The sequence below is a fragment of the Ruegeria sp. AB8 genome (assembly GCF_056542605.1).
Map to the genome: position 1 here is coordinate 1 of NZ_JBQGAB010000025.1, position 48,136 is coordinate 48,136.

A 48,136-nucleotide genomic window follows, 5' to 3' on the forward strand; every position below is an offset into this window, starting at 1 on the left:
ACGAACGCATTAAACCCGACAAGGACAAGGAAACCCGGTTCCAGTCCGCTTGCGGTCCTGTCGAAGAGGGCAAGGTTTATCTGCCTGCAGAGGCGCCTTGGCTGGCAGCGTTCAAACGGGAGCTTCAGTCCTTTCCACGCGGTCGCAATGACGATCAGGTCGACAGCTTTGCCCATCTTCTGAACTGGTCCAAGGGAGTGGGGTTCTATCGGGCGCTGGGTCGCGATCACCATATCAACATCGAACGTAGAGAGCGCAATCGCGAGAGGGTCAGGCGACGGTAGAACCTCAGAGTCAAGCTTGAAAACTCGTCGAATAGTACTGGGAGGGCCGATGTCGGACCAATCCTGAGAGCGGCCCCAATGACCGCTCGCAACCACAAACCGGTCTAATCGCTAATGCCGTCGGATGACGGCTTTGAGCCCATTCCGTTCAGTTTCACGCTGGTCCCCAATGTCTGCAATCGGAGTTCCGTGCAGGTCGTTAGGGTATCCTATGGGCGTGGTTCCAGGCCTGCTTTTGCGGCTCTGTGCCAACTTTTCGCGTAACGTTGGTAGCTTACGTCGGTCTTGTGATAATAGGTTTCGACGTCGAAGGCCGCGCGCTCGGGGAGTGCGCCTGTTGCCAAGAGGGCGGCCCCCTGGCTCGTCCCTGTTGCAGTGGCGGTCGCGTCGACCCTGCAGTTTGTCGCCGCGGCGAGCATACTGGCGAAGCCTTTGTTCCTGGCAAATGGACCTTCAACGATAATGGGGCCCTTGTGTCCGGTCAGCAACAGGCATTCCGCGGTCATCAATCCGAGGTAAAAACTCACCGCCGCCGCGCGTTCGTGGGTTCCGGGCAAGGGCTCTGACCCCATCCAGCTGTGTTTTTGCCCCTGAAACGGTCCGCTGTCCGGGACCATTGCGGGCAAGAGCATGGGGCCGTCATTCGCGACCAGGTCAAGGAATTGCTCTGCACATTGGGTGGTTTGACCGTTCATTGCCAACTCGAACTCGCGTCCCCCCATGAAACGGGCGGATGGTACCGGGGCACCCAATGCGTTGACGTTAAGAAGCGTGTCACGCGAAGGTTCCAGAGTTACTTCTTCGCCGCCGATGGTCATGGCAATGACCCATGTCCCGGTCGAAACGACGGAAAACGGCCCGGTTCGGGTCAGTACATGAGGCAAAAGCGATGCGTTTGAATCGTGGATGCCGCAGTGCACTGGCGTGTCAAAGCGCAGGCCGGTTTGCGATGCGACCTGCGGCAACACGGGTCCGAGAACCTCCGCAGATTTGCGCGCGGGCGCCATTTTTTCAGATATGCCCAACCGATCGACCAACGAAGAATAGTGCGCCTTGGACGGATTCCACAGATCCGTGTGACAACCAAGGGACGACACGTCGCTGGCCGGCACTCCTGTCAGGCGATGCCCCCAGTACTGCGGATAGGTGACAATGGCGGCGGTGCGTTCGCGAAGCGCGGGGTCCTGCTCAAATTGCCAATGCAACTGCGCACCCAGGTTCAGACCTATCGGCAACCTTGGCGATCCGGTTTCCTCAAAGGGCGGGCGGATGGCGTCGTAAGCCGCGGTCAGATCATCAGGACCTGTGTGCTCATAGTCGAGGATCGGGGCAGCAAGCGCGCCGTCTGGCGCGATCAGGGCGCAAGACGCCCCGTGGGTCGTGATGGAAATGGCATCTACGCCGTGCGCCTTCTGAAACTGCTCCAACCCGTCCAGAAGGAAGCGCCAGATAGCCTCAACATCGAAGTGCGGATAGGGTGGAGCGGCGAGAACCATGTTAGGCCGGGTCAGCACCTCCACTTCGGACATGTCAGTCGCATCGACCAGCGCAAGCTTGGCGTTGGTCTTGCCGATGTCGATGACGGCGACGTGCCGGGGGGTCATGGCATGTGGAAGACGGGCGTCAGCGGCACCGCCACGGGTTCGTTGTCGGGCTTGGTTTCCATGATGTCCGCCATATGCGCCCACCATCGCTGCATGATCTCGTGGCGGGGCAAGGCATCCATTTTGTGGTCGTCGGTGCGCCAGAGGACGCCAAAAAGAATGTTCGTTTCTTCGTCCAAATGGATCGAATAGTCAGACACGCCCGCGTCTTTCAGCAGCGTGGCAAGCTCTGGCCAGATCTCATCGTGGCGCTTTTCGTATTCATCCCTGCAGCCCGGGTTGAGCTTCATCTTGAAGGCATATTTTTCCATGTCAGCCCCTCCACATCGACCAGAGCCGGGGCAGCGCGATGACCGAGATCAGCAACGCCCCGATAATAATCGACATCACGATACCGGGCACGTTCAGCAAGCCAAGTCCGAAAGTCACAAGCCCCATGACAAAGGCCGCGATCACAACGCCGAGGATGGAGCCGGAGCCGCCGAGGATGTTGACCCCGCCAAGGACGACCATGGTAACGATCTCAAGTTCCCACCCGAAGGCAATGGAGGGTCGGGTCGAGCCGAGGCGGGATGTCAGGCAGACGGCGGCGACCCCGGACATCAGGCCCGTCAGCAGGAACAGGGTAAACTTCACCCGGCCCACCCGAATGCCCGAAAACAGCGCCCCGGTGGCATTGTTTCCGATGGCATAGACCGCGCGGCCGAAATTGGTCATGTGCAGGATGACCGCGTAGATCACCGCAATGATGGCGAAGAGGACAAATTCGAAGGAAATCACCCACCAGACATAGCCCTGCCCGAAGAAGGCGAAATCGGCTGGATAGCCCTTGTAGACCTGATCGCCCAACACGATGAAACTGATCCCGCGGAAAAGGCTCATCGTGCCGATGGTGACGACGATGGATGGCAGACCAAGGCCGGTGACGAGGAAACCGTTTACCGCGCCACAGGCCAGACCGACGGCCAGACCGATCAGGACCAGCCCCTCTGTCCCGACACCCGCCTGCACGGCGGCGCCCATGGCGGTCGAAGCCAGTGCGATGATCGCGGCAACGCTGAGGTCGATTTCGCCAGAGATGATAAGCAGAGCCATGGCAAAGGCAATCATCGCCTTTTCGGTGAAGTTGAAGGTCGCGTCGGAGAGGTTCCAGGCATTCAGGAAATAGGGTGAGGCGAAGCTGTTGGCGATGAAGATGCCGATTGCGACCAGCATCAGTAGGCTTTCCCAGCTTTTCAGGTTCCGCTCCAGCGGCGAGCGCAGGCGATCGGGGATCGCGCGTGTCGTCGTGGTCATGTCGCGTGCTCCGCGCGTTTGAGGATGATGCGGCCCTTCGTCCGGTTGGCCTGGGCATTCAGAACAACTGCGACGATGATCGCGCCGCCCGAGATGGCCATCTGCCAGAAGGGAGAGATGTTCACGACCGGCAGGGCATTGGCAATGATGCCGAGGAACAGCGCGCCCAGCAGCGCGCCGGGGACCGAACCGATGCCACCCATGATCGACACGCCGCCAATTACGCAGGCCGCCACGACGGTCAATTCAAACCCCCCGGCAACATCGACATAAGCAACCGCGAAGCGAGAGACCCAGAGGTAGCCGGTCAGACCGGCCAGCGCGCCAGAGATCGTGAAGGCCCAGAACTGGGTCCGGCCCACATTGATCCCGGCATAGGTCGCCGCATGGGGGTTGCCCCCGGCAGCGTAGAAGGCGCGGCCCAGGGTGGTGCGGGTCATGACGATGGTGAAAAGGATCACCGCCGCGATGGCAAACCAGCTTAGCACCGGAAGACCAAGAAGCTCGGTGCGCGGGAATGCCTTGAAAGTGTCGCTCATCTCGTGGCTGTTGACCCATTTGCCCTCGGTCAGAAGGAAGATGGTTCCCCGGAAGATGGTCATGGTGCCAAGCGTCACCACGATAGGCGGGATGTCCAGTTTCCACACAAGGATACCGTTGAACATTCCAAGGCACGCCCCGAACCCGGTGGCCACGACCAGCGTTACGATAATCGGCAGACCGGGTGCCGAGATATTGATCAGGGACACGACCATGCCGGTCAGCGCGAGGTTGGCGGCGACCGAGAGGTCGATGCACTTTGTCAAGATCACGATCATCTGGCCGATGGCCAGAAGGATAAGCGGCGAGGTGTCGTTGAAGACGGCAGCCAGGTTCGACAGCGTGATAAACGCCGGGAAGCGGCTTGAGATGATGCCAAGCACCAATGCGATGGCGACCAGCAGCAAAAGTTCGCGGGAGGCGAGGATACGTTTCATTGCGCGGCCTCCCTGATCCCTGCGGCGTGGCTGACAAGCGTTTCGGGCGTGATCTGATCGCGGGCCAGTTCCGCCACGATGCGCCCCTCACGCATGACGATCACTCGATCCGACATGCCCACGATCTCGGGGATTTCGGAACTGACCATGATGACGGCGAGCCCTTGCGCGGCAAGCTCTGCCATGAATTCATGCACGGCGGCCTTGGACCCGATGTCGATGCCCTTGGTGGGTTCGTCCAGGATGATGACCTTGGGCTGGGTGGCAAGCCATTTGGCGATCACGACCTTCTGCTGGTTGCCGCCCGACAGGTTGCCGACATCGGTGTCCAGCGAAGCGGCGCGCAGGTCGAGACGTTCGGTATACTCCCGTGCCAGCTTGAATTCCTCGGCCAGCTTGATGAACCCCTTGCGCGAGGTGCGAGCGAGTGACGGTAGCGTCACGTTCTGAAAAATCGGCAGCGCGCCGATTGTGCCTTGTTTGCCCCGGTCCTCCGGGACATAGACGATGCCACTCGCAACCGCGTCGGCGGGCGATGCAATCGAAACCGGTGCCCCGTCGATCCTCACGGTTCCGCCCGAGGGGCGGGTGATCCCGAAAAGGGCCTGCATGAATTCGGACCGACCTGCGCCGACCAGTCCGTAGAACCCGAGGATTTCGCCGCGCCTGAGCGTGAAACCGATGTCCGCGAATTCGGTCGGGTGGTCGTACCCTGCGACTTCGAGGATATCGTGGCCGACGTTGTGGTCGCGTTCGGGGAAAATCTGGCTTACGTCGCGGCCCACCATAAGCTTGACCAGTTCTGGCTCACTGACATCTACAATCGCCCCTTCGCCGACCATCTGGCCGTCGCGATAGACGGTGTAGAAATCGGCGATGCGGAAGATCTCGTCAAACTTGTGGCTGATGAAGAGGATCGCCTTGCCTTGCGCCTTCAGGCTTTCGACGAGTTCGTAAAGCTCTTCGATTTCCTTCTGGCTGAGGGCTGCGGTCGGTTCGTCCATGATCACAACGCGCGCGTCGATGGACAGCGCCCGGGAAATGGCAACCAGGTGCTTGTTCGCGGTTCCAAGGTCCTTGAGCGTAGCGCCCGGATCAATCTTGGCCCCGATTTCATCCAGAATCTCTCGCGCGCGGGTCGCCATGGCGAGTTTGTCGATCAGGCCAAATCGCCCCTTTGGCGCATGGCCGAGAAAGATGTTTTCCGCCACCGTCAGTTCGTCGAAAAGGACGGTTTCCTGATGGATGGCGGTCACGCCAGCGGTTTCGGCGGATTGCGGTGTCGGGAAACTGAGAGCCTCGCCATCGATCCGGATGTTACCCTCGTCGGGTTGATAAATGCCCGTCAGAACCTTCACCACGGTGGACTTGCCAGCACCGTTTTCGCCCACCAATGCCGTGACCTTGCCCGAGTAGAGGTTCAGCGAAACATCTGACAGCGCCCGCACGCCGGGAAATGTCTTGGTCACGCCGGACAGGCTCAGAAGCGGTGTAGGGGCGGCGTTCGACACGTCTGGTCTCAATTCCAACTGCATGGACAGTGTTTCTGGATGTGGGAAGAGTAGGGTGTCGGGGCGCGGGTCATCGCCCACGCCCTGACACGTCGTTCAGATTAGAAGATCGACTTGAACTGTTCGATGTTCGAGCTGTCGTAGGTGAACGGATCAGCCATGGCTGCCGAGCCGGTGTCATCCAGCGTCACCGAGCCCATGCGGCCCATCGGGATTTCGGCACCGGCACCGGTTTCAGCACCGTTGGCGATTGCATGCGCCAGCATGGTGGCCGAGTAGCCAAGGTCAATCGGGTTCCAGATCGCGAAGCTCTTGGTTGCACCGCTATCAACACAGCCTGCCATCTCGGACGGGAGGCCCAGACCGGTCACGTTGATCTCACCGATCTTGCCCGCGTCGGTCACCGCCTGGCAGGACGCCAGGATGCCGACGGTCGTTGGCGCGATGATCGCCTTCAGGTTAGGGTAGGATGCCATGAGGCCCTGTGCTTCTCGGTAGGATTTGTCGCTGAGGTCGTCGCCATAGACGGTGGCCACCAGATCTACGCCGTCATAGTTCGGAAGGACCTCTTTCGCGGCCTCGATCCAAGCGTTCTGGTTGGTTGCCGTGGCCGACGCCGACAGGATCGCGACTTCACCACCATCCGGCATGTGATCCGCGGCAAGCTTGATGATCGTGTTGCCGATCAGCGGGGTCGAGGATGGGTCCAAGTGCATCTGGCGTCCGCCTTCAGCCACACCCGAGTCCCAGGAAATCACGGTGATACCGCGGTCCATCGCGCGTTTCAGCGCTGGCACAAGTGCATCGGGGTCGTTTGCCGAAATCGCGATGGCGTCGACACCCTGCGCGATCAGGGAGTTGATGACCTCGATCTGACCTTCCGCAGTGGTGTCGGTCGGGCCAGTGTAGATGATCTCGACATTGCCAAGCTCTCCGGCAGCCTCTTCAGCGCCTTCGGCGGCCGCTTCAAAGAAGCCGATACCAAGCGCTTTTACGACCAGAGCGATGCGCATGTTGTCCTGCGCCATCGCCGTGGTGCCAAACATACTGGCAGCAAGGCTCATCCCTGCGACAAGTGATGTGAAAGTACGACGCTTCATGATAGTTCCTCCCAGAAAGTCATGTTTGGGTCTCGGGTTTCGGAGGCGGTCAAGAGGCCACCTCGTTTTCTTGAACGCTGCCCGACTGGGCAACGATCAGATTCACATCGGCAGCCTCAAGCATGGCCGCCGCCTTGTCAGGAATTCCTTCGTCGGTGATCACGGTCGTGATCCGGTCCAACTGGCAAAGCACGAGGCTGGAGCGCTGCGCGAATTTCGAACTGTCGACCAGAACGACAAGCTCATCCGCCTGTCCGATCAGTTTCTGTTCTGCCTGGATCAGAAGCGGATCGGCCTCCATCAGGCCGATGGGGCCCAGCCCCTGCGCCCCCATGAACATGCGGATTGCATAGAAGTTGCGGGTCACGTCGTTGTCAAAGGGCGACAGGATTATGTTCTGTTCCCGGTAGATCGCGCCGCCTGACAACATGATCGTGTTCTTCGAATGCTTCAGCAGGTGCGCGGCAATCGGGAACGAATTGGTAAAGACCTGCATCCTGCGGTTGGCCAGCGGATGCACCATCTGAAAGGTCGTTGTGCCCCCGTTGATGATGATGCTGTCACCTTCGCTACACATCTCAACCGCCGCGCGCGCAATCGCCTGCTTTGCTGCGATATTCATGGTTTCGTTGACGACGAACGGACGGCCCGCCAGCCCGGCGAACTGCGGTGGCGTTATGGCCTCAGCGCCGCCTCTGACACGGCGTACCTTCTGTTTCATGTGAAGTGTTGAAATGTCGCGCCGGATGGTGGCTTCGGACACGCCGGTCAAGGTGCACAGGTCCCCAACCGTCACGACGGGGCGATCCTGCACCGCAGAAATGATGATCCTGTGGCGTTCTTTTTCGTGCAAAGCCACCTCCCTTTCACTCCACGCTGCGCAGATTCGTCGCAGCTGTCAATCATTTTCGATCACTTTCAATCATTCTGCATTGCAGAATGACTGTTTGTGATTGTTTTTGATTGACATAACGATGCACACTACTAAGCCTAAACGCGATGGTGCAGTACCGACCGCTGCATCGTGAGGAGGGCAGAACGTTGAAATCCATCGAAAATCAGCTTCTTGAGAACCGCTGGGATGACGCTGTGGCAGGTTGTATGTCCGAATCGGAACTGCTTCTCTATCGCTCCAACACGCTGGGATCGGATAAGCGCGTCACAAACTATGGCGGTGGCAATACCTCTGCGAAGGTCATGGAAGCCGACCCACTGTCCGGCAAAGAGGTCGAGGTCCTATGGGTCAAGGGTTCCGGCGGTGACATCGGGTCCATGAAACTTGACGGCTTCTCCACGCTATACATGGACAAGCTGAACGCGCTGAAGGGGCTTTATCGCGGGGTCGAGTTTGAAGATGAAATGGTCGGTTATCTGCCCCACTGCACCTTCAAACTGAACCCGCGCGCGGCTTCAATTGACACGCCCTTGCACGCCTATGTGCCGCGCAAACATGTCGATCACGTCCACGCCGACGCGATTATTGCGATCGCAGCGTCCAAGAATTCGAAGGAGCTGACCCAGGAAATTTTCGGTGACCGGATCGGTTGGCTGCCGTGGAAACGGCCGGGTTATGAACTGGGCCTGTGGCTTGAAAAGTTCTGCCTGGAAAACCCGGATGCTGATGGTGTTGTCCTTGAAAGTCACGGATTGTTCACATGGGCTGACACGGCGAAAGACTGCTATTACTGCACCATCGACGTGATCAACGTCGCGACCAAGTGGTTGGCCGAAAAGACCGCCGCTGTTACGGCCTTTGGCGGAGTGGTCCACGAGAGCCTCGCCCGGGAAGGTAGGCGGACCGTTGCCGCCCGGCTGATGCCCGCGATCCGTGGCTTTGTCAGTGGCAACCAGCACATGGTCGGGTATTTCAACGACAGCGCCTCGGTGCTTGAGTTCGTGAATTCCAAAGACATGGAGGCGCTGGCGGCCCTTGGCACGTCCTGCCCCGACCATTTCCTGCGCACAAAGATCCGACCTTTGGTCGTCGGCTTCGACCCGGCCCTGAACAACATCGACGCAGTGCTTGAAGGCCTGCCCGCGCAAGTCGCGGCCTATCGTGAGGACTACACGGCCTACTACAACCGTTGCAAACACGATAACTCGCCTGCGCTTAGGGACCCCAATGCGGTTGTCTACCTGATCCCCGGGGTTGGCATGATCACATTTGCCAAGGACAAGGGCACGGCCCGCATTTCCGGCGAATTCTACATCAACGCGATCAATGTTATGCGCGGGGCAAGTGCCGTCAGCGAATACTGCGGCCTGCCGGAGCAGGAAGCTTTTGACATTGAATACTGGCTGTTGGAAGAAGCCAAGTTGCAGCGCATGCCGAAACCAAAATCGCTGGCTGGTCGCGTCGCGCTGGTCACCGGCGGCGCCGGCGGCATAGGGTCGGCAACGGCAGAACGTTACCTGTCCGAGGGCGCCTGTGTCATGCTGGCCGACATCAATCCCGACAGCCTCACCGCGACGGAAGGGGTCTTGACCCAGCAGTTCGGCAAGGACGTCGTGTGCACCGTCCTGATGGACGTCACGGATGAAAATGCCGTGGCCCAGGCGTTGGCTGAAATATCCGTCGAATTTGGCGGCATCGACATCCTTGTCTCAAACGCCGGGATCGCATCCTCTGCCCCGGTTGAGGAAACGTCCCTCGACCTTTGGAACAAGAACATGGACATCTTGTCCACGGGGTATTTCCTTGTCAGCCGGGAAACTTTCAAGATCATGCGGGTGCAGGACATGGGAGGATCTATCGTTTTCGTAGCCTCGAAAAACGGGCTTGCCGCCTCGCCCAATGCCTCGGCTTACTGCACGGCGAAGGCCTCGGAAATCCACTTGGCCCGTTGCCTTGCGCTGGAAGGTTCTGAGGCCGGGATCAGGGTCAACGTTGTGAACCCGGATGCGGTGTTGCGGGGCTCCAAGATCTGGGAAGGCGATTGGCTCGATCAGCGGGCTTCGACCTACGGCACGGACAAGGAGGGGCTGGAAGAGATGTACCGCAACCGATCCATGCTGAAACGCTCAGTCCTGCCGGAAGATATCGCCGAGGCTTGTTATTTCTTCGCCGCCGAGACTTCGGCCAAATCTACGGGCAACATTTTGAACGTTGATGCAGGTAACGTTCAGGCCTTCACGCGATAGGGAGACGGTCCATGAGTTATGAGAGCGCCAAAGCGGAATTCGCTGACTGGGGCGTCGACACTGAAGCTGCGATCAAGGCTCTGAAGGACATCCCGATTTCCATTCACTGTTGGCAAGGCGATGACGTGGTCGGGTTCGAAAACCAGACCGGCACCTCGGGCGGGGGCATTCAGGCAACCGGAAACCATCCGGGCCGAGCCCGCAATCCCGACGAACTGCGGGCGGATCTTGAGTTTGCCTATGCAAAAATCCCCGGGTCACATCGGTTGAACCTTCACGCGATGTACATGGACACAGACGATACCCCGGACCGGGATGAGATCGAGTACCGCCATTTCGCGCCATGGGTCGACTGGGCCAAGGGCATCGGCATCGGGCTGGATTTCAACCCGACCTTCTTTGCCCATAAAAAGGCCGACGACAACCTGACGTTGGCACACCCCGACAAGGGCATCAGGGACTTTTGGATCGAACATGGGAAACGCACGCGGGACATTGCGGCGCAGATGGGAGCCGCGCTTGGTTCACCCTGCATCAACAACATTTGGGTTCCGGATGGGTTCAAGGATCTTCCTATCGACCGTATGGCGGCACGGGCCCGGCTTGAGGCCTCGCTCGACACCATGCTGGCCGAGGCGAAATCGGATATGCTGGATGCGGTCGAATCCAAGCTTTTTGGCATCGGTGTCGAGGCCTGCACGGTGGGCAGCCATGAGTTCTACATGGGCTATGCGATCCGCAACAAGACACTGCTGTGCCTCGACATGGGGCACTTCCACCCGACCGAAAATATCGCCGACAAACTGAGCGCCGTGGCCCTGTCTCTGGATGAGCTTCTGCTGCACGTGTCGCGCCCTATGCGTTGGGACAGCGACCATGTGATCATGCTGAACGATGACATCCTGGCGATGGCACTTGAACTGGTCAGCGGCGACCTGTTGTGCAAGACCCATATCGGGCTTGATTTCTTCGACGCCACGATCAGTCGCACGGCCGCTTGGGTGATTGGCACACGCAACATGCAAAAGGCGCTTCTGCAGGCGCTTCTGAAGCCCTGGGATCGTTTGCGAGCAGCGGAGGACGCGCTGGATTTCACAAGCCGGTTTGTTGTGACAGAGGAACTGAAGGACCTGCCCTACGGAGCAGTGTGGTCTGAATTTTGCGCCAGAAACGGCGCGCCTACAGGTACTGAGCTGATCACTGAGCTTGACACTTATCAGGCCTCTGTAGCGGGGCGCTGAGGCACGGTCCAATTTTATGGAAAGTCTCCGTTTGGACAATCTATGTTGGAAAGAAGGCCAAGATTGCATTCGAAAGAAAGCGGTCGTCGCGCCGGTGACCATTGAGCGGCCGCATTGTCCGCAAGGCACCCTTTCAACTGACTCAAGTTAAGGTCTGCTTCGAGCCCGGAGCAGACGTTCGAAGTGCACTTTTGTCTGTGCTTGCAAAATAGTATTCAATCTAACATTTCTCCAGTTTGGCCGACTCTCAGCGTTCCGCCTTTAGCCACCTCGACATAGACACCCATGTCCGTATGACCCATGAACTTCCGAATAAGATAGGGTATCTTCAAGTCCCGCTTGGCCGTTTGCGGGTTCACTTCAGTGGCTGCACACCTTTTTGTACGCGAGAGTATCTTTAACTCGACATCGCCAAATCTAAAAACTGATCCAACTGCATCCAGCTCAACAAACGAAGGTAATCCGTCTATCTCAATATTCGCTCGGAAGCGGGCCGGGTGAATTTCTGCGTTCAGTTGTTCGCCCAACTTTTTCACAGCGGCCAGATTCAAAACGGATATCGCGTTCATCATTTGCGGTGATACGACAGATACATCTGTAAACCTATGAGGAGCAGAAGAGACAAACTTTGGCAGCTCTGGATCTTTTAAATCGATCTCTGAAGAAAGGAACTCTGCCGCCTTCTCCCGATCTTCAGACTCTCGCATATCAAAGCGTCGTGTCTTTCCGTTCGCATTGATCTCAAGTGCCTGGGACTCAATTTCAAAACCGGTCTGAATGCCTGCCAGTGCAGCCTCGTTCAACAAAACGACAAATCGATCTTTCGGCAGTGGCATTGGGTTCTGCATGTCGAAACCGGAGTTGTAGCGAGCAAATCCGAACAGGCGATCGCCTGGAATGCCCTCTCCTGTTCGCAGCGTCACAGTTCGCATAGGCTCGGAACTCAAGCCTTTTATAGGGTAGCGGTTCAATCGGACGATGGAGAGATTGTTCATACGTTTGCACCCGACCAAAAAGAACTATGCACGGTCCCGAGTTGTCCGCGCTGTTTGACGCTATCTCGAATTCTCAAAGGTATCGACCAAATAATCTTTGAGCGCTTCAGAAGCGGGTTCGCTAAACCTGTTGGCCGCATGACGGTAGCGCCCATTTAAGTCGATATGACCATTCAATACCTCGCTGCTGAAAATACATGCGCACCAATGCTAAAGAGCATTTTCACGTAGAATCAATAACTAAGAGACGCAATTGGCGATCTCTTCCGGCTTCTTGAGGTACGAACCTCAAATATATCTGGACTTGAGGTGCGTACCTCAAATAGCCTTGGAAATATGCCGCGATTCGCACATCCTCGATTGACGGCGAAAAAAGGGAGGAATGGATGACTTACACAAAACTGGCCTCGGCCAGCGCGATAGTCCTTGCCGCTACTACTCTTTCTACTAAGGCAAATGCTGAAGATCTGACACTCTGTTGGGCTGCATGGGACCCGGCCAACGCGCTTGTTGAGCTATCAAAAGAATTCGAAGCAGAATCCGGCCACTCGATGAACTTCGAATTTGTTCCCTGGCCAAATTTTGCAGACCGGATGCTGAATGAACTGAACTCTGGGGGTAAGCTCTGCGACCTGCTGATTGGTGACAGTCAATGGATCGGCGGTGGCGCCGAAAACGGTCACTATGTCCAGCTGAACGATTTCTTCGATGTTGAAGGTATCAGCATGGACGATTTCGCGCCAGCCACGGTCTACGCCTATTCGACTTGGCCTAAAGGCACACCAAACTACTACGCGCTGCCTGCGATGGGCGATGCGAATGGCTGGTTCTATCGCAAGGACTGGTTCGAAGACCCAGAAATTCAAGCTGCATACAAAGAAGCGACTGGTCAGGACCTACGCGAGCCTCAGTCTCAGAAAGAATTGTTGCAGATCGCGCAGTTCTTCCAAGGTCGTGAAATCGACGGCAAGACAGTCTATGGCGCAGCTATCTTTACCGAGCGCGGCTCGGAAGGGATCACCATGGGTGTGACCGGAGCGCTGTATCCATGGGGTTTCAAATACGAAAACACCCCGGGTTCATATGATATGGAAGGCGCCGTAAACTCACCGGAAGCGGTTGAGGCATTGGAGTTCTATAAAGAATTCTACAAAACGGCGACGCCTCCGGGATATACTAACTCCTACATGGGTGAGAGCTTGGATGCATTTAAGTCCGGTCAGGTCGCTATGGCCATGAACTGGTTTGCGTTCTTCCCTGGTCTATATGCCGATCCCAATACCGGTGGTGACAAGATCGACTTCTTCGTGAACCCACCACAAAATCAGGCGGGTTCAACACTGGGTGGACAAGGTATCTCTGTTGTCAGCTACTCTGACAAACAGGACGCCGCACTTGAGTACATCAAGTGGTTTGCGCAACCGGAAGTTCAGGCCAAATGGTGGGAACTTGGCGGATACTCTGCACATAACTCGGTGCTGGAAGATCCCGGTTTCGTGGACAGCCAACCGTTTGCCGGTGATTTCCTGGAAGCAATGGGCGGTGTGCAGGATTTCTGGCAAGAGCCTGCCTATGCGGAACTGCTGTTGGCAATGCAGAAACGCATCCACGACTACGTCGTTGCCGACCAAGGCACAGCTCAAGAAGCGCTTGATCTACTGATCGAAGATTGGACGGAAGTCTTCGAAGACGAAGGCAAGCTGTAGTCCGGACGCAGACAGGAGCGGGTGCAAACCCGCTCCACCTTCACCCGTGAGTCCGAAACCAAAAAAGAACTGGCAAAGAGATGTCTGACAGGACCGTAGATCGCGTTGCGCAGGCAACGCCCCAGCGAGTTGCGCGAAAAATCCGGGGGTTATCCGACCGCGCAATCGCCTGGATATTCATCTCCCCAACGATTTTTCTATTGCTGGCGATCAACATCTTTCCGTTGATCTGGACCATCCAACTGAGCTTTACCAACTACAAGGCCAACCGGATCGGGCGTGAAGTCAAAGATGTCGGGCTCAGGAATTACGAGCGTATCCTGACAGACTCGGACACATGGCTGAATATGCAGGCGACGGCGCATTTCCTGTTCTGGACGATTTTTTTCCAGGTCCTGATCGGGTTTACTCTGGCATGGTTGATCAACAAGAAATTCAAGGGCAACGATCTTTGGACCACGATTATCGTGCTGCCGATGATGTTGTCTCCTGCAGTCGTCGGGAACTTCTGGAAGTTCCTGTATCAACCTCAAATCGGCCTGTTCAACTACATCGTGTCCTGGTTTACCGGCAAGGACCCATCGAGCTTTGAAATGCTGGGATCGGTCACGTTGGCCCCGTGGGCAATCGTTATTGTCGACACTTGGATGTGGACCCCCTTCGTGATGCTGATCTGTCTGGCCGGTCTGCGCAGCATTCCCGACTACATCTACGAGGCAGCTGAGATCGACCGAGCCAGCAAGCTGCGGCAGTTCTTTACGATCACCATCCCGATGGTGTTGCCGTTCCTGATGCTGGCCGTGCTGTTTAGAGGGATCGAGAACTTCAAGATGTTCGACCTGGTGGTTCAGCTAACCGGTGGAGGCCCCGGTTCGGTTACGGAACTCACTTCAATCAATCTCAAGCGGGAAGCTTTTGAAAAGTGGCGTACGGGCTATGCCTCGGCCTATGCGATCATCCTATTCGTCACCGTGTTCGGCCTTGCGTCGATCTACGTCAAAGCCCTGAACAAGGTAAAACAGCGATGAGTAGTTTTTCCGTCACTGAACCTTCGAACCGGTCCAAGTGGATCGCAGGTTTTCTGGTCATCGCTTATGCGCTGATCACGATGATCCCGCTGGTTTGGATTTTGCTGACTGGCTTCAAGTCTCCAGCCGATGCGATCAGCTACCCGCCCAAGGTTGTTTTTGACCCAACGCTTGAAGGCTACGTCAATCTCTTCACCACTCGCACACGCCAGACGCAGGAGTTTCTGGAAGCCAACCCGCCACAGAACTGGGCCGATGAGATCGTGCGCCAATACGACATGGTGATTGTCGGACCATCCAAATTCGGTGAGCGCTTTATGAATTCGGTTATTATCGGGTTCGGCTCGACGTTCTTGAGTATCTTCCTTGGCACGCTGGCCGCCTATGCCTTCAGCAGGTTTAAAGTCCCGCTTAAGGACGATCTACTGTTCTTCATCCTCAGTACGAGGATGATGCCCCCGGTCGCCGTTGCCATCCCAATTTTCCTGATGTTCAGAAACCTTGGATTGAGCGATACGCATCTGGGAATGATCCTGTTGTATACGGGCGTGAATATTTCCTTGGCGGTCTGGTTGCTAAAAGGGTTCATCGACGAAATCCCAAGAGAGTACGAAGAAGCGGCTCTAATAGATGGCTACACACGCTTTCAGGCTTTCTACAAAGTCGTGCTGCCACAAGCCGCAACGGGCATCGCTTCGACAGCTATCTTTTGCCTGATCTTCGCCTGGAATGAGTATGCGTTTGCTGTGCTGCTGACATCTGCGAATGCTCAGACTGCACCGCCCTTCATCCCGACCATTATCGGTATCGGTGGCCTGGACTGGCCTGCCGTGGCGGCTGGCGCCACCATATTCCTAATCCCGGTCATGATTTTCACCATCCTGATGCGCAAACATTTGCTGCGTGGGATCACATTCGGAGCCGTGCGCAAATGAGCGATTTTCTAACCGGATTGATGCGGCTCCGCCGCGGCCCATGGGAGATGGTCGCAACTATCCTTATCGCACTGGGTGTCTTCATGCTGATGCAGCCCTTTGTCCTGTGGGCCTTCACCTATTCTTTCATCGTCACGTTGATCGGAACCGTCATGTTTATCATCGTCAGCCATTTCCCGGAGTAGAAATGGCCCAGATCGTAGTCCAAAACGTAAAAAAGATGTTCGGCAATTTCACGGCTGTCCGCGAAAGCTCGTTCACGATTGAAGACGGTGAGTTTTTCATGCTGCTGGGGCCATCCGGTTGCGGAAAGACGACGACTCTACGGATGATCGCGGGATTGGAACTTCCAACATCGGGTGAAATCTATCTGGACGGAGAAGAAATCAGCCAGCGGCCACCGTCGGAGCGAGACATTGCCTTCGTGTTCCAGATGTTCGCGCTGTATCCTCACATGAACGTGCGCAAGAACATCAGCTACCCGCTAATATCGCAGGGTATGCCGCGCCCCGCCGTAAAAGCCAAAGTCGAGGAAGTCGCCGGAATTTTAGGGATAAACGACATACTGGATAGCCCAGTAGGTGGGCTTTCAGGCGGCGACAGGCAGCGTGTAGCGCTTGGACGCGCGATTGTTCGCGAACCCAAGGCGTTCATGATGGACGAACCTCTTGGTGCCCTGGATGCCGAATTTCGTGAGCACATGGCCGAAGAACTGCGCGCGCTTCATGATCGCATGGGCGCAACCACCGTTTACGTTACACACGATCAGTTGGAAGCCATGCAAATGGGGGACAAGATCGTAGTGATGAACAACGCTGTGATCGAGCAATTCGGCACACCTCAGGAAATCTACGACAAGCCGGCTACGATGTTCGTGGCGGATTTTATTGGGTCTCCTTCGATGAACTTCCTGCCGTTTCAGGGAAAGGTCGAACCCGGCTCGGAAATGGTCCGACTGAATGGCCATGACGAAGCCGTGCCCAAGCTGATGGAAGGGGCCGAAGGTGAATTGGTTTTTGGTGTCCGTCCCGAACATGTTTTTCTGTCGGATGCGAGCGCCTACCGGGCCAAGGTTCTGGCAGCGGAATATCTGGGAACCACTCAGATCGTGACGCTGCAAAGCCCGAACGGAGAACTGAAAGCCCGGATTGATGCACGCGAAGTCGTCAGTCCCGGTGAAACAGTAGGATTGGAGTTCCGCTCTCCCGCAGTAACCCTATTTGAAAAATCTACCGGGCGCGCTTTGAGATCCGCTCTGAACGACGAGGTACTAAGCAATGGCTGAAGTCGTTTTGGAGAATATCTCGAAGTCATTCGGCAATCTTAAAGCGGTGGATGATATTTCAATGACGATCCCCAACGGTGCCTTTGTGGTGTTGTTGGGTCCAACTGGTGCGGGAAAAACAACGACGCTGAGATTGATATCCGGACTTGAGAAACTGGATTCAGGAACGGTGCGTATAGCCGGGCGAGATGTTGGAATAGAAACGCCAGCCCAGCGCGATATAGCCATGGTCTTCCAGCAATACTCGCTGTACCCGCATATGACAGTGCGTGAAAACCTGTCTTTCCCTTTGCGTTCGCCGATCCTGAAGACACCAGAGGATGAGATCGCCAGGAAGGTTAACGAAGTCTCGGAGATCCTCCAGATCCCGCACAAACTGGACAACAAAGCCACTGAACTGTCTGGCGGCGAAATGCAGCGCGTTTCAATTGGACGGGCGCTTGTGCGCGACCCCCAGATATTCCTGATGGATGAACCCCTCAGCTCTTTGGACGCCAAGCTTCGGGCGGATTTGCGGGTAGAGCTGAAGAGAATTCAGGCAGATCTGGGATCAACCTTACTCTACGTGACCCATGATCAGGTCGAAGCCATGACAATGGCGACGCATATCGGCGTTTTGGAAAACGGTAGGCTAGTCCAGTACGGTACCCCTCGCGACATCTATGAAAATCCGGGCAGTGTTTACGTAGCCAGCAGGTTGGGCCTGCCACGGATAAACATCCTGCCGTCCGAGTTGTTCGGAGACGATCACAAAGGCCCACAGATTGGTCTTCGCCCGGAAAACATAATTGAAGGCGAAGGCCGTGAAGCGCGTGTGATACGTGCTGAGCATCTGGGGGATCAAACGCGGCTGCACCTGGACTTGAATGGTCACCCTGTTGTGACTTTGATTGATGTCCATCAGGACTATCCCTCAGGAAAAATCATAAAAATCCGCCCACACAACCCATTGTATTTTGACGCGTCCGGCGCGCGAGTGAATTAAGGAGCAAAAGCATGGCCCAGTTCCTCAATACTAAAGAAACCTTGGTGACAGAGGCCATAGACGGCCTTTTGGCCTCCTCCGGGGGACGACTTACTCGGTTGGACGGCTACCCGCACATCAAGGTTGTTTACAGATCGGACTGGGACAAGTCGAAAGTCGCCTTGGTTTCTGGCGGAGGGTCTGGTCACGAACCCGCCCATGCAGGTTTTGTTGGCGCTGGTATGCTGACAGCTGCGGTATGTGGGGAAGTGTTTGCGTCTCCGTCAGTCGAGGCGGTTCTGGCAGGCATTCTTGCGGTTACGGGTGAGGCTGGGTGCTTGCTTATCGTTAAGAATTACACCGGTGATCGGTTAAACTTTGGGCTGGCGGCTGAACGCGCCCGAGTACTGGGTCGTAAGGTGGAGATGGTCGTTGTTGACGATGACATCGCCCTACCTGACCTACCGCAACCACGTGGCGTAGCAGGCACGTTGTTCATACACAAAATCGCTGGAGCGCTTGCTGAAAGTGGCGCTGACCTAGAAACCATTACCAATGCAGCAAGAAGCACTATAGCGAAGGTCGTAAGCATCGGAATGAGCCTGGACACCTGTACCGTTCCGGGATCTCCAAAAGAAGACAGGATTGCCCCGGGCAAAGCAGAACTCGGCTTGGGCATCCATGGCGAGCCCGGAGTACAGCAAGTCGAATTCTCAAATGCTGTATCAGCCATGTCTACAGTGGTGGAGAAGTTGAAGCAAAGGGTTGGGTCTGGGGATTGTGCGGCGTTGGTCAACAACCTCGGTTCTACGACTCCGCTAGAAATGGCTGTCCTCACGCACGCCTTGTCCGAGACTGGTATTGCCCACCATATCATTGGCCCAGCACCAATGATGACCTCGCTGGATATGCATGGGTTTTCTGTTTCTATTCTGCCTGTAGGTCAGGAAGATTTATCAGCACTTAAAGCTCCTGTTGATCTGGCGGCTTGGCCCGGCGTCAATTCCATCGACCCGATAAAAGTAGCGCCTTTGCCTGATGGTCTGACTCCTATCGATCCAATTCCTTCGAACAATCCCGGCACAAGGGAAACGATCACCCGGTTGTCTGAACTGCTAATCAACGCAGAGAATAACCTGAACGAGTTGGACGCGAAATCCGGAGATGGCGATACAGGAAGCACACTGGCCACTGCCGCGAGAGCATTGCAAGGTAGCCTTGACCGCATGCCGCTTGCTGATCTGACACAACTTTTCCCGGCGTTGGGCAATGAGTTAAGCCAGACAATGGGTGGTTCTTCCGGCGTGATACTTGCAATCTTCTTTAACGCAGCTGGAGATGCCTGTGCGAGCGGGGCTTCGGTACCGAAGTCTCTGGTTGAAGGTCTGAATCGCGTCAGCCAGGTCGGGGGTGCCAAGGTCGGTGACAGGACAATGATTGACGCCCTGGCACCGGCACTTGCCGCACTGCCAACTGGTCTGACGCATGCGGCCGACGCTGCCCGCGAAGGCGCGAATAACACCGCAAATATTCGTCGTGCGAAGGCAGGCCGCGCGGCTTATGTTCCCGAAGAAAACCTAGTTGGACATAACGATCCCGGCGCTGAAGCTGTTGCTTTGTTGTTTGAAGGCTTAGCGCGGGAGGTTGAGGGCTGAATAACAGGTGGAAGACAAAAAACAAAAACTAGAATTGGTAAAGAAGCCAACCGTCAACGACCTCGCGCGCGTCGCCGGTGTCAGTCTCGCGACTGTTGACCGGGTCTTGAACAGGCGCCCCGGCGTGCGGGCCGTTACCGTGCAGAAAGTACAAAAGGCAATTGATGAGCTGGGGTATGTGCGCGACACCGCAGCGGCCAACCTTGCGCGAAACCGAGTTTACAACTTCCTCTTTGTTCTGCCGGACACGGACAACGAGTTTGTGGAGGCAATCAACAGTCAGATCGCAGAACAATCCCGTGACCAATTTATCGAGCGGACTCGTATTGCGATAAAAAAGGTAGCTCCGTTCGAGCCGCAAGATATCGTCAATATTTTGAATGCTGTCGACAGTTCGGATATTGATGGAGTTGCCGTTTTTGGGCCCGAAACGCCGTCTGTTCGCGATGCAGTAAAAAGGCTCAGAGACAAAGGCGTTCCTGTGGTTGCATTAGTGTCTGACTTGCCCAGTTCTGAGCGAGACCATTTTGTGGGAATTGATAACGTTTCGGCAGGACGAACCGCCGCTCAGCTGATGGGACGATTTGTGCATCGCGATGGTAAGGTCTTGGTTCTTACAGGATCCCGTTTGGCTCGTGACCACCTCGAGCGTCGTCAAGGCTTTGATCTTGTTGTGGCTGAGGAATTTTCGCACCTCGAAGTCGTAGCCTCTGTCGAGGGTCGAGATGACCCGGATCTGATTTACAAGATGATGCCCGAAATATTTGAAACCTACCCCGATCTGGTCGGAATATATTCCTCAGCAGCGGGCAACGCAGGTCTGATTCAATTTCTGTCAGAGTACAAGCTCAGCAAAGATCTGGTGATCATTGCTCATGAGCTTACTCCGCTCAGTCGTGAGGCGCTTAAGCTCGGTACATTTGACGCCCTTATCTCGCAAGACACTGGGCACATTGTTCGTTCAGCCGTCCGCCTTCTGCGTGCGACTTCAGACAAAGTTCCATTCAACAAAGCTCAGGAACGAATCCGTATCGACATCTATCTGAAGGAAAATTTACCGCCATAGAGGCTTAGGTTTGGGGAGGAAATTTTATGAAGACGATCAAAGGTCCAGCGTTGTTTCTTGCACAATTTGCGGGGGACGAAGCACCGTTCAATTCGTGGGACGCGATCACTAAATGGGCCGCTGACTGCGGATACAAAGGCGTTCAGGTTCCCAGTTGGGATGGCCGGTTGTTCGACCTCGAACAGGCCGCGTCCAGCACCGGTTATTGCGATGACTTTAAAGGCAAAGCCAGGGAAAACGGTGTCGAAGTCACTGAATTGTCAACGCATCTTCAGGGCCAGCTTGTGGCCGTCCACCCGGCCTATGACAGTGCGTTTGATGGTTTTGCAGCCGAAAGTGTTCGAGGGAACCCGAGAGCCCGACAAGAATGGGCAGTGGATCAAGTCAAAAAAGCGCTATCGGCTTCAAAAAATTTGGGTATCTCGGCACATGTGACCTTCTCTGGCGCCTTGGCCTGGCCCTACGTGTACCCTTGGCCTCAGCGCCCTGCCGGCTTGATTGAAACAGCTTTTGACGAGCTCGCACGCCGGTGGGGTCCGATCCTGGAACACGCGGATGAATGCGGTGTCGATGTCTGTTATGAAATTCACCCCGGAGAGGACCTCCACGACGGCGTGACGTATGAGATGTTTCTCGAGCGGACGGGCAATCACCCACGAGCTTGCATGTTATACGACCCGTCGCACTACGTTCTTCAATGCCTCGACTACCTGGATAATATCGACATCTACAAGGACCGAATACGGATGTTCCATGTCAAAGATGCCGAGTTTAACTCGACTGGCCGACAGGGTGTTTATTCTGGATATCAAAGCTGGGTCGATCGCGCGGGCCGGTTCCGGTCGCTTGGTGATGGTCAAGTTGATTTTGGGGCTGTTTTCTCCAAAATGGCGGCGAATGACTTCGATGGCTGGGCCGTCGTCGAATGGGAATGCTGTCTCAAACACCCCGAGGATGGCGCGCGAGAGGGCGCTCAGTTTGTATCCGACCACATTATCCGAGTGACAGAGAAAGCCTTTGATGATTTCGCTGACGGTGGCACAGACGAAGCGGCCAATCGAAAAATGTTGGGGATCGAGTAATGGTCACAGGACGCAATGAAGAAACCTCAGGCCGCATTCGACTTGGCATGGTTGGCGGCGGGAACGACGCCTTCATAGGCGGCGTTCATCGAATAGCGGCGCGATTGGACGACAAGTTTGAGTTGGTTGCCGGCGCTTTGTCTTCGACGCCAGAGAAATCTCTTGAAAGTGGTCAGGCGTTGGGGCTCGAACGGGTCTATGAAGACTTCAAACAAATGGCGATAAGGGAAGCCCGACTGAAATCCGGGATCGAGGCGGTCTCAATCGTCACGCCAAATCACGTCCACTATGCAGCCGCGCGTGAGTTCCTGAAGCGCGGTATTCATGTAATTTGTGACAAGCCACTCACCTCGACTCTTGCCGATGCAAAAAAACTGGTCAAAGCAGCAGAAAGCGCGAATGCCCTATTCATTTTGACCCACAATTACACGGGCTATCCGATGGTTCGGCAGGCGCGTGAAATGGTCGCTAACGGAGATATCGGCAAGATCCGCGTGGTTCAGGTTGAATACCCCCAGGACTGGCTGACTGAGCAGCAGGATTTCAAACAGGCTGAGTGGCGAACCGATCCCGAACGCTCGGGCGCGGGTGGATCAACCGGTGACATCGGAACTCATGCTTACAACCTCGCTTGCTTTGTAACCGAGCTGAAGGCGGAAAGCTTGGCGGCAGACTTGCAGGCCTTTGTGCCAGGGCGCAAAGTCGATGACAACGCGCACGTTTTGCTTCGCTTCGAAGGCGGAGCGCGGGGTATGCTGTGGTCTTCTCAGGTGGCTCCCGGCAACGAAAACGCACTTCGTTTGCGCGTCTATGGCGAAAAAGGTGGGCTGGAGTGGTCTCAGGAAGATCCCAATTATCTTTGGTTCACGCCATACAACGAACCCAAGCGTTTGATCACTCGAAATGGAGCTGGAGCTGGTGACGCAGCTAATCGATTGAGTAGAGTTCCTCCGGGACATCCCGAGGGATATCTTGAGGGGTTCGCGAATATCTATGGAGAAGCTGCTGAGGCGATCCAAGCTTTCCGTACCGGGATTTCACCTGACGCGTCGGTTGTTTATCCAACGGTTCATGACGGACTTAATGGTGTTAAGTTTGTGGCGGCGTGCGTACAAAGCTCTTCAAGGAATGCGGCTTGGGTCAACTTAACTTAAAACCTCCCTGTGGGCATAGGGCAGACATCTTGGAAGGCCGCGTGGGTATCTGTTAAAAACCGAAGCGCGCAACCTTTAGGTGAAAGCTCAGGAAAAACAAGCTGCTAATGTCACTGAACCGGTGTTATGTGAAGCGATCTCTGGTTGGGTGGTCAGTTCCCCTGCAAAGCTCACCCACCATCACTTATGTCTTTCTGGCAGCGGGCATTGATCCCAATTGCAGAGAACGGCCGTCTCGAGCCCAAAGCTGAACTTTCAGGATTCACCCAGATGTAGGTTCAAAGATCTGCAATAGCGGCCTGTCTTTGATATTGCGCCACCAGGATTGTTTGAATTCAGCTTTTGTATCTGAACGTTCCAGAAGGTTCGCACCGTGGCCTAGTAGCTGACCTGACCGGCGGTGACGAACAGGTTGAGCGGTCGGCCTTGGCTGTCGCAGATGGCGTTCAGCTTGGTGTTGATGCCGCCTTTGGTGCGACCAATCAGGCGTCCAAGCTCCCCCCTCTTTCACGCCCATGCTGGTCGCGGTTCGGTGCGCCTTGAGGTAAGTCGCGTCAATCATCACGGTCGTCTTTTCGCCGTGATCAGCAGCAAGACCCACCATCATCCAGGCGAAGACGCCCTTGTCGCTCCATCGCTTCCAGCGGTTGGATAGCGTCTTGTGCGGGCCGTAGGCGGAGGGGGCGTCGCGCCACCGCAACCCATTGCGATTGATGAAGATAATGCTGCTCAACACGCGCCATCTGCGCATCCTTCAGCCAGAAAAGATCAGACACATTGTCAGCTCGGTTTTCGAACCGTGAATCACGCCGTTCCGAGGAAATCAATGGGTCCTGACCATAAGATGACATTTGTCTTGCTATAAAAACTTAAAGCAAGAAATGCGTCTCAATTGGTACCGACGGCGTTTTGTATTTGATCTATCATTTTGGGTGCTCACAAGAGGATGCTCTTGGTTGAAAGACCTCAACGCCCTTCAAATTCCCTTTGAGCTTCCGATAGAAAAGATCAGAGTTCTTTTGCTTGATGGATTAACTACCTTTTTGGCAACGTGATGAACTCTTGGTCATCACCAGGCGGCAAGTGGAACCGTTGGTTGCTATCCCACGCCTCGGCCCTCCAAGCCTCCTTTGCTTCTTCGATGCGCTCCTTGGAGGAAGCCACGAAGTTCCACCAGATATGACGGGGCCCCTCAAGAGTCTCACCGCCCAGCAACATCACTCGTGCGCCTCTTTCACCAGCTTTCATCGAAATGCGATCACCAGGGCGGAAAACCATCATCTGACTTGCCTCGAAGGTATCCCCGGCGACCGTAACCGAACCCTCGACGACGTACACGCCGCGATCCTCGTGATCATCCGGTAGTGGAATGCTGGCACCCGGTTGCAATATCGCATCGGCGTAAAACATCTCTGAGGCCGTCTCAACGGGCGCTCGTTCTCCGTATGCATTTCCAAGTATCAGGCGTACTTCTTTGCCTTCGCCTTCCATGAACGGCAGAGCATCTGCGGGTGCATGTTGGAACATTGGATCACGGTCTTCATGATCCTTTGGGAGGGCAACCCAAGTCTGAATACCGAAGAACGGCATTGGGTCTACTTGGGTTTCGTCGTCGGTTCTTTCCGAGTGCGTGATGCCATGTCCTGCGACCATCCAGTTGACTGCGCCCGGTTCGATCCAAGAGTCCGTCCCAAGGCTATCCCGGTGGTGCATACGACCACGATATAGGTAGCTTATTGTAGCTAAGCCGATATGAGGGTGAGGGCGTACGTCCATGCCTTTTGTCGGCAAGAACTCCGCGGGTCCCATTTGATCGAAAAAGATAAAGCTTCCAACCATTTGGCGCTTTGGAGCGGGCAGGGCGCGGCGTACCTCGAAACCTCCCAGATCGCGGGCACGTGGGATGATGATGGTATCTATGGCATCCACGGCGTCACCTGCGGGGCAATGGGGATCTAGCGCAGGGTTCCAAGACATGGCGGTGTTTTCTCCTTTGGCTCTGCCGATAATATGGCGCATGGGAGTTTGAAGTGAACCCCAAGGGGTGCTCAGGGTTCGTGCGGGGTTGCACACCTATTCACTTAAACCAAATGATTTGCATTTAGGGGCAAAAATCTGAGCGGGATATGAATACGTGGTCCTTCCCACTATCCCCCGTGACCCTCTTGGATCACTCGGGAAAAACCTGCAAGGTACCCACGGGATACTCGGGAAGGCCGTGCGTCGCCCTGGCAACCGCTGATCTGAGGGCATTTGATTGGCCCTAAATAATCTTCCGAATAAAACTCTTAGTGTATCGTCGACCTGTTCAGGCGACAGTAGAGTCTCGGAGTAAAGCTTGAAGACCCATCGGACTGTACTTCAAAGGTGGTCACCTCTATCTTTCCCGCGAGAGGTCCAAATGACTGTTCGCATCCGCAAACCAGTCTTTTGACTAAAGCTGTCGGATGACTGCGTCGATCCCCTTCTCCCGGACGCTGCGCGGTGCACGAATGTCTGCTCTAGAGGTGGTGCATAGTTAGCCGTATTGCACCCAGTTGGATCAAAAATCCCACTGGAAGCCAGCTTCTTGTTCCGTCACGCCCCAAATCTTCTGACAACGGACACATTGAATGTGACTTCAACAAAAAAAACAAAAAAACGGCATGTTGTTAAGATCATCACATTATCCAGATCCAGTTAGCCTGAAAATTAGACGCTCCTTCCAAAGGCAGCTTCCAACCAAGCCTGAATGACTTGAAAAATCTGATCTATGCGTAAAACTTAAAGCATGAGTGAGTGTTTTGATGAAATGTTCAACGGCGATGGATCACTCAGAGGTCCATACCAAGAGATCGGCCGCTGGTTCAATGCTGAAGACGTATCGCGACTGAGGGCGAAACAGCGCGAAGCCGAAGAAGTCTTTAGGCTAACGGGCATCACTTTTAACGTTTACGGAAAAGCCGAGGCTGAGGAACGCCTAATCCCATTTGATATCGTACCGCGTGTCATTTCAGCACGAGAATGGCAGCGGCTGGAACGCGGTATTGAACAACGGGTTCGGGCAATCAACGCCTTTCTCCACGATATCTATCACCGCCAAGAAATCGTGCGTGCCGGACGCGTACCCGCTAAGATGATTGCCGGGAACGAAGCGTTCCTGCCGCAGATGCTTGGCGTCTCGCCCCCTGGTCAGGTCTATACACACATTGTTGGGGTCGATCTGGTGCGAACCGGACCGGACGAGTTTTTCGTTCTGGAGGACAACGCCCGTACGCCATCCGGGGTTAGCTATATGCTGGAGAACCGGGAAACGATGCTAAAGATGTTCCCCGAGCTCTTCAGCGCGACTAATGTTCGGAATGTTTCGGACTACCCTCGCAATCTGAGACGATCTCTTGCTGCCTGCGCGCCGGCTTGCGCCGACGGAGAACCAAGCGTCGCGGTATTAACCCCGGGGATCTATAACTCGGCCTATTACGAACATGCGTTCCTCGCAGATCAGATGGCTGTGGAGTTGGTCGAAGGCCACGACCTACGCGTTGTCGATGGGCGCGTCTGCATGCGCACCACCAGGGGCTATAAGCCCATCGACGTACTTTACCGCCGGGTAGATGACGACTTTCTGGACCCCCTGAATTTTAACCCCGATAGCGCCTTGGGCGTTCCGGGCATCCTGGACGTTTACCGCGCAGGAGGCATCACGATCGCCAACGCGCCAGGGACCGGTATTGCCGACGATAAGGCGATCTATTCCTACATGCCTGAAATCGTTGAATTCTACACGGGTGAGAAGCCCTTGCTGCAAAACGTCCCGACCTGGCGCTGCAGTGATCCCGCCTCTCTCTCCTACGTGCTGGACAACTTGTCCGAGCTTGTTGTGAAAGAAGTACACGGGTCTGGCGGCTACGGAATGTTGATCGGACCGACCGCCAGCAAGAAAGAGATTTCGGTGTTCCGCGACAAGCTCAAATCGCGGCCCGGGAACTACATTGCTCAGCCGACTCTTTCGCTTTCGACGGTTCCGATCTTCGCTCGCTCGGGACTTGCGCCCAGACATGTTGACCTAAGGCCGTTCGTCTTGGTATCGCCCGAAGGGATCAAGATCACACCCGGCGGTTTGACCCGTGTGGCGCTTAAGAAGGGATCTCTCGTCGTGAACTCAAGCCAAGGTGGCGGGACCAAAGACACCTGGGTTCTGGAGGACTGACCATGCTGGGAAAAACTGCTGGCGGGTTGTTCTGGATGTCCCGGTATCTTGAGCGAGCGGAAAATACGGCGAGGCTGCTTGAAACAGGTCAGAGAATGGCGTTGACCCGTACAAAGAATTCTGCCGAGGAATGGGGTTCGGTTCTGAAAACGGCCGGGGTTCTGGATGGGTACCACGCCAAGTACGACGAGATTTCAAAAGACAATGCGGTCGATTGGGTGCTTCGCGACGCTGATAACCCATCCTCGATCAAGTCGGTCATCAAGCAAGCCCGAGACAACGCGCGCCTTGTTCGGACCGCGCTGACCCACGATGTCTGGAGTGCGGTGAACTCCACCTGGATGCAGATCGATGAGGCGATGAAGCGGCGCGTGAATGAGAGGGATTTGCCAGCGACCTTGGAACTCATTCGCCAACAGGCGGCTCTGGTCCGTGGTGCCACATTGGGGACTATGCTGCGCAACGACATTTTCGATTTCACCCGCATCGGGACGTTTGTCGAAAGGGCCGACAATACCGGGCGCATTTTGGACGTGAAGTACTACGTTCTTCTGCCCACAGCCTTCTCGGTCGGCTCGTCGCTAGACAACATCCAATGGGAAAGCATCCTGCGTTCTGTTGGCGCTGGTGGTGGGTATCGAATGACCCATGGTGAGAAAACCCGGCCGTCTGATATTGCCCAATTTTTGATCCTGGATCAGCGAATGCCGCGCAGCCTTCACTTTTGCTGCAGAAAAATTCAAGAGAACCTGTCTTACCTAAAGAAAGACTACGGCTTTGCCGGGCCTTCGTGCGAGGCATCAAATGCTCTCTACGAGAAATACCTGGATCAGAAAATTTCCGATATCTTTGAATTCGGTCTGCATGAGTACATTCAGGATTTTCTGACCGATCTCGGCAACTTAAGCCGTCAGATCGAGATTGATTATAGGTTCTACGAGTAGCCAATGAAACTGCACATTCGACACGAGACACGATACGATTTCGACGCGCCGGTTCCTTTCGGACTGCAACAGCTTCGAAAAACACCAAAGTCATTTCGAAATCAGAGCATTGTAAGTTGGAGTACCCAGATCACCGGCGGGCGCAAAGAGCTTACATTTGAAGACTATCACCGCAACACGGTGGAATTGATCAGTTTCGAAGCAAACACTCAAAGCATCTCGTTGATCTCCGAAGGCGTTGTTGAAGTGAAAGACACGCACGGTGTTCTGGGGCGTCACGAAGGGTCGACGCCCTTGTGGCTGTTCAAAAGAGGCACTCCGCAGACATCGCCAGGGAAAGGAGTTGCAGAGCTGATAATCGCGTTGCCCAACAGCGATCCGCTGAAGCAGATGCATGCTCTGTCCGAAAAAATTCGAGCTCAGGTCTCGTACGAAATTGGAAGTTCGCACCCGGGCTGGAGCGCAGAAGATGCCCTCAAGGCCGAGCGCGGTGTGTGTCAGGACCACGCGCACATCTTCATTACCTGCGCGCGACAGCTCGGAGTGCCAGCACGCTACGTTTCGGGCTATTTGATGATGAACGAAACAGAGCTGCAGGACGCGACCCATGCCTGGGCCGAAGTGCATTTGGACAGGCTTGGCTGGGTGGGGTTTGACGTTTCAAATGGGATTTCACCCGACGATCGATACGTACGCGTCGCAACCGGGCTGGACTATGCCCAAGCCGCACCGGTAATAGGGAATAGAATTGGGACAGCGGGCGAGCAATTGACAGTGCAGTTGCAAGTCGCACAGCAGTAACGGAGAATTTGATGACCTATGCTGTGGGCATGCGGCTGAATCGCGGGCTGGTGTTCATGTCCGATACGCGCACGAATGCAGGCGTGGACAATGTTTCAACCTTCAACAAGATGTTCAATTGGACAGTCGAAGGGGACCGGTCGATCACTATCCTAACGGCCGGAAACTTGGCCACTACGCAGGCCACGATAAGCCTTCTGGAAGAACGAACAAAAGCGCCGGCAGATCGTTCACCATCGATCTTAGAAGCACCGACAATGTTTCAAGTTGCGCAACTGGTCGCGTCTACGCTGAACGACGTCATCGAAGAGCATGCCCGGTCTGGTCAGCAAGCTGACAGCGCTTTTCACGCGACACTCATTGTTGGAGGCCAGATCAAGGGCGGCCCGTCTCGCCTGTTTTTGATCTACCCTGAAGGCAATTTTATCGAGGCCGGCGACGACACTCCGTTCTTTCAGATCGGTGAGACAAAGTATGGTCGCCCTATTCTGGTGCGAGCCTATGATCCGGAAATGAGTTTTCCGGAAACCGTAAAACTCTTGCTTGTCAGTTTTGACTCCACGATTAAGGCCAATCTGTCTGTCGGGGCTCCGCTTGACCTGCTTCTCTACGATGAAGACAGCCTTGATGGCGGTATGCGGTCAAGATTCGAATCCGATGACCGGTACTTTCGCATTATTTCCGATGGATGGGGTGACGCGTTGAAATCGGCCTTGGCCAAACTTCCAGAATACAGATCCGGGCGAAAATCAAACGAGTGAGCGACCGCTTGGTCCGCATAGCGGTCGCTCGCGATAATCACGCGAAGGTCAGCACCAAGCCCAAAGACGACATAGATATAGATGATAAGCGCTGCGTTCGTCGCTCAGGGCGAAAAACTGACTTTCGCGGCAATCGAAAAACTCGCGTTAACACTGACTGGTTTCGGGTTCCGAGGGGAATTAGAAACAGATTACAGGACTATGGGGAGCTCAAGCGTAATGCTCGCTCCTCTTTCGACTTGGTTGATTTCGACAATTCCTCCGTGGCGCTGCGCCACTGCAGAGACGATTGATAACCCCAATCCGCTGCCCTCGGAATACTCCAACTGAGAAAACCGATTGAATGCCACTTCGCTTTGGTCTGGCGAAAGGCCAGATCCGTCATCCGCCACAGTTAGGTTGACGAATTTGCTGTCACACCGCAGCACAACTGAGATTTGGCTTAACTTTGGGCGACCGTGTTTGACTGCGTTGTCCAAAAGGTTCTTTAGAGCCTCAATCAGAAAGACCCGATCGCCGAATACAGTGACCGCCCTCTCAGGCATCGTGACATCAAACTCGATACCCTTTGCGAGGATGTGGACTCCCATCTCGGCGCAGGCCTCTTCCACGACCGAGCGGAAGTCAATTTTATCCATTTGGTCTTGATGCGTTGGCTGTCTGAGCCTCTCGAGTGACAAAAGCTGTTCGGCAACCGTTGCGGAGTTTTTTGCCGCCGCAACGAGCTCTGAGATGCGTTTTTCTCGGTCGTCATCCGTTTTTGCGTCCTGCAGCGCTTCGGCCATCGATTGCACGGCGGCCGCTGGATTCCGCAGCTGATGTGCAGCTTCGGATATGAACACTTGATGGGCTTTGATACTGTTTTCCACCTGCCCAAAAAGCCGGTTCAGGGTTCTGACAACTCCTTGAACTTCGACTGGGACAGGGCGCTTAATCTCACTGAGGTCATCCGGTGAACGCAGGTCAATTGCGTCCTGCAAATCCAGCAAGGGCCTAAGGCCACGAGCGACGCCGAACCACACCACAATGGCGAGGGTGGCCAGCAGAATTCCCATTAGAATTCCTGCGCGGATTGACAATTCATTCGCGAAAGCGTTGCGATCCGCCATACGTTGCCAGACTGTAACCGTCGCATCTCCGATTAGATTTTCAATGGTCACGCGTTCTGTCATCTTAAGAACGCGCACTGGTTCTTGGCGGTAGAGCGCTTCGAAAAACTGGGGCTTGTACACCTCTTGATCAGACGGGTTGGTGGCGGCAGGGGGGTAGGCATAGCCTGTCACATAGATGCCGCCGGGGCCCGTTACGTGGTAAAAAATCTCTCCGCCTGATGCGTCACGGATCATGCTGCGTGTCGTTGGTGACAGCGCATCACCTCCCGAAATCGCAACATCTCGCGATATTGCGAGACCTGCAGATAGCAGGCTGTCGTCGAACAATTCCTGAGCCGTATTTTGCGCAATCATAAAGCGCCAAAGACCAAGCAGAGCGGCAATTAACACCAAGGGGGTTAGGATAAGAATGAAAAGTCTTAACCTGAGCGAGCCGTGTTTGATCACTTCTGCACCTCAAGCAGATACCCCAGACCTCGGGCTGTCTTAATCCTAATACCGAGATCTTGAAGACGTTTTCTCAGCCGCGATACATGAGGCTCGACGGCTGAGGCCTCGACATCGGCACCCACGCCGTAGACGTAATCCGTTAGTTGGCTTTTGGGAACAATTCTGCCCCTGCGTTCCAACAGGCACTCAAGCACCGCGATTTCCCGCCGCGGAATATCCATAACCTTGCCCTGTACAGTAACCTGTCGGGCAGCGCGGTCGAATTCCAGGCCACCGATGCTCTCTTTTGCCCCGTAGTCGAGCTCTTTGCGTCGGGAAAGCGCCCGGATACGTGCTTCCAACTCGTCCATTTCGAATGGCTTAACCAGATAGTCATCGGCGCCCATATCCAACCCCGAAACCCGGTCGCTTGTTTCGGCACGTGCCGTAAGCAAGATCACCGGTACGCCGTCACCACGATTGCGAAGAGACTTCAGGATCTCCAGTCCCGACTGTCCGGGCAAATTGATGTCCAGAACAACTAAGTCTGCGCCCTCTTGCGCAAGATACAAGTCAGCCTCATCGCCATCCAAAAGCACTTCTGCTGCATGACCCCGGTCACGTAGGCGATAGGCAATAGCTTTGGCGAGGGTCTCGTTGTCTTCGACGATGACGATCCGCATCGGGTCTCCTGCAAGTTTCGCGCAAGGTTGGCACTCCATGATTGCCAGATGGGAGGGGGAATCAACCCCACAGTTCTATTTGCGATCACGGTAGCGCGGAGGGCGTTGACGTGGTTGTCTGGTCAACAGGGAGGAACCAATGACCATTTCCAACTTCACCCGTCGCGCCGTCGTGGGGCTGATCGCCGCCGCCGGTATCGCCGCACCTGCCGCAGCCGAGGTTGATTTCTCGGGTAAGACTGTGGAATGGGTCATCCCGTTCTCGGAAACCGGCGGGTCTGCCAAATGGGCCAACTTCTTTGCGCCGCTTCTGTCCGAAGCTCTACCGGGTCAACCGACAGTGGTCGTGAAATTTATGCCGGGCGCTGGTTCGACCAAAGGCGCAAACTGGTTCCAGGAGCAGAGCCATGATGATGGCACGCTCTTGTTTGGCACCTCCGGTTCAACTCAGTTCCCGTATCTGCTGAGGGATCCGCGCGTGCGCTACGAATACAACGACTGGATTCCTGTTATGGCATCCGGAACCGGTGGTGTCGCCTATCTGAACGCAGAGGATGGCACGAAGTTTGATGGCTCTGCCAATGCGCTGAAAGACACCAACTTCATCTACGGTTCGCAGGGTGCAACACGTCTTGACCTTGTGCCTCTGCTGGCCTGGCAAATGCTTGGCATGAATGTCGAGCCTGTCTTCGGCATCAAGGGACGCGGAGACGGTCGTCTGATGTTCGAGCGCGGCGAAGCTAATATCGACTATCAGACCTCGTCCGGCTATCTGGGCGGATCGGCCCCGCTGGTTGAATCCGGTCAGGCTGTGCCGATGATGACCTGGGGTGCTCTGGATGCAGACGGCAACATCGTCCGTGACCCAACATTCCCGGACATCCCGACATTCAAAGAAGTATGCGAAGCCACCGATGGTTGTGAAACCAGCGGTGAGGCATGGGATGCATGGAAGGCGTTCTTTGTAGCCGGTTTCCCGGTTCAAAAGCTGGCCTTCCTGCCGGGTGATACACCTCAAGAAGTGGTCGACGCATACACCGCAGCGTTCCAGGCTGTAACCGAGCGTGGCGACTTTGCCGACATCTCGTCGAAGCGCGTGGGCAAATACCCGGTGTTCGTAGGTGACGGCTCCAAGTCGGCGCTTCAAACCGCGACAAACGTCGACGACAACGCCAAAGCCTACGTTCTGAACTGGCTTAAAGAAGCCTACGGTGTTGAGTTGAACTAAGCCGAACAATCACAGCGCGTGCCCACAGCAATGGGCGCGCGCATTTGATCCCTAAAAGAATTGAATGAAAGGCGGCCGCTATGGAGGTTTTCGCCACAGCTCTTCCTGCTCTCAGTGACGCGTGGGGTCTGATCCTGCAACCCATCGTTTTGGGGTATCTTGTTCTCGGTGTCGTTATGGGACTGGCAGTAGGTGTTTTCCCCGGACTTGGCGGTATTGCTGGTCTGTCCTTGTTGCTGCCTTTCATGTTCGGCATGGACCCGATCCTTGGATTGGCGTTGATGATCGGGATGGTTGCCGTTGTTCCGACCTCTGACACCTTCGCATCAGTTCTCATGGGCATCCCCGGGAGTTCCGCCTCGCAAGCGACCGTGCTGGACGGCTTTCCGATGGCGAAAAAGGGCGAAGCCGCGCGGGCGCTGTCTGCAGCCTTTGCGTCATCGCTGTTTGGCGGTCTGGTCGGTGCAACCTTCCTGACCATGTTCATCCTGGCCGCGCGGCCCATTGTTCTGGCATTCGGTCTGCCCGAGATGCTGATGATCACCATTCTTGGCTTGTCTATGGTTGCCATCCTAGCCGGACGTATCCCGCTAAAGGGCGTTGCCGCCGCTGGGCTGGGCCTGATGGTTGGTACGATTGGCGAAGCGGACGCTGGCGGATCGCTGCGTATGGCGACCTATGACATTCCCTATCTGACGGATGGTCTGAAGTTAGTCATCGTTGGCTTGGGTATCTTTGCGGTACCCGAAATCGTCTCGCTGTTGCGACAAGACCGATCCATTGCTAAGGGCGCCTCACTGGGCGCGGGTTGGCTTGACGGTGTCAAAGACTGGGCTGCGAACATCTGGTTGTCGGTCCGCTGTTCTATCATTGGCGTGGTTGTTGGTGTCATCCCCGGCCTCGGAGGCTCGGTGGTAGACTGGATTGCCTATGGTCATTCGGTTCAATCCACCAAGGACAAAAGCAACTTCGGCAAGGGCGAAGTGCGTGGTGTAATCGGGCCGGAAAGCTCGAACAACGCCAAGGAAGGCGGCGGTCTGGTGCCAACGCTGCTGTTTGGTATCCCCGGCTCGGGTTCGATGGCGATCTTTATCGGCGCTGTTGCACTGTTGGGATCCGGCGATATCGAGGTTGGTCCTAGCATGCTCAAGGATAATCTCGACATCACCTATTCGATTGTCTGGCTGCTGGCTCTCGCCAACGTGGTGGGCACCATCCTATGTATCGCCGCCTCGGGCGGGATCGCCAAACTGACGACAATCCGCTTCACTTATCTGGCGCCGTTTCTGTTCATGCTGATCAGCTTCGCGGCATTCCAGTCCGGCCAAAACTTCGAAGACCTGCTGGCCCTGTTCGTCATCGGTCTGATCGGCATTTTCCTGCGCCGTTTCGACTGGTCGCGCCCGGCCTTTCTTATTGGGTTCGTGCTGTCGAACCCGGTTGAAAAATTCACCAACCAGGCGTTCCAGATTGCCTCTTTCCGCTTCCGCAAGAGCTTTGGCGAAGGCATGGAGTATGTTTTCAGCCCGATCGTTATCATACTGATCGTGGTCACCGTGGTTTCGGTCATTCTAGGCATTCGTCAAGCCAAGATGATCATGGCCGAAGGTGAGGTCAAATCCGGCAGCAAGCGCGCGCCGCTGATCTTTCTGCTGGTGATCATGGCCTATCTGATCGTGGCTTTGGTCAATGCCAACATGATCCCTGACTACAACATGACCGACAAGATCATCCCGCTGGTGATCGGCAGCGTGTCGCTGTTCTGCTGCGTCATTCTGTTGATCCAGATGATGCGGCGACCCGAGGGGGATGCAATCTTTGCCGACAAGGAAATTGCCGGCGAGGATGCAAGCGCGCCACATGGACTTTGGTCAACGCTCGCGTGGTTCGCAAGTCTGATCGCGGCCACCTGGGTTGTGGGGTTCATCCTCGCCCTGATCGGGTTCCTGATCGCATTCTTCCGCATTCGCGCCGGGACCAGCTGGCAGATGACGTTGCTCCTGACGGCCTGCGGCATCGGTTTCATTTGCTTTATGGCTGGTGCCCTGAACCGGGATTTCCCGCCGGGTCTGCTGCAAGACATGGTGAACCTGCCATGGCCGCTAAAGTAGGCGCTCAACGTTTGCCCGGCCGGTCAATTAGGCGGGCCGGGCGGCACTGAAATCAGAAATTTCAAAGGTTTGTAAAGGAGGGTTCGCAATGACCCAGACAGCAATCCCATATGTCTTCATGCGCGGCGGCACTTCCCGAGGACCTTATTTTCGGCGTTCTGATCTTCCTGAAGATAGGGACAAGCTGGCTGATGTGCTGGTTGCTGCCCTCGGGGCTGGACAAGCGCTCAACATCGACGGGATCGGTGGTGGTAACGCAGTGACGACCAAAGTGGCGATGCTTTCAGTCAGCGAGGACGACTGGGCAGATATCGACTATTTCTTCGCACAGGTTTCTGTTGATGAGAAGCTGGTCGATTTTAAGCCCACCTGCGGAAACATCCTCTCGGGAGTTGGTCCAGCTGCGATCGAAATGGGATTGCTTCAGCCCAACGGCGATGAGACCGAAATCCGCATTCGCGCTGTAAATACGGGTGCCCGTGTCGTTGCAAAAGTACAGACCCCAGGCGGAGAGTTGGTCTACGAGGGCGATGCGGAAATCGCGGGGGTTCCCGGTCATTCTGCACCCGTGCAACTGAGCTTTATGGGCGTTGTGGGCTCGGCGACAGGTTCATTTCTACCAACAGGAAATTTGCGCGATACAGTGCAGGGGATCGAGCTGACTTGCATGGATGTCGCTATGCCGATGGCCATAGCCCGGGCAGCGGATTTCGGACTGACAGGGTACGAAAGCGCCGAAGAGCTGAATGCTAACCGGGCTTTCTTTGACCGGATGGAGGCAGTACGGATCGAAGCTGGGGAACTGATGGGTATGGGGGACGTATCGAAATCTGTAACTCCCAAATTCGGCCTGATGGCACCCGCCAGAGAGGGTGGAACCCTTGCGGTTCGGTATTTCATGCCATGGAAAACCCACCCAACAATGGCCGTTACGGGTGCGCAATGCATGGCATCCTGCGCTTTGACGCAGGGAACCGTTGCCGACGGGCTGCTTGATCGCCCAGTTTCAAGTCCGGCTGAAGTTGTGTTGGAGCACGCCTCAGGCAAGATTGACGTTCTGGTGAACTTCTCGAACGACGGGGAGTTCAACGTAAATTCTGTTGGTCTGGTGAGGACTGCGCGCAAATTGGCGGATGGTCATGTTTATGTACCGGAATCTGAGTGGAACGGCAGTTGAAATGGCATCTCTCATTTAGTATACAATAGTATACATTTTGAGGATATCCCGATGGACGACTATTCTGAATGCCTTGATATCGCGCGTCAGGAGCTCAGGCTGGCGCAGTCGGCTCTGCGGAGGGACATCGCGGAATACCCAATACCGATTGCCGGGTGTGATGAGCAATTCAACCATTTGCTGGATCAACGCGAACGGGTTCGCAATGCGCTCGAAGCACTCGACACGCGTCATTCTGTGCCGACGCCAAGAAAACTGAGCACCGAGTAGGGTATAGGAAGTCGATGAAAGTTCACATTCTGGATGATTGGTTTGACACACTGCAGGGCCTGCCCTGTTTTGAAAAGCTATCTGGCCATAACGTGAAGGTCTGGACAGATCATGTCGAGGATACCAGCAAATTGGCTGAACGCTTGCAGGAGGCTGAGGCGTTGGTGTTGTTTCGCGAACGAACCAAGATCACCCGCGATTTGGTTGAAAAACTCCCGAACCTGAAATTGGTCAGTCAGCGCAGCGTATACCCGCATGTCGACGTGCAGGCATGCTCGGATAACGGAGTGCTGCTGTGTTCGAACATGCATGGCGGCACGCCTTCATATGCCGCAGCCGAACTGACATGGGCGCTGATCATGGCGGGGATGCGCGATTTGCCTGCGCAGATGGCCTCGGTCAAAACCGGGCATTGGCAGGCCGGAGTTGGTAAGACCCTGAAGGGGAGGAAACTGGGGCTGTATGGATATGGCCGTATCGCCCGCGCTGTTGCTGGCTACGCCGAGGCGTTCGGGATGAATGTGGTCTGGTGGTCCTCGGACGAAGGTCGGGCGAGAGCGCATGCAGATGGCGTTCAGGTCGCCGCAAACCGCGAAGCGTTCTTTGCTCAAAGTGATGTTGTCTCAGTCCATGTTCGCCTGAAGCCAAACACACACGGCATCATCACCGCGCCGGATTTCGCGCAGATGCAACCTGGAGCGTTGTTTGTGAACACCTCTCGGGCCGGGTTAATCGCTCCGAGTGCTTTGTTGAACGCGTTGATTTCCGGACGCCCGGGCAAGGCCGCAATTGATGTCTTTGATACCGAGCCGCTCACTGACCCTAAGGACCCTTTGCTATCGCATCCAAATCTGATCGCGACGCCGCATATCGGCTTTGTGACCGAAGATGAGTTCGACCTGCAATTCTCGGACATTTTCGATCAGGTGAACGCCTATGCTGAAGGCGCTCCCATTCACATGATCAACCCCGAGGTTTGGACCAACGCAGGATAGGATTGGCTGCTATCGGCGCACCAATGATTATGAACAGATCCTTGTCAGGTGGTGCGTTATGACGAAGCCCAGATCCTCGCCAGAAATGACGGCCAAACCTGTTATCTTTGCCTATCCGCCGGAGGCAATCGTCAAGAATGCCTCCACAGGTTGGCCGAGCCCCAACGTGGTGACATCAGGAATGGGTCGTTTGCTGTGTTTGACAACATCGGCACGAAAGGCGGCTTTGTCCGCGTTGCTGTCATTGGTTCCCGTTGCAGCGAAGCCTGCTCTGAGCCCAAAGCAGCAAATAAAATCAAAAGAAAACCATGCCGCAAATCCGGCAATTTCTTGAAACCTTGCCAGACGCATTCAAAATCTGCGATCCTATTATGAATCGGCTTCAGACTGTTGAAAATTCCAGTTGACCCTGATCGGAGGCAATTGCAATGGCTTTTTCCGCGCAAAATAAAAACTGTATTTTGGCGTTCATATCTACGGTTTTTTTGGCTTCGGCAAACACTGTGGTCGCGCAGAGCAATGATCCATCCCAATGGTCGAGGACGGAGCCGTTTCCTAACCAAACTGTTTATTATCCAGGAACCGAGGCTCTGGGTCCTGACGAAATGCGAGTTGTCGCCTGTGGCACCGGTATGCCTCAGCCGCGTCTGAAACAAGCTGCGGCATGTTTCTTGGTTGAATTGGGAAATGGCGAAAAGTTTATCTTCGATATGGGAGAGGGATCCTATGAAAGGATCATGGCGCTTGGGATTCCACTGGATCAGCTGGATAAAGTCTTCTTGGGTCACCTGCACCTAGATCATGCTGGCGATTTTCCAGCCTTTTACTTCACCGGTCCCGTAAACAACCGTCTAACGCCTGTTCGCCTTTGGGGGGCCGAAGGCATCAAGCCTGAGTGGGGAACAAAGTCTTGGGCAGATCACATGAAGAAAATGTGGGCATGGGAAGAAGCGACTCGTGGGGCGGCGGTCGACCCTAGAGGGCTGCAACTTGAGGTTAACGAATTCGATTGGAAAATCGTGAATAACGTCATTTTTGACGAAAACGGTGTTCAGGTCAGAACCCTGCCGGCCATACATGGTGAACAATCAGTTAGTTTTCTACTTGAATGGAACGGTCTGAAGTTTGCTTTTTCATCCGACACGTTACCTACGCGATGGTGGAGAGAGCATGCGGTAGGTGCGGACCTTGCAATTCATGAGTGCTTCACCCCTCCAGATTTCATGATCGAGAAATATGGGTTTGCCCCTTCCGAAGCAATTTTTGTTGGTTCTCAAGGGCACACTTCCGCGCAAGCATTCGGTAAGATTATGTCCGAAACGGAACCAAGATTGGCGGTTTGCTACCACTTCCAAAACGATCATGACATTGCGCTGGCCGTCTATTCAGCAATCCGAGAGACATATGATGGGCCATTGGACTTGGCGGCTGATTTCATGACCTGGAATGTAACCAAAGATAATATTCGTACTCGTCAAGGAGTGCCCAATGAAGAGTCTTTCCCGGCACCAGTACAAATGCCCAAGCAACCGCCTGACTCAGCTGCAGAGTTCCCGTTCTCCGAATTTGATCTCGAGAGCATGGACCGCGAAGCGGCCAAAGCTACAAACGAAATGATCAGAGCATTCAACGAACGCACAGGAAATGACGAGGTCGGAGCTTATACAAGCATTCCCTTCCAAGAGTGAATAAGGCGTCGGAGCACCCCAAAGAATTGGAAGTACCGAGGTCGGATTTGTCCGCGAAGCAGACATTCATGTAAGTTGCAGCGATCGACCGCTTCGAGTCCGTAGCGGCCATTGCCGAACCTCGAGCTAACTTCCGCTTGTCGGCAAGGAGGCAGAGACCATTGTATGACCTCTGCCTCATCACTTCATCTATTGAAGAACTTAGCAACAGCATCGGTTGATGCCTTCACAGCCTCGGGCTTGTAGTAGAAGTCCACATGGGAGAACTCGTCAAACGCAAGTTCCTCGTGGTCGTTCGTCAGCTTCTCAACAAACTGGGTGGAGCATGGCGCGGTAAAGGCCGTGCTGCTGTAGATGGTCAGGGACGGCTGCACGATCTTGTCGGCATAAGCTTCTCCGATAGAGATCAGAGACTGCATTCCCTGATCGCCGATATGCATATTCGTGTAGGTCGGAACCGCGACCGGGCCTTTGGCACCATCGCGACCGTAATAGTCGTAGGATTCACCAGCCATCGGATTAACGCCCGATCCGACAAAGTCCTCCCGGGATTGCTCATCATTGAGGCCAAAGGGAGCGACATAATCCGGTTCGCCTGTTTCATACATCTTCTGCATCGAGGCGTTCGAGGCTGCGATCTGCTGGTTGACCATATCGCGGTCGGTCCATTGGAAACCGTCAGCCGCCATCATGCCCGACACCATAGCAATTTTCTTGATCCGATGGTCGGTCACAGCTGCTGACGCGATGATTGAGCCGCCCTGGCATACGCCCAGACCGTAAATCTCGTCAACGAACGGGAGTGTGCCGAGGTAGGACACGGCGTCCCAGGTGTTTTCGATTAAGCGAAACATGTAGCGGGATTGCTTGTGCTCCCCGGGCAGCGCAGGGGATGAGCCCATGCCGAGGTAGTCGAAACCGAGGTATATGAAACCCCGCGCGGCCATTTCCGGCCCGTAGGTGGCCGGGATCTGATCTTTGACCTGAGGGAACGGGCTGGCGCCCACGATGGCCTTGTAGGTCTTGGTCTCATCAAAGCCTTGGGGCAGGTAGAGATCGCCTGCCAAATCCACGCCAAAGGATTTGAAGGTGACTTCGTTTTTGCCTGCGGTCAGATGTTGGGTCGTCATGGTCTTGGTCCTTTCGGGGTCAGGCAGCTTTGCGCCTTGCTAAAGTAAATTGTTGTGTTTACTTATGGTGGGGAGATGGTGTTTGTAAACACATCTTTTTACTTTTTGAGGTAGAAACCGTGAAACGCACTGAAAAGAAAAGAAAAGATATCATTAACGCGGCCATCGATGAGTTCAAAGAGCAGGGGTTTCTGGGGGCAAAGACCACTTCAATCGCCAAAAAAGCGAACGTATCGAGTCGCACGCTCTACAATCATTTCGAGAGCAAGGAGGCCCTTTTCGAGGCGATCTCACAGATCATGCTGGAGCAGAACCGGAGCATGGAGCCAGTGCCCTATGATCCGGATCGCGACTTCGTCGAGCAATTGAACGAAGCCTTGTGGCGCTACATTGGGGTGATCACAGATGAGACCGGCATCGGATTAAACCGGATGGTTATCTCAGAATTGATCCGTGACCTTGACCGGTCCCGGCAATTCTTCAGTGAAACCGCGACACATGACTACCCGATAACGAGGCTGATCAGCGAAGCCATGGATGCGGGTGTGCTCCGCAAAGCCGACCCAGTCTTGGCGACGAACCAGCTTCTGGCTCTGGTGAAAAACTTCTTCTTCTGGCCGGAGTTCTTCCTCGGTGAGAACCCCACGCCGAAAGACGTATTGGACGATTGTGTCGCGATGTTTCTAAAGCACTACAAAGCAGGCGTTTAATCGGCCATCACGAAGGGCAGGAAAGTCTGCGCAGCTGTCGTTCACGCCGAGCGCAGCGAAGTCAAAATGGCCTACGGCCGAGTTTCGGCCGCAACTTCTGTTCGTTGGAAGTGATTGCAGCAGGCTTTGCTGATGCCTGATTGCGATCTCGTTGAATTGACAAGGTGTGATGATCTAGGATTATGGAAAGATGAGCAAAGTGCAACGCCCTCCGAAACCCCGACCGCACCCTTATCTTCCTGATCCCGATCGCTATGAGCAAATGGTCTATCGCCGTTGCGGTCAGTCTGGCATAAAGCTACCCGCGATAAGCCTTGGGCTGTGGCACAATTTCGGTGGGGATACGCCGCAACTGACAAAGCGCGAGCTTTGCCGGACTGCCTTTGATTTGGGTATTACACACTTTGATTTGGCAAATAATTATGGCCCGCCGCCGGGATCGGCGGAAGAAGCATTCGGCGCAATTTTAAAAACTGATTTCGCAGGCTATCGGGACGAACTCATCATATCAACCAAGGCTGGCTATGACATGTGGCCAGGTCCTTATGGGGAGTGGGGATCACGGAAATATCTTGTGGCCTCATGTGACCAGTCGCTCAAGCGGATGGGGCTCGACTACGCAGATATTTTTTATTCCCACCGGTTTGATCCGGATACCCCACTGGAAGAGACTATGGGCGCTCTGGACTATATCGTGCGCTCCGGGCGCGCACTCTATGTCGGGATTTCAAGCTACAACTCGCAAAGAACGCGCGAAGCGCTTGCCATCTTGAAAGACCTTGGAACACCGTGCCTGATCCATCAGCCTTCCTACAACCTGCTTAACCGATGGGTTGAACACGACGGGCTATTGGACACGCTTGACGAAATGGGCGTCGGATCGATTGCGTTCACGCCTCTTGCACAGGGTATTTTGACATCGAAGTATTTGAACGAAATTCCTGCGAACAGTCGGGCGACCCAAGGCAAGTCGCTCTTGGACGGTATGATCAACGAACGTTCACTGGCGAGTGTCCGGGCTCTAAACGAGATAGCGGCATCGCGCGGTCAATCATTGGCGCAGATGGCGCTCGCTTGGGTCTTGAGGGGTGATCGGGTAACGACTGCACTTATTGGCGCTTCTCGACCCGAGCAGATCGTGGATTGCGCCGGTGCGGTCGAAAATATGGAATTTACCGACGCGGAACTCTTCAGGATTGATGAGGTCAGTGCGGAAGAGGACATTAATTTATGGGCGCTATCCTCGGAAACTGCGTAGGATTGCTGACGACTGTTATTTTGGTGCGAACAGGCTTTCTTGTACGATCGCTAGACACTTCCGCTTTGGGCTAGAAGCGGTCTTTCGACGAGTCAGAAGCTCGACTTGCAACCTAGTCCCGAAAGCAGGCATTACACTAATTGCGCTGATCTGGTGTTTTCAAAGGCTTTGCCGATTGCTCTGACAATCGGCTTGAGGCAGCTGTCGTTCGCAAATTTCGGGCTGACCGACTGCTCCTAAACTGAATTGCATCAATATTCAGCAGATACCGAAGGTCTAGCGCAGTGGACGATACGGAGCCGACGGCCACTCCGTTCACGAAGCAGTCGCTTACACCGAAAGCCGCGAATTACTAAATCGAGCCCAAACCGGAAGCGCCTCTGCTCTGGCAACAGCACGTGCAATAACATGAATGACCGAAGTATTCAGATCAGACGCAGAGAGATAAATTGCCAAATGGCCAAAAAACCTTCCTTGTGCTGAGTATCGACGCGCTGGCCCTGCCTGCTGAAGAGACTTGTTCATCGCAGCACAAGAATCTTCCAGCTCATTATTGCTTTCATTAACCCGGTTGCCGAAGATAGCCACAACGGTTGCCGGTGAAAAGTGATGGGAAAAAAAAGAAAAATTGCAGACATCCCGTGGCTCAACCGCAGCGTCGAAGCAATGGTAGCGGCATGGATTTGGCTGGCATTTTCGACATCAAGGTGGGAGAGGATCGGATTTGAAGACCTCGAAGACTCATTGCGGAGCGGCGAGCCAGCAATCATCGTGCTTTGGCACCAACGACTGATGATGTCGCCGTACTTGTTTGACCCTTCGCTTGGACCAATTTGTTCGCTTACATCCTCTTCAAGAGCTGGTCAGCTTGCTGGAAATGTCGTCAAACGATTTGGGTTGGGTACGATTAGCATGTCTTCGCACCAACGCCATGTCGCGCTGACGCGGGCGGTTTTGCGAGGCATTCGCGAGGGCGTATCTCTTGGAGTGGCAGCAGATGGCCCTAGAGGCCCAGCCCGGATTGCCTCGCTTGCCCCAGTAACCTGGGCACGCGCTTCTACGAAACGCGTTTTTTTGGTTAGTTACTCGGCGCGGCGGGTCCACGTCCTGCCGACTTGGGACAAGATGTGGTTTCCCGCGTTGTGGACTCGCGGCGTCTTGTTTTGCCAGGAATGGCATGAAGCTGTTTCGAGCGTTCCAGACGACATCGAAACCGAGAGGCTTCGACTTAGTTTGCAAAAAGCACTGAATGCGGTGACAGATGAGTCCGACCGCGCTGTAGGTCGTGTGCCCGAAGGGCGATAGAAGCAGTCCGGCAGGATTCACCATTTTCAGTTGATAGCTGACTCCGACTCGATCATCTTTTAGAAAATGGCATAAAGAGATTTTCCATATGAAAATATATTGGCCCGAATATTTTGTATTTGTTGGAAAATCGTCTCCAGATGGTGTGGCGGTTCCGAGGGCACGCATCGCCCGTCGCGCCGCGCTAATCGCGGAGCTTTTGAAGTCGAACGGTGTATCGCCGGGTGATCGCGTCGCCATGTGGTTGCACCGAGGCGAAGACCAGATCGCGGCAATGTTCGGATGCTGGTCCGCCGGCGCGGCTTTTTGTGTGCTGCCTTCCTTTGCGGGTCGGACTGCGACTGAACGGTCGCGGCACCGTGTGGATGATGTCTGGTCCGTTCTGCAGCCAAGACTGTTGCTCAAGGAGGCGGGCACAGGCTTGCCCGAGGCCTTGGATGCTACAGTTGACACGCTGGAGTTGCCGCAAGACGACGCCCAATCGGATTTATCCTTAGATCCAAATAGTTTTCTGGCAAATCGAAGCCCGGACGACATTGCTTTCGTCCAATTCACCTCGGGCAGCACAGGCGGGGCCAAGGGGGCCGTAGTTCGCTTTGGGCAACTTAAGGCCAACCTGGACGCAATAGCGCAGAGATCAAAGCTGTCAGAGACAGATCGGATGGTGTCCTGGGCACCTCTTTATCACGATATGGGCCTCATGGCAGTTCTGCTTCCATTGAGCCGCAAAGCGAACCTAGTACTCATGGAAACTGAACATTTTGTACGTCGCCCGGCCGCGTGGCTGGAAACGATTTCAAACTATGGTGGTACTATTACAACGGCTCCGCCCACAGCGCTGAAACTATTGACGCGCCGGACAGTCAAAAATGTGGACCTGACTGCTCTTCGATATGCATGGATCGGCGGCGAGATGGTGTTTCCGGCAGTGGTTGACGCTTTCGAGGAGGCATACTCCGCTGCAGGATTAAGCAAAGGGGTGGTGCAGCCGACCTATGGGATGGCGGAAACTGTCGTAGGCATTTCCTGTGGTGCTTCTGGTGAAACGTGGTCTGTCAGTAACGGGTACATCTCCTGCGGGCCAGTGCTGCCGGACATGGAGTGCCGGATCGTAACCGAAGACGGAACCAAGATTGGCGCCGGTGATGAGGGGCATATCCAGGTCCGTGGACCATCAGTTTTGAAAGGCTACCTCGGGCTTGAAGCATTCGCATCGGACGCGTGGTTTGATACGGGCGACTTGGGTTTCATGGATGGCGGTCGATTGTATGTTACCGGTCGAACGAAGGACGTGTTGAAGCGGGGCGCGGAAGCATTCCCTGCAACTGTGGTTGAAGCGGTCGCGGAAAATGCGCTGAACCTCGGCGTCGGACGCGCAGTGGCCTTTGCGTGCATACGTTCCGGCGCAGACCGGGAAGAGATTGTTCTCCTAGTAGAGTGTCGCAACTGGGATGATGATCAAGCCCGTAGGGTGGGCGCTGCAGTGGCTGGCGAACTGGGTTTACAGGTCGATGTAATCAGAAATGCGATAGGAGGGCGTTTACCGCGCACCTCCAGTGGAAAACTCATGCGCCAGAAGGCGGCGCAACTATTTAGGGAAGGACGGGTTTGATGGACCAGAAAAACCGGAATGACTGGACAGTTGATCGGCTGATCTCAATTCTGCGCGATCTCGCCAGCGAGAAGGTCCTGCCGAACCATCTTGTAAACGGCCACATTTCGGGTTCGGATACCGTATCTACTCTGGGGATTGATTCCATTGGCGCCGTCGAACTCATCGACCATCTTGAGGCCGAATCTCAGGTCCTGTTACCTGATGATTTCCTCGACTTTGAAGACAGAATCGAAGACATTGCTGATCGCCTGAACTCGCTGAAGCCGGGGGCAGCCAATGACTGAATCAAACTCCGGGGCGTCGCAGGAAGCTATTGAGTTTCACTACGATATGCCCGCCGATTTTTTTTCGCTTTGGCTCGGCAGATCTATGACTTACACGGCAGCGCGCTTCACGCGACCGGGCATGACACTGGACGAAGCGCAGGACGAAAAAATCAACTATCACCTCAGTGCCGCGAATGTTGCGTCGGGGCACCGCATGCTGGACATCGGTTGTGGCTGGGGCACTCTGCTGAGCGCTGGGGTCAAACGACTGGGAGCCGCCTCGGCACACGGCCTTACACTGAGCCCCCTTCAGCATCGTTACATCGGGTCTTTAGGCCTGCCCAACGTAACCGCGGCTCTGCAAAGCTACGAACATCATGAACCTGAAGAGCCCTACGAGTCCATTGTCAGCGTCGGCGCTTTTGAGCACTTCGTGAAACCCAGTATGTCACGGGAAGAAAGGCTGCGAATTTACTCGGAACTGTTCCGGCGTTGTGCCGAGTGGATGACGCGAGATGGCCGGTTTTCCCTACAGACCATGACGTGGGGTGACGCTGGTCCGGCAGAGCGTGATATGAATAGGATACATGAGATTTTCCCCGAAAGTGACCTGCCAGAAATCGCGGACGTGATCGAAGCGTCCCATCCGCATCTGGAACTGGTTTCAATGGAAAACCGCCCGGAAGACTACCAATACACTCTGGCCGAATGGGCAAAGGGGCTGATAGCCAACAGTGACGCTGCGATCAGGATCGTTGGTGAAGAGCGGTTCAAGTTTTATCTGAACAGTTGCAAGGGTGGGTCCCTGCTATATCGACGCAGACGTTTCTATCTTTGCCGTTTCGTGTTCAGGCGCAGGGGCAGATAAATTATCCGGCCGCGAGCCGGGTTTCGATGCGTTTGACAGCATTGAACGTCGGCTTTCCTCAGTCTTTGAGACCGCTTTGCCAAAACAAAGCCGCCCACAACGTGAGCGGCCTTGAGAAATTGAGACAAATCAGTTGGTGAGAGAAGCATTGCATTCACGCGCCGCTTCAATCGCTTTCTTCGTACCGGCAAGGCTCACTTCGAAGGCAAAATTGCTCTCCGGCATTACGATCATGGCTTCGCGCTCCATCACATCTGCCACGAAGTCGGGGTTGTTGGCCAACAAATAGCCACCCTTATACCCATCTGCCAGATTGGGTGGCGCAGCTGTTGTATCGCCGTAGTACAACTTGTTGTCCATGAGCAGTTCAACCTTGTCATCTTCGAACTCAATGTCCGCCTTGGTGAAGACCCCTATGTAGCCGAACTCCTTGTCTGGGGTCAGACCCATTTGCACAACGTTTGTATTCTCATCGACCCGTTCAATCAGGCAGGTATTCCGGCTCTTGTCTACAAAGATGTTCCAGCCGGATTCTTCGCCGTAGTTTACAAACTCTGCATTGTCTTTCGGCAGAATGTTCTTGTCCTTGGCGTGCCCTAACGTTGCCCCGAATGCGAGAACAGCCGAAACAAAAACAATCTTAGTTGTAGTTTTCATAGATACGCTCCCAAAAAAAATATCGCAAAATGAGGATGCGAAGATAGGCGGTAAACGCCGTTCTTGCAAACAAGCCTCAAAACCGAAGGGAAAGGGCTTCGTTTTTTCCTGAATTGCGGAACGATTTCGGTAGCCAAGCGTTTGATCATCTAACGCCGACCGGACCGGAATTCACCGACCCGATCGGCCACTAGCGACGGAAAACTCGTTACCCCCTCAATCCCCAAAAAACCCGCATTGTTCGGAGGGAAACCAATTGAACAACGCGGGAAGCAGTTTGGGGTATCCATTTTACGGTGCGGATCGCGGGTTGGATCAAAGTTCCCCGCGCCACCCTAACCTGAGATGATAGGCAACGCGGGGATTTAGTCTGCCCATGTGCCTTGCCAAACTATCTCGAATGTGCGTCGAGCCGCAGGTAGCAAAAAAGGTGCCTTGCCTACTAATTTTAGACTCTGCTGACTAACCTCGTGACCAACCAATCGCACGGCACGGCCACGTTTTCTAACGCGGGCCAGTAGGGTAGAGTATGGAAGCAAGCACCAAGAGAGTGAGAAACAAATTTAGCGCGCGCAAAAATACTTGATTTGGTGCATTTTGGATTCAAGTATTGGGGTGCGTAGCAAATCTTAATTACCTCTGTTGCTGCCGCATCCACCAGACGTGTCTGGTCGCCTCCCGGTGATGTAAGTGAGTGACGTCGCTGGGAGGCCATCTATTTCTTCTCAATGCACTGGTCCAATCATAACAATCTCCGAACTCGTATCAAATTGTGAAATAAGCCAAGGAAAGTCCGAATGAAATGGCATCGGCGTTTTTGACATGGTCTTGTCAGAAGAACTTTGCTTGAGCGGGGCAGGGCGGTTGCGTAGCTTTTGCCCATGACCAAACCTGCCTCTTTCAAGTACTTCAAAA

44 protein-coding genes and 1 pseudogene are annotated in these 48,136 nt (G+C 54.9%); 29 read left to right on the forward strand and 16 right to left on the reverse strand.

Going from position 1 to position 48,136, the window contains the following annotated elements:
- Positions 1 to 284 (forward strand): phage terminase large subunit (terL, locus tag ACR0CG_RS20110; RefSeq protein WP_480527068.1); only part of this gene is annotated, 284 nt, incomplete at its 5' end.
- A gap of 209 nt (positions 285 to 493) precedes the next feature.
- Here the strand turns inward: terL and ACR0CG_RS20115 are convergent.
- The 7 genes from ACR0CG_RS20115 to ACR0CG_RS20145 all read right to left on the reverse strand — a co-directional run bounded on the left by ACR0CG_RS20115 (position 494) and on the right by ACR0CG_RS20145 (position 7,625).
- Positions 494 to 1,888, reverse strand: a complete 1,395-nt coding sequence (locus tag ACR0CG_RS20115) for an FGGY-family carbohydrate kinase (protein ID WP_480527070.1) — start codon at positions 1,886 to 1,888, stop codon at positions 494 to 496.
- Positions 1,885 to 2,199 carry an L-rhamnose mutarotase gene (rhaM, locus tag ACR0CG_RS20120; protein ID WP_170682743.1) on the reverse strand — a complete coding sequence of 105 codons (315 nt, stop codon included), beginning with the start codon at positions 2,197 to 2,199 and terminating at the stop codon, positions 1,885 to 1,887. The genes ACR0CG_RS20115 and rhaM overlap by 4 nt, the downstream gene beginning before the upstream one ends.
- Before the next feature lies 1 nt (position 2,200).
- A complete protein-coding gene (locus ACR0CG_RS20125; protein WP_480527072.1) occupies positions 2,201 to 3,184 on the reverse strand; it encodes an ABC transporter permease in 984 nt (327 codons plus the stop codon).
- Positions 3,181 to 4,161, reverse strand: a complete 981-nt coding sequence (locus ACR0CG_RS20130; RefSeq protein WP_480527074.1) for an ABC transporter permease — start codon at positions 4,159 to 4,161, stop codon at positions 3,181 to 3,183. Before ACR0CG_RS20130 ends, ACR0CG_RS20125 begins: the two co-directional genes overlap by 4 nt.
- The gene (locus ACR0CG_RS20135) at positions 4,158 to 5,696 is read right to left on the reverse strand and encodes a sugar ABC transporter ATP-binding protein (RefSeq protein ID WP_480527076.1); all 1,539 of its coding nucleotides are present in this window, start codon (positions 5,694 to 5,696) and stop codon (positions 4,158 to 4,160) included. The genes ACR0CG_RS20130 and ACR0CG_RS20135 overlap by 4 nt, the downstream gene beginning before the upstream one ends.
- Positions 5,697 to 5,773: 77 nt before the next feature.
- Complete coding sequence (gene rhaS, locus ACR0CG_RS20140) at positions 5,774 to 6,772, reverse strand: rhamnose ABC transporter substrate-binding protein (RefSeq protein WP_480527078.1); 999 nt, start codon at positions 6,770 to 6,772, stop codon at positions 5,774 to 5,776.
- Positions 6,773 to 6,821: 49 nt separating this feature from the next.
- Positions 6,822 to 7,625, reverse strand: coding sequence for a DeoR/GlpR family DNA-binding transcription regulator (locus ACR0CG_RS20145; protein WP_480527080.1), 804 nt, complete (start codon positions 7,623 to 7,625; stop codon positions 6,822 to 6,824).
- Between the two features lie 146 nt (positions 7,626 to 7,771).
- Here ACR0CG_RS20145 and ACR0CG_RS20150 point away from each other — a divergent pair, with 146 nt between their 5' ends.
- Together ACR0CG_RS20150 and ACR0CG_RS20155 are read left to right on the forward strand one after the other, a co-directional pair.
- On the forward strand, positions 7,772 to 9,913 hold the full coding sequence (locus ACR0CG_RS20150) for a bifunctional rhamnulose-1-phosphate aldolase/short-chain dehydrogenase (protein ID WP_480527082.1): 2,142 nt from the start codon (positions 7,772 to 7,774) through the stop codon (positions 9,911 to 9,913).
- Between the two features lie 11 nt (positions 9,914 to 9,924).
- On the forward strand, positions 9,925 to 11,154 hold the full coding sequence (locus ACR0CG_RS20155; protein ID WP_480527083.1) for an L-rhamnose isomerase: 1,230 nt from the start codon (positions 9,925 to 9,927) through the stop codon (positions 11,152 to 11,154).
- Between the two features lie 215 nt (positions 11,155 to 11,369).
- Here ACR0CG_RS20155 and ACR0CG_RS20160 read toward each other — a convergent pair whose 3' ends face one another.
- On the reverse strand, positions 11,370 to 12,149 hold the full coding sequence (locus ACR0CG_RS20160; protein WP_480527085.1) for an MOSC domain-containing protein: 780 nt from the start codon (positions 12,147 to 12,149) through the stop codon (positions 11,370 to 11,372).
- 386 nt (positions 12,150 to 12,535) lie between these two features.
- Here ACR0CG_RS20160 and ACR0CG_RS20165 point away from each other — a divergent pair, with 386 nt between their 5' ends.
- The 10 genes from ACR0CG_RS20165 (at position 12,536) to ACR0CG_RS20210 (ending at position 23,024) form a co-directional block, all read left to right on the forward strand.
- The gene (locus ACR0CG_RS20165) at positions 12,536 to 13,855 is read left to right on the forward strand and encodes an ABC transporter substrate-binding protein (RefSeq protein WP_480527087.1); all 1,320 of its coding nucleotides are present in this window, start codon (positions 12,536 to 12,538) and stop codon (positions 13,853 to 13,855) included.
- 80 nt (positions 13,856 to 13,935) lie between these two features.
- Positions 13,936 to 14,883, forward strand: coding sequence for a carbohydrate ABC transporter permease (locus ACR0CG_RS20170; protein WP_170336527.1), 948 nt, complete (start codon positions 13,936 to 13,938; stop codon positions 14,881 to 14,883).
- Complete coding sequence (locus ACR0CG_RS20175; RefSeq protein WP_170336529.1) at positions 14,880 to 15,818, forward strand: carbohydrate ABC transporter permease; 939 nt, start codon at positions 14,880 to 14,882, stop codon at positions 15,816 to 15,818. Before ACR0CG_RS20170 ends, ACR0CG_RS20175 begins: the two co-directional genes overlap by 4 nt.
- A complete protein-coding gene (locus ACR0CG_RS20180; RefSeq protein ID WP_010442360.1) occupies positions 15,815 to 16,003 on the forward strand; it encodes a hypothetical protein in 189 nt (62 codons plus the stop codon). Before ACR0CG_RS20175 ends, ACR0CG_RS20180 begins: the two co-directional genes overlap by 4 nt.
- 2 nt (positions 16,004 to 16,005) lie before the next feature.
- On the forward strand, positions 16,006 to 17,103 hold the full coding sequence (locus ACR0CG_RS20185; RefSeq protein ID WP_480527090.1) for an ABC transporter ATP-binding protein: 1,098 nt from the start codon (positions 16,006 to 16,008) through the stop codon (positions 17,101 to 17,103).
- A complete protein-coding gene (locus tag ACR0CG_RS20190) occupies positions 17,096 to 18,088 on the forward strand; it encodes an ABC transporter ATP-binding protein (RefSeq protein WP_480527092.1) in 993 nt (330 codons plus the stop codon). Before ACR0CG_RS20185 ends, ACR0CG_RS20190 begins: the two co-directional genes overlap by 8 nt.
- An 11-nt stretch (positions 18,089 to 18,099) precedes the next feature.
- The gene (locus tag ACR0CG_RS20195; RefSeq protein WP_480527094.1) at positions 18,100 to 19,722 is read left to right on the forward strand and encodes a dihydroxyacetone kinase subunit DhaK; all 1,623 of its coding nucleotides are present in this window, start codon (positions 18,100 to 18,102) and stop codon (positions 19,720 to 19,722) included.
- Between the two features lie 7 nt (positions 19,723 to 19,729).
- Positions 19,730 to 20,788 carry a LacI family DNA-binding transcriptional regulator gene (locus ACR0CG_RS20200; RefSeq protein ID WP_480527096.1) on the forward strand — a complete coding sequence of 353 codons (1,059 nt, stop codon included), beginning with the start codon at positions 19,730 to 19,732 and terminating at the stop codon, positions 20,786 to 20,788.
- Between the two features lie 26 nt (positions 20,789 to 20,814).
- Positions 20,815 to 21,870: a sugar phosphate isomerase/epimerase family protein gene (locus ACR0CG_RS20205; RefSeq protein ID WP_480527098.1), complete on the forward strand. Its 1,056-nt coding sequence runs from the start codon at positions 20,815 to 20,817 to the stop codon at positions 21,868 to 21,870.
- Positions 21,870 to 23,024: a Gfo/Idh/MocA family protein gene (locus tag ACR0CG_RS20210; RefSeq protein ID WP_170681408.1), complete on the forward strand. Its 1,155-nt coding sequence runs from the start codon at positions 21,870 to 21,872 to the stop codon at positions 23,022 to 23,024. Before ACR0CG_RS20205 ends, ACR0CG_RS20210 begins: the two co-directional genes overlap by 1 nt.
- Positions 23,025 to 23,408: 384 nt before the next feature.
- On the opposite strand, the pseudogene ACR0CG_RS20215 reads toward ACR0CG_RS20210, so the two are convergent.
- Positions 23,409 to 23,767: pseudogene (locus ACR0CG_RS20215) on the reverse strand (IS5 family transposase); the annotation flags it as partial.
- A 292-nt stretch (positions 23,768 to 24,059) separates the two neighbouring features.
- On the reverse strand, positions 24,060 to 25,001 hold the full coding sequence (locus ACR0CG_RS20220) for a pirin family protein (RefSeq protein WP_480527132.1): 942 nt from the start codon (positions 24,999 to 25,001) through the stop codon (positions 24,060 to 24,062).
- Positions 25,002 to 25,794: 793 nt separating this feature from the next.
- Between ACR0CG_RS20220 and ACR0CG_RS20225 the strand changes: the two genes are divergently transcribed.
- Genes ACR0CG_RS20225 through ACR0CG_RS20240 form a run of 4 tightly spaced genes read left to right on the forward strand, consistent with a single transcriptional unit; the run spans position 25,795 to position 29,719 of the window.
- Complete coding sequence (locus ACR0CG_RS20225; protein ID WP_480527100.1) at positions 25,795 to 27,213, forward strand: circularly permuted type 2 ATP-grasp protein; 1,419 nt, start codon at positions 25,795 to 25,797, stop codon at positions 27,211 to 27,213.
- A 2-nt stretch (positions 27,214 to 27,215) separates the two neighbouring features.
- The gene (locus ACR0CG_RS20230) at positions 27,216 to 28,157 is read left to right on the forward strand and encodes an alpha-E domain-containing protein (protein ID WP_170681402.1); all 942 of its coding nucleotides are present in this window, start codon (positions 27,216 to 27,218) and stop codon (positions 28,155 to 28,157) included.
- Positions 28,158 to 28,160: 3 nt separating this feature from the next.
- Positions 28,161 to 28,958 carry a transglutaminase family protein gene (locus ACR0CG_RS20235; RefSeq protein ID WP_480527102.1) on the forward strand — a complete coding sequence of 266 codons (798 nt, stop codon included), beginning with the start codon at positions 28,161 to 28,163 and terminating at the stop codon, positions 28,956 to 28,958.
- Between the two features lie 11 nt (positions 28,959 to 28,969).
- Positions 28,970 to 29,719: a proteasome-type protease gene (locus tag ACR0CG_RS20240; protein WP_170681398.1), complete on the forward strand. Its 750-nt coding sequence runs from the start codon at positions 28,970 to 28,972 to the stop codon at positions 29,717 to 29,719.
- Positions 29,720 to 29,910: 191 nt separating this feature from the next.
- Here the strand turns inward: ACR0CG_RS20240 and ACR0CG_RS20245 are convergent, their stop codons facing one another.
- Both ACR0CG_RS20245 and ACR0CG_RS20250 read right to left on the reverse strand, forming a co-directional pair.
- Positions 29,911 to 31,278 carry a sensor histidine kinase gene (locus ACR0CG_RS20245; protein ID WP_480527103.1) on the reverse strand — a complete coding sequence of 456 codons (1,368 nt, stop codon included), beginning with the start codon at positions 31,276 to 31,278 and terminating at the stop codon, positions 29,911 to 29,913.
- Positions 31,275 to 31,943 (reverse strand): response regulator transcription factor, encoded by a 669-nt coding sequence (locus ACR0CG_RS20250; RefSeq protein ID WP_480527105.1) that lies wholly within the window; start codon positions 31,941 to 31,943, stop codon positions 31,275 to 31,277. The genes ACR0CG_RS20245 and ACR0CG_RS20250 overlap by 4 nt, the downstream gene beginning before the upstream one ends.
- 139 nt (positions 31,944 to 32,082) lie before the next feature.
- Here ACR0CG_RS20250 and ACR0CG_RS20255 point away from each other — a divergent pair, with 139 nt between their 5' ends.
- The 5 genes from ACR0CG_RS20255 (at position 32,083) to ACR0CG_RS20275 (ending at position 37,724) form a co-directional block, all read left to right on the forward strand.
- Positions 32,083 to 33,171, forward strand: coding sequence for a tricarboxylate transporter (locus ACR0CG_RS20255; RefSeq protein ID WP_480527107.1), 1,089 nt, complete (start codon positions 32,083 to 32,085; stop codon positions 33,169 to 33,171).
- Between the two features lie 80 nt (positions 33,172 to 33,251).
- Positions 33,252 to 35,282: a tripartite tricarboxylate transporter permease gene (locus ACR0CG_RS20260; protein WP_480527109.1), complete on the forward strand. Its 2,031-nt coding sequence runs from the start codon at positions 33,252 to 33,254 to the stop codon at positions 35,280 to 35,282.
- Between the two features lie 88 nt (positions 35,283 to 35,370).
- Complete coding sequence (locus tag ACR0CG_RS20265; protein WP_480527110.1) at positions 35,371 to 36,459, forward strand: 4-oxalomesaconate tautomerase; 1,089 nt, start codon at positions 35,371 to 35,373, stop codon at positions 36,457 to 36,459.
- A 51-nt stretch (positions 36,460 to 36,510) separates the two neighbouring features.
- Complete coding sequence (locus tag ACR0CG_RS20270; protein ID WP_480527112.1) at positions 36,511 to 36,729, forward strand: hypothetical protein; 219 nt, start codon at positions 36,511 to 36,513, stop codon at positions 36,727 to 36,729.
- 14 nt (positions 36,730 to 36,743) lie between these two features.
- Positions 36,744 to 37,724: a D-2-hydroxyacid dehydrogenase family protein gene (locus ACR0CG_RS20275; protein ID WP_480527114.1), complete on the forward strand. Its 981-nt coding sequence runs from the start codon at positions 36,744 to 36,746 to the stop codon at positions 37,722 to 37,724.
- A gap of 111 nt (positions 37,725 to 37,835) precedes the next feature.
- Here the strand turns inward: ACR0CG_RS20275 and ACR0CG_RS20280 are convergent, their stop codons facing one another.
- Positions 37,836 to 38,075, reverse strand: coding sequence for a hypothetical protein (locus ACR0CG_RS20280; RefSeq protein WP_480527116.1), 240 nt, complete (start codon positions 38,073 to 38,075; stop codon positions 37,836 to 37,838).
- 77 nt (positions 38,076 to 38,152) lie between these two features.
- On the opposite strand from ACR0CG_RS20280, the gene gntH reads away from it, so the two are divergent.
- Positions 38,153 to 39,412 (forward strand): guanitoxin biosynthesis MBL fold metallo-hydrolase GntH, encoded by a 1,260-nt coding sequence (gene gntH / locus ACR0CG_RS20285; protein ID WP_480527118.1) that lies wholly within the window; start codon positions 38,153 to 38,155, stop codon positions 39,410 to 39,412.
- A 185-nt stretch (positions 39,413 to 39,597) separates the two neighbouring features.
- Here the strand turns inward: gntH and ACR0CG_RS20290 are convergent, their stop codons facing one another.
- Positions 39,598 to 40,542 carry an alpha/beta hydrolase gene (locus ACR0CG_RS20290; protein ID WP_480527119.1) on the reverse strand — a complete coding sequence of 315 codons (945 nt, stop codon included), beginning with the start codon at positions 40,540 to 40,542 and terminating at the stop codon, positions 39,598 to 39,600.
- A 119-nt stretch (positions 40,543 to 40,661) separates the two neighbouring features.
- Between ACR0CG_RS20290 and ACR0CG_RS20295 the strand changes: the two genes are divergently transcribed.
- The 6 genes from ACR0CG_RS20295 (at position 40,662) to ACR0CG_RS20320 (ending at position 46,564) form a co-directional block, all read left to right on the forward strand.
- Positions 40,662 to 41,252, forward strand: coding sequence for a TetR/AcrR family transcriptional regulator (locus tag ACR0CG_RS20295; RefSeq protein ID WP_480527121.1), 591 nt, complete (start codon positions 40,662 to 40,664; stop codon positions 41,250 to 41,252).
- Between the two features lie 190 nt (positions 41,253 to 41,442).
- Positions 41,443 to 42,510, forward strand: a complete 1,068-nt coding sequence (mgrA, locus tag ACR0CG_RS20300) for an L-glyceraldehyde 3-phosphate reductase (RefSeq protein ID WP_480527123.1) — start codon at positions 41,443 to 41,445, stop codon at positions 42,508 to 42,510.
- Between the two features lie 609 nt (positions 42,511 to 43,119).
- A complete protein-coding gene (locus ACR0CG_RS20305; protein WP_170617391.1) occupies positions 43,120 to 43,815 on the forward strand; it encodes a DUF374 domain-containing protein in 696 nt (231 codons plus the stop codon).
- Positions 43,816 to 43,903: 88 nt separating this feature from the next.
- Positions 43,904 to 45,427, forward strand: coding sequence for an AMP-binding protein (locus tag ACR0CG_RS20310; protein ID WP_480527126.1), 1,524 nt, complete (start codon positions 43,904 to 43,906; stop codon positions 45,425 to 45,427).
- The gene (locus tag ACR0CG_RS20315; protein WP_170682848.1) at positions 45,427 to 45,714 is read left to right on the forward strand and encodes an acyl carrier protein; all 288 of its coding nucleotides are present in this window, start codon (positions 45,427 to 45,429) and stop codon (positions 45,712 to 45,714) included. Before ACR0CG_RS20310 ends, ACR0CG_RS20315 begins: the two co-directional genes overlap by 1 nt.
- Positions 45,707 to 46,564, forward strand: coding sequence for a class I SAM-dependent methyltransferase (locus tag ACR0CG_RS20320; RefSeq protein ID WP_480527128.1), 858 nt, complete (start codon positions 45,707 to 45,709; stop codon positions 46,562 to 46,564). The genes ACR0CG_RS20315 and ACR0CG_RS20320 overlap by 8 nt, the downstream gene beginning before the upstream one ends.
- Before the next feature lie 129 nt (positions 46,565 to 46,693).
- On the opposite strand, the gene ACR0CG_RS20325 is transcribed toward ACR0CG_RS20320, so the two are convergent.
- Entirely contained in the window at positions 46,694 to 47,221 is a 528-nt protein-coding gene (locus ACR0CG_RS20325; protein WP_480527129.1) for a hypothetical protein, read from the reverse strand.
- A 725-nt stretch (positions 47,222 to 47,946) separates the two neighbouring features.
- Positions 47,947 to 48,136, reverse strand: a 190-nt coding sequence (locus ACR0CG_RS20330; protein WP_480527131.1) for a hypothetical protein, incomplete at its 5' end; no start/stop codon positions are given.

Excerpts from the sequence above, each read along its gene's own strand:
- ACR0CG_RS20115 (WP_480527070.1), bottom strand. The coding sequence starts at position 1,888 with ATGACCCCCCGGCACGTCGCCGTCATCGACATCGGCAAGACCAACGCC.
- rhaM (WP_170682743.1), bottom strand. The coding sequence starts at position 2,199 with ATGGAAAAATATGCCTTCAAGATGAAGCTCAACCCGGGCTGCAGGGAT.
- ACR0CG_RS20125 (WP_480527072.1), bottom strand. The coding sequence starts at position 3,184 with ATGACCACGACGACACGCGCGATCCCCGATCGCCTGCGCTCGCCGCTG.
- ACR0CG_RS20130 (WP_480527074.1), bottom strand. The coding sequence starts at position 4,161 with ATGAAACGTATCCTCGCCTCCCGCGAACTTTTGCTGCTGGTCGCCATC.
- ACR0CG_RS20135 (WP_480527076.1), bottom strand. The coding sequence starts at position 5,696 with ATGCAGTTGGAATTGAGACCAGACGTGTCGAACGCCGCCCCTACACCG.
- rhaS (WP_480527078.1), bottom strand. The coding sequence starts at position 6,772 with ATGAAGCGTCGTACTTTCACATCACTTGTCGCAGGGATGAGCCTTGCT.
- ACR0CG_RS20150 (WP_480527082.1), top strand. The coding sequence starts at position 7,772 with ATGGTGCAGTACCGACCGCTGCATCGTGAGGAGGGCAGAACGTTGAAA.
- ACR0CG_RS20155 (WP_480527083.1), top strand. The coding sequence starts at position 9,925 with ATGAGTTATGAGAGCGCCAAAGCGGAATTCGCTGACTGGGGCGTCGAC.
- ACR0CG_RS20160 (WP_480527085.1), bottom strand. The coding sequence starts at position 12,149 with ATGAACAATCTCTCCATCGTCCGATTGAACCGCTACCCTATAAAAGGC.
- ACR0CG_RS20165 (WP_480527087.1), top strand. The coding sequence starts at position 12,536 with ATGACTTACACAAAACTGGCCTCGGCCAGCGCGATAGTCCTTGCCGCT.
- ACR0CG_RS20170 (WP_170336527.1), top strand. The coding sequence starts at position 13,936 with ATGTCTGACAGGACCGTAGATCGCGTTGCGCAGGCAACGCCCCAGCGA.
- ACR0CG_RS20175 (WP_170336529.1), top strand. The coding sequence starts at position 14,880 with ATGAGTAGTTTTTCCGTCACTGAACCTTCGAACCGGTCCAAGTGGATC.
- ACR0CG_RS20180 (WP_010442360.1), top strand. The coding sequence starts at position 15,815 with ATGAGCGATTTTCTAACCGGATTGATGCGGCTCCGCCGCGGCCCATGG.
- ACR0CG_RS20185 (WP_480527090.1), top strand. The coding sequence starts at position 16,006 with ATGGCCCAGATCGTAGTCCAAAACGTAAAAAAGATGTTCGGCAATTTC.
- ACR0CG_RS20190 (WP_480527092.1), top strand. The coding sequence starts at position 17,096 with ATGGCTGAAGTCGTTTTGGAGAATATCTCGAAGTCATTCGGCAATCTT.
- ACR0CG_RS20195 (WP_480527094.1), top strand. The coding sequence starts at position 18,100 with ATGGCCCAGTTCCTCAATACTAAAGAAACCTTGGTGACAGAGGCCATA.
- ACR0CG_RS20205 (WP_480527098.1), top strand. The coding sequence starts at position 20,815 with ATGAAGACGATCAAAGGTCCAGCGTTGTTTCTTGCACAATTTGCGGGG.
- ACR0CG_RS20210 (WP_170681408.1), top strand. The coding sequence starts at position 21,870 with ATGGTCACAGGACGCAATGAAGAAACCTCAGGCCGCATTCGACTTGGC.
- ACR0CG_RS20220 (WP_480527132.1), bottom strand. The coding sequence starts at position 25,001 with ATGTCTTGGAACCCTGCGCTAGATCCCCATTGCCCCGCAGGTGACGCC.
- ACR0CG_RS20225 (WP_480527100.1), top strand. The coding sequence starts at position 25,795 with ATGAGTGAGTGTTTTGATGAAATGTTCAACGGCGATGGATCACTCAGA.
- ACR0CG_RS20230 (WP_170681402.1), top strand. The coding sequence starts at position 27,216 with ATGCTGGGAAAAACTGCTGGCGGGTTGTTCTGGATGTCCCGGTATCTT.
- ACR0CG_RS20235 (WP_480527102.1), top strand. The coding sequence starts at position 28,161 with ATGAAACTGCACATTCGACACGAGACACGATACGATTTCGACGCGCCG.
- ACR0CG_RS20240 (WP_170681398.1), top strand. The coding sequence starts at position 28,970 with ATGACCTATGCTGTGGGCATGCGGCTGAATCGCGGGCTGGTGTTCATG.
- ACR0CG_RS20250 (WP_480527105.1), bottom strand. The coding sequence starts at position 31,943 with ATGCGGATCGTCATCGTCGAAGACAACGAGACCCTCGCCAAAGCTATT.
- ACR0CG_RS20255 (WP_480527107.1), top strand. The coding sequence starts at position 32,083 with ATGACCATTTCCAACTTCACCCGTCGCGCCGTCGTGGGGCTGATCGCC.
- ACR0CG_RS20260 (WP_480527109.1), top strand. The coding sequence starts at position 33,252 with ATGGAGGTTTTCGCCACAGCTCTTCCTGCTCTCAGTGACGCGTGGGGT.
- ACR0CG_RS20265 (WP_480527110.1), top strand. The coding sequence starts at position 35,371 with ATGACCCAGACAGCAATCCCATATGTCTTCATGCGCGGCGGCACTTCC.
- ACR0CG_RS20270 (WP_480527112.1), top strand. The coding sequence starts at position 36,511 with ATGGACGACTATTCTGAATGCCTTGATATCGCGCGTCAGGAGCTCAGG.
- ACR0CG_RS20275 (WP_480527114.1), top strand. The coding sequence starts at position 36,744 with ATGAAAGTTCACATTCTGGATGATTGGTTTGACACACTGCAGGGCCTG.
- ACR0CG_RS20280 (WP_480527116.1), bottom strand. The coding sequence starts at position 38,075 with ATGCGTCTGGCAAGGTTTCAAGAAATTGCCGGATTTGCGGCATGGTTT.
- gntH (WP_480527118.1), top strand. The coding sequence starts at position 38,153 with ATGGCTTTTTCCGCGCAAAATAAAAACTGTATTTTGGCGTTCATATCT.
- ACR0CG_RS20290 (WP_480527119.1), bottom strand. The coding sequence starts at position 40,542 with ATGACGACCCAACATCTGACCGCAGGCAAAAACGAAGTCACCTTCAAA.
- mgrA (WP_480527123.1), top strand. The coding sequence starts at position 41,443 with ATGAGCAAAGTGCAACGCCCTCCGAAACCCCGACCGCACCCTTATCTT.
- ACR0CG_RS20305 (WP_170617391.1), top strand. The coding sequence starts at position 43,120 with ATGGGAAAAAAAAGAAAAATTGCAGACATCCCGTGGCTCAACCGCAGC.
- ACR0CG_RS20310 (WP_480527126.1), top strand. The coding sequence starts at position 43,904 with ATGAAAATATATTGGCCCGAATATTTTGTATTTGTTGGAAAATCGTCT.
- ACR0CG_RS20315 (WP_170682848.1), top strand. The coding sequence starts at position 45,427 with ATGGACCAGAAAAACCGGAATGACTGGACAGTTGATCGGCTGATCTCA.
- ACR0CG_RS20320 (WP_480527128.1), top strand. The coding sequence starts at position 45,707 with ATGACTGAATCAAACTCCGGGGCGTCGCAGGAAGCTATTGAGTTTCAC.
- ACR0CG_RS20325 (WP_480527129.1), bottom strand. The coding sequence starts at position 47,221 with ATGAAAACTACAACTAAGATTGTTTTTGTTTCGGCTGTTCTCGCATTC.